The sequence below is a fragment of the Gilliamella sp. Occ3-1 genome, assembly GCF_001690655.1.
Taxonomy (GTDB): Bacteria; Pseudomonadota; Gammaproteobacteria; order Enterobacterales; family Orbaceae; genus Gilliamella; species Gilliamella apicola_P.
On the sequence record NZ_LZHQ01000003.1, the window covers coordinates 1 to 49,997 of the forward strand.

Here is a 49,997-nt window from a genome sequence, read left to right on the forward strand (position 1 = left end):
CGTGAGGCGTTAGGGATTGATATTGCAATAAGCTTACCAGCAGGAAGGATTACCCGTTACTTAGATAAACTGGCCGAATATAATGGGTATCCATTAAAAATACGAGTCGATAATGGACCAGAATTCACCGGAAACACGTTTACTAATTGGGCAAAAACACATGGTATAACTATAGATTACATCAAACCCGGTAGCCCTTATCAAAATGGTTACATTGAACGATTTAATCGGACTTATCGAACTGAAGTGTTAGATTTATATCTTTTTAACAACCTAGCGCAAGCAAGGAGAATAACCGAAGAATGGTTAACGATTTATAACACCGAAAGGCCTCATGAAGCACTAAATAATATGACGCCGATCGAATATAAAACATTAAAACAGGCAGCTTAATTTTCTACGTGAGTTGTGTATTAAGTTTGGGGTATTTACAAAAATAAAATCAATGTTGTAATAAATTCTTTTAAAGAAAATATATTATTCTTTCATAATATACGAATATTACTAGTATTGATGTCTAAATGTGTTGGTAACAAAAAAAACAAAAATTAGCAATGTCAAAAATAAAATTATACGCACTTAATATAGTTTTCATCTTGCATCTTTACTTATTTATCTTTGTCGGTATAGTGACATTATGATTATTACTTGGTTATAAATTATAAATACAACGCCATGTCTATTTGTCAAAAAATTGTTATTATTGTTTTTATTGGATTAATGAAAATCAGTTTTTTGTATGCTGATGACAGTCAACAACTTCAATCTTTACGCCGCTCTATAGAAGAACAAGAAAAGCGTTTAACGCAGCAAAAAAAAGAGCGTATAAAGCTAGTTAATGACCTTAAACAGCAAGAAACTGAAATAGCTAAGATTTTGACATCAATTGAAAAAAATAATTTGTCGCTCAGAAAACTCGATCAAGAAATTAATAATTTAGTTAAACTAATTAATATATTAACTACAAAACTAAAACAGCAACGAGCTGTATTGGCAAAACAACTTGAAAGTGCATTTAAGCTAGGCAACATAACAGGGTGGGAGCTGATGTTTTTTGGCGAGAAAAGTAGACGTAATGATCGAATAATTACTTATTACAGTTATATTAATCAAGCTCGTCAACAGGAAATTCAGAATCTTGAAGATACACAAATTCAATTGAGCGAAAAGAGAGCTGAGTTACAAAAAAAGCTAACTTCGCAAAAAATATTAAAAAGTAAACTGAAAGAACAACAAGTTGGGCTTGAAAAAAAACGTCAAAATCGTCAAAAAACAATAATTTCTCTTGAATCATCAATGCAAGTTAATCAACAAAAATTGACCGATTTGCGTAACAATGAGGCCAAATTACAAGCTAAAATTGCCCAAGCAGAAAAGGAAAGCCGACGCCTTGCAGAAGAAGAAGTAAGGCAAGCAAAACATATTGAAGAAAAGCAAAAAAATACCAGTTATACCCTAAATTCGGATGAAAAGGCGCTTATGGCTCGTGTAAGTGGGATTGGTAAACCTCAACATCAGTTTAATTGGCCTGTTGAAGGTAGTGTTGCGCATCGATTTGGTGAATCACTTCAAGGTGAACTTCATTGGAAAGGAATGGTGATTAATGCTAAAGATGGTACTCAAGTTAGAGCTATTGCTGATGGTCGAGTTATATTGGCAAGTTGGTTACAAGGCTATGGTTTTGTTGTAGCTCTTGAGCATGGTAAGGGAGATATGAGTTTATATGGCTACAATCAGCGTATGTTGGTTGAGGTGGGCGATAAGATCCATATTGGTCAACCCATTGCGTTGGTTGGTTCAAGTGGTGGACAAAATACACCTGCTTTATATTTTGAGATTCGTCGTGATGGTAAGGCGCTTGATCCAAGAGGATGGATAAAATAATGCGTTATTTTATCAATTTATTTTTTATCATATTTTTGACGCTAAATATCCAACATGCCTGGGCAGCAAAACTTGCAATAGTTATTGATGATTTTGGCTATCGACAGCATAATGAAGAGCAAATAATCTCATTTTCGCCTAATATTACTATTGCAGTTCTACCCAATTCTCCTAATGCTAAACGTATTGCAACTATTGCTCATGATAGCGGTAATGATGTGATCATTCATTTACCTATGGCTCCATTAGGTAAACAACCTTTGGAAAAAGATACTTTATTTCCTTCTATGAATGAAGCTGAAGTAAATCGAATTGTCACAAGTGCGGTTGCAAAAGTGCCTTATGCTGTTGGTGTTAATAATCATATGGGAAGTTTAATGACATCAAATCTTACCGGAATGACAAATGTTATGAAAGCATTAAGTCATTATTCGATGTTTTTTTTGGATAGTAAAACAATCGGTAAAACGCAAGTAAAAATAGCTGCGGGCGATTATAATATTCCAGTGTTAACGCGTGATGTTTTTCTGGATGATCAGCAAAAAGAAAGTGCTATTAGCCAGCAATTTGATTTGGCTGTAAGATTAGCACGCAAAAATGGCGTTGCTATTGCTATTGGTCATCCTTATCCTCAAACAGTTAATGTATTAAGGTCGAAGATTGCTAATTTACCTGTAGATATTGAGTTAACTAAACTTAGTCAATTGGTTATGCCAGTATCAATACCAGCTCAAGCGCCAGTTAAACATAAAGCTACGTTGAAAGATATTTTGGGGAAATGTAAAAAACGCATTGAGGAAATATCAAATTTTAAAATTGAAGAAGAATAGTCATTACTTCTTTTCTAAAGTTCGATGGCAAATTTTTACTTGTTTGTTTTGTGCTTTAAAAAATGCGGCTAATTGTTCAGCAATAAAAACAGAGCGATGTTGACCACCAGTACATCCAATAGCAATGGTTAAGTAACTGCGGTTGTTTTTTTCTAATAAAGGTAGCCATTGATTTAAGTAATTGGCGGTTTGATAGATAAAATTGGATACTTCATTGTGTTGTAATAAATATTCTTTTACCGGCTCATCTAATCCTGTGAGTGGGCGTAGACTTACCTCCCAATGTGGGTTAGGTAAAAATCTGACATCAAATACAAAATCAGCATCAACCGGTAAGCCATGTTTAAAACCGAATGATTCAAAAATGATGGTTAATTCACGCTCTTTTTTACCTAAAATTCGTGATCTTAATATATCAGATAGTTCATGGACTGACAGGTTATCGGTATTTATAATAAGGCTTGCGTTTGATTTTAAATGTTCTAGATATTTTTCTTCAAGGTCTATTGCTTCTTCAAGAGAATAGTGTTGATTGGTTAATGGGTGTATGCGTCGTGTTTCACTATAGCGTCGAATTAATGTATTACGGCTACAATCGAGAAAAAGAATTTCAGGTGTCACCGATTCGGGTAAACGTTGGAATATATCGTTATTAAAATCAAATCGTTCAGGTAAATTTCGAATGTCAATGCTAACTGCAACTGGGGTGTTATGGTTTTTTAATGAGTCGGCTAATTGAGGTAATAAAACAACAGGTATGTTATCAACACAATAAAATCCCATATCTTCTAGAGCGCGTAGTGCGATTGATTTTCCTGAACCGGAGCGACCACTTACTATCATTAATATCACAATATTAACTCCAATATCATTAATGCATTAAGTATATACTGTTTACTTCTTGCTATGCAATTTCGCGTGTAAATAATATTGCTAGCATTGCTAAGCAGTTTTAATTTTTGCAATCAATTGTTTTAGTGCTTGGCCTCGATGTGATATTTGGCTTTTCTGTTCTTTTGTTAGCTGTGCTGCGGTACAATCTAATTCAGGTACATAAAAAAGTGGATCATAACCAAATCCCCCATCACCTTGTTCTTCATTTAAAATTAAACCGTCCCATTTTCCTAAGCAGATGATAGGTGTTGGGTCGTTTTCATGTCGCATAAAAACTAGCGCACAATAAAAGTAAGCGGTGCGTTTTTCTTTTGGAATATTTTGTAATGCTTTAAGTAATTTTTGATTGTTACTTTTGTCGTTACAGTGTTCACCTGCATAACGAGCAGAATAGATCCCTGGTTTCCCACCAAGTGCATCGACCGCTAAACCAGAGTCATCAGCAATGGCGGGCAGTCCAGTTAATTTGGCAGTGTGCCTTGCTTTTAAAAGTGCATTTTCAATAAATGTTAGGCCTGTTTCGTCGGCATCTGGTACATTAAATTGGCTTTGTGCAATAATATCAAAACCTGCATTAGCGAGTAATGTTTGCAATTCATTGACTTTGCCTTGATTATTCGTTGCTAAAACAATTTTTTGCATTTTAATTTCCTTTATATCAGTTGTTTATCTGACTGGCTTAAGCAGATTTTATATTCCTGTTTTTAAAAATCGGGTTCACAACTAAACGTCATACTTTCGCCTGTTTTAGGGTGGTTAATTGTTAGTAATTGAGCATGCAATAGCAACCTTTTAGACATAGCAAAGGCTTCAGGGTGGGCATAGAATTTATCGCCTAAAATAGGGTGACCAATGGCTTGCATATGTACCCGTAATTGATGTGATCGCCCAGTAAACGGAAATAATTGCACTCGTGTTGTGTTGTCTGGATTGCGTGAAATGACTTGATACTCTGTCAGCGCATGTTTGCCATTTTCTAAATCGACCATTTGCCTTGGCCGATTGGGCCAATCACAAATTAGTGGTAATTCAACACGGCCAGAATCTTGCTCAAGATGTCCATGCACTATAGCAATATAGTTTTTTTTAGGAATACGTTCACGAAACTGTTTTTTTATCTCTCGATCGGCGAGTTTAGAAAGTGCGGCAACCATTATACCACTGGTTGCCATATCTAACCGATGCACGGATTCGACATAGCTATATTTTTGTTGCAATCGGTGAATAATACTATCAATAAATTGAGGTTTATTGCCTGAAACCGACAAAATACCCGGTTGTTTATTAACAACCACAATGTGGTCGTCTTGATGCAAAATTGATAGCCAAGGTTCAATAGGTGGGTGGTATTCCAAAAGCATTTATGTGTGACGTTTTGTAAAATAAAATTGCCACACATTCTAACAAACTCAACAAAAAGTGCCAGTTTTATAAATAAAGTTATTTACTCCAGATTGAGCTTTTTGAAGATGGAAAGACCTGAGATATTAATACGGCCAAACCAACAATAAGATAGCAAGCAAAGATAATAATCATCCATTGTGACATTTCAATTGTTAAAAAAGTCCAAATTTTATCGGCGCATGAACCATAAGCATTAAACAAACTAGGAAACCACGAATCTAATGGTAGCCAAGCAGGAAAGTGTACGTTAATTGAGCAGGTATCATTTAGATTAGGTTCAAATTGTAGATGAGCATGAAATGTTGCTAATGAAAAGCCTTTATAGGCGCTAAAAAGCCAAATGAAAATACCTATTAATCGAACAATAATGTTGCGAGGAGCAATCAGTCCAACAATGCTAGCCAACATGATACCAAAAATAGCGCAACGCTGATAAATGCAGAGAGTACAAGGCGCTAGCCCTAAACCATGTTGAAAATAAAGTGCGGTTATTTCAAAAGCAAGAGTAGAAAAGAACAATAAGGTCCAAGCTAATCTAGCTTGTGAGTATTGATTAAGCAATGATAACATACTATTTTATTCCCTCATATTTCGATATAATCTTCTTTTTAATTATATTAAATATAATCTATCTTATTTTTATTACGATAGTGTAGTTTATTTTTGAGTAATGTAAAACGATTTTATTTATTGACGGCGGATTAATCATTCCTTATGCACTCAACGGTTCCACATACAAAACTACAAGTCTCATTTGTTACTATTTCTGAGGAAAATGCGACACAACGTATTGATAACTTTTTAATCACCTATTTAAAAGGTGTGCCAAAAAGTATGATTTATCGCATTTTAAGAAAGGGTGAGGTTCGTGTTAATAAAAAACGGATTAAACCTGAATATAAATTAAATATTGGCGATGAAATTCGTATTCCTCCTGTTCGTATGACTGAAAAATCCACGCCAGAGATTTCGACCAAGCTTAATAAAGTCGCTGATTTAGAAAAGGCAATCATCTATGAAGATGAGGTAATGTTGGCAATTAATAAGCCATCAGGTATTGCTGTTCATGGTGGTAGTGGCTTAAGTTTTGGCGTAATTGAAGGATTACGCGCCTTAAGACCTGAAGCGAAATTTTTGGAGCTGGTGCATCGCATAGATCGCGAAACATCGGGCGTGTTATTGATTGCCAAAAAACGTTCAGCACTAAAAGCGCTACATGAGCAGTTGCGCCTTAAGCAAATGCAAAAAAATTATTTGGCGCTTGTTAAGGGGAATTGGCCTTCTGAATGTAAAGTAATACAAGCCCCACTGCTTAAAAATGTATTAAAAAGCGGTGAGCGTGTGGTAAAGGTTGATAAAGAGGGTAAGCCTTCTGAAACGCGTTTTAAAGTTGAGGAGCGCTTCAATTTTGCCACTTTGATTAAAGCAAGCCCTGTTACAGGGCGTACACACCAAATTCGCATACACACTCAATACGCAAGTCATCCAATTGCTTTTGATGATCGTTATGGCGATAGGCAATTTGATGCGTTATTAGCTGATACTAAGCTTAATCGTTTATTTTTACATGCAGCAAGTGTAATGTTTATTCATCCTAAAAGTTTGCAAGAGATGCAATTAAATGCACCAATGGATGATGTTTTGCAGGCTTGCTTGTCATATCTAAGAAAAGATAAATATGAAAAAACAGAATCTTAAAATAAAAAAGGTAGTTAGTACGAATGAAAGATATTAATTTATATTTAATTAGACATGGTCAAACGCAGTGGAATATTAAAGATCAGATGCAAGGTTCTCAAAATTCACCTTTAACAGAGCAAGGTATTTTTGGTGCTAAAGTGACAGGACAGCATTTAAAAAATGTTCCTTTTATGCAAGCATACTCAAGTACACAACAACGAGCTATGGAAACTCGAGATTATATTGTTAAAGAAAATAATATAGTTATTCCTACTTTTGAGCTTGCTGATTTGCGTGAGATGGATTTTGGTATTTGGGAAGGCAAGAAAGTCCCTCAATTGAAAAAGGAGTTTCCAGAATTTACTACTTATTTGACAGATCCTGCTAATTTTGATGCTTCGGTCAATCAAGGTGAAAATTATTTTGATACCCTTTTGCGTATGAAGCAGGGGTTAAATACTATTGTAAAAAATGCACCTCAAGATACGGGTAATATTTTGGTTGTGTCACATGGAACGGTATTACGTATATTACTTTGTGTTTTAAATGGTGGTGATTGGCGTTTACATCGTGATGAGGATTATTTCCCTCGAATGTTAAATACTAGCATTAGTGTGGTTAATTATAAGCAAGGTAATGAACAATCTGAAGGGACATTTACTGTAAAATTCTTCAATAATGTGGATCATTTAGCTGATAAATAAGTATTTTGTTATCTTCTCGACTAATGGGTGCGTAAATAATTAGTCGAGAAGGTTTTGTTAATAAAATTATCGTTTATAAGCTGCATAACGTTTTTGTAGCTGTTTTAATTGATTAATTCTTGCATCAATTTTGGAAATCATTGTCTGATCGCCTTTTGTTTGATTCTTAGCATTTTGTAGTAGTTGAATGGATTGTTGAAATTGACCTTCTAATGCAATTAATTCCGCTCTAGCACTCATTTCTTTTGCTCTTGCATGTAATCCCCCGTAAGCAGTAACGAGTAATTCCCATCCATTTGAGTCATCATTATGGTCAAAAGTATAGCGATGTAACAAGCTTACGGCTTGTTGATAGTTTTTGTTTTTTATATACGAATTAGTCAAGTTTAGTTGCAATGCAGAACTGTTTGGTGATTTTTTTAATGCTGCTTGTAGGCGAGTTATTGCAGTGCTGCTATTGTTGAGCGCTAAATCAATATCAGTCATTAAATCAATATACCAAATATTATTGGGATCACTATCTAATAATGGCTGTAGTTGTTGTTTCGCTTTTTGATTATTTCCACTTAGATTATCAGCTAAAGCATTAGCATAAATAATAGCTGTTTTACTTTGTTCATTGTTTAGTTTTTTATAATCTTCAACTAATAGCTTTGCGGTATTTTTATTTTTAGCCATTAATATGGCCAATCGAGCTTTCGCTAAATAGTAGTTTAATGACGGAGATACATTTTTTTTGCTATATTGCAATGAACGATTTCGAATATCGGTTAATCGGCTGTTAGGTAATGGGTGAGTAAGTAAAATTTCGGGAGCTTTACTACTAAATCGGCTTTGATCGGCAAGTTTTTGTAGAAATTCTGATGAAGCATAAGGATCAAACCCTGCTTTAGCAAGCGTTCTTAAACCAACACGATCGGCTTCTTGTTCATTACTTTGCGTAAAACTAATCATATTTTGAGCTGATCCTGCCATGGTGCTTGTCATTGCCGCCATGCCAGCTTCGGGATTGGCTAATGTTAGTAGTAGAGAGCCTAATGTTGCACCCCAAACATAAGGGCTATTACGGTTTTGGTTTTCCATTGCTCTGGCTAAATGGCGTTGGGTGACATGGCCAATTTCATGAGACATAACAGAGGCTAATTGGCTTTCATTGTCGGTGTCTAATATTAGTTTAGAATGAATGACGACATTTCCACCAAAAAAAGCAAATGCGTTAAGTACGTCACTTTTCATAATATAAAAATGGAATGGCGTTTTTACTGATTCTGATTTTGATACTAATTTTTTGCCTAGATCATTAATATATTGGTTTAAAACAGGGTCGTTTATTATGGGAGCACTTGCTCGTAACATTCGCATATAATAATCGCCCATTTCCATTTCTTGGCCAATGCTAAGCGTTGTGGCTGCCGCAGTACCAATATCAGGGAGGTTAATATTATCAGCATAAACGATAGATGTACTTTGTAATAATAATGAGGTGGATAATACCAATTCGATTGTTTTTTTTAACATTATTCTAACCAATTAAAATAAGAGTTGCGTTGATTTATTCTAGCTGAAAAAAACAACAATATCACTTTGAATTTATAATTAAGGGTTTAACTTATTTGATGTAATATGTGTTATGAATAATAATGTTTATTCTTGAATTGGTAAAATAACAACAACTATATTAATACGTTGTTGTTATTTTGATTTTTATGCTTGGATTTATTATGCTTTTTGACGGCGGCTTTGGATAAATTCAATGATTTTGTTAACTTTCACCATTTCTTTATCACCACCGGAACGGTGTTTGTATTCCACTTCTCCATTATCGAGATTGCGTTCACCAATTACGATAGTGTGAGGGATCCCGATTAGTTCCGCATCAGCAAACATCACGCCAGGGCGCTCTTTTCTATCGTCAAATAAAACTTCAATGCCAGCAGCTTGTAAATCAGCATAAAGTTTTTCGGCTGTTGCTTGAACTTTTTCGGATTTGTGCATGTTCATTGGAATAATGACAACGCTAAATGGAGCAATCGCTTCTGGCCATACAATACCACGATCGTCATGACATTGTTCAATTGCAGCAGCTACAATGCGGCTTACTCCAATGCCGTAACAACCCATAATCATAACGTGGTTTTGTCCATCTTCACCTTGGACTGTTGCTTTCATTGCTTGTGAGTATTTAGTACCAAGTTGGAAGATATGTCCCACTTCAATACCTCGTTTAATTTGTAATGTGCCTTTGCCATCAGGGCTAATATCTCCTTCAACCACATTACGGATGTCTTCAATGCGAGGTAAAGCAGTGTCACGTTCCCAATTGATATTAAAATAGTGTTTATGGTCAATGTTTGCACCAGCACTAAAGTCGCTCATAACAGCCACATCACGATCGATAATAATTGGCATGTTTAGATTTATTGGACCTAGCGAGCCTGGCCCTGCATTCACAATCGTACGGATTTCTTCTTCGGTTGCAAATTCAAGTGGTGAGGCAACGATATCGATTTTTTCAGCTTTGATTTCATTTAATGTATGATCACCTCGAACCAGTAAAGCTACTAATTGATGACCACTCTCTTTCGTGGCTTTAACCATCAAGGTTTTTACGGTTTTTTCAATCGGTAAATTGAATTGTTCGACTAATTCGTCAATAGTTTTGGCATTAGGAGTATCGACTAACTCCATTGCTTTTGTAGGTTCAGCGCGTTTTTGTGTTGGTGCTAATGCTTGAGCCATTTCTATGTTAGCCGCATAATCAGATTCGGTTGAAAAAACAATATCATCTTCGCCACTGTCGGCTAATACTTGGAACTCATGTGACCAGTTACCACCAATTGATCCTGTATCAGCACGCACCGCTCTAAAGTTTAAACCAGCACGTGTAAAAACTGCGCTATAGGCTTTATACATTTCATCATAAGTTTCTTGTAATGATTCTTGTGTAGTATGGAAAGAGTATGCATCTTTCATAATAAATTCACGTGAACGCATCACACCAAAGCGAGGGCGTACTTCATCTCGAAATTTGGTTTGAATCTGATACACGTTAAGTGGTAATTGTTTATATGAGCTAACTTCATTACGTAGTAAGTCTGTAATGACTTCCTCATGAGTTGGGCCTAGAACAAAATCACGGTCGCCACGATCTTTAATACGTAATAATTCAGGGCCATATTGTTCCCAACGTCCGCTTTCTTGCCAAATATCAGCAGGCTGTACAACTGGCATTAATACTTCTATTGCACCGGCTTTATTCATCTCTTCACGGACAATATTTTCTACTTTTTTAAGTACGCGGTAACCAGTGGGAAGCCAGGTATATAATCCAGCAGCCACTTTGCGGATCATGCCTGCACGTAACATTAATTGATGGCTAATGACTTCAGCATCAGCAGGGGTTTCTTTTAACGTAGAAAGAAGATATTTACTGGTTCGCATAAATTTATCCTAAAAAAATTTATTTATAAATATATATGATAAAAATGTGAGCTAGTTTAGCAGTACCAAGCGTAACACTAAAGTAATTTTATTGTTATTTTTAATATGGAATTCTTGTAATACCTCCAACTCAGCATTAATAAAGTATGTTTTTAAATTATAGTCGCTAAATACAGATTATTTGGCTATAGAATGGCAGTATGTTTTACTTTTTTGTATCAATATTAATACTTTATTAATTTTTATTTTGCTAGGTATCAAATTGGATATTTTTCATCATATTGATTATATTTAATTTTTTGTTTTTTGTGTGATAAAGATCACTTTGTAAAAGTTATTAAATTGATATCATATGCGCAGAATTTTAGATTGAGGAGTAGTTCAAAATGAGTACGTTAATGACTAACGAAAATGTAATAGATTCATGTAAAGAATCAAAATTACCTAAATGGCGAAAAAGTGATACGTTATGGATACTTAGCCTTTATGGTACAGCGATTGGTGCTGGAGTACTTTTTCTACCAATTAATGCAGGTGTCGGTGGGTTAATTCCGTTGCTGGTTATGTTGGTTCTTGCCTTTCCTATGACATTTTTTGCTCATCAAGCTTTGTGTCGATTTGTATTATCAGGTAAAAGTCGCGATGGCGATATTACCGTTGTTGTTGAAGAGGCTTTTGGGCGCACAGCAGGAAACTGGATAACTGTACTTTATTTTTTTGCAATTTACCCAATATTATTAGTATATAGCGTTGGTATTACAAATACAGTAGATAGCTTTATGGTTCATCAATTAGGAATGGAGTCATTACCACGAGCTTTACTTTCATTTGTTTTAGTTGCATTTTTAATGTCAATTGTTCACTTTGGCGAAGAACTTATTGTTAAAGTTATGTCAATATTAGTTTTTCCATTTATTGCCGTTTTAATGATTTTAGCGTTATTTTTAATTCCTGAGTGGAATGGTGAAATTTTTACCAATTTGTCTTTTGGTAGTAGTGACGGAGAACAAAGTATTTTAATGACACTTTGGTTAGTTATTCCTGTTATGGTTTTTGCATTTAATCATTCACCAATTATTTCATCTTTAGCGGTAGCTAAACGTAAAGAATATGGTGACGTTTATGCTGAACCTAAATGTACTAGAATTATTGCAGCAAGCAATATCATGATGGTTGTAACAGTGATGTTTTTTGTTTTTAGTTGTGCGCTTTGCTTGTCGCCTGCTGAACTTTTAGATGCAAAAGCTCAAAATATCTCAACGTTGTCATATTTGGCTAATCGATTTAATTCACCTGTTATTGAGTATATTGGTCCTCCAATTGCATTTATTGCAATGGCTAAATCGTTTTTAGGTCACTATCTAGGTGGTAAAGAAGGATTTAATGGTGTTGTTAATAAATTTTTGCGTAGCCGTAATAAAACAATTTCAGAAAACAAACTTGATAAATTAGCTATTGCCTTTATGTTTGTAACTGCTTGGGGGGTTGCAACATTAAATCCAAGTATTTTAGGTCTTATTGAATCACTTGGTGGTCCAATTTTAGCTGTGTTGTTGTTTTTAATGCCAATGTATGCAATTCATAAATTACCTGTACTAGCAAAATATAAAGGAAGGCTAAGTAATGTGTTTATTGTTGTTATGGGATTAGTTGCAATTTCAGCCGCTATCTATAATTTATTATAAAATTTAATTCATGGGTAATTACCACTTACTTGTTTATTTAATATATAAAACCTACTGGCATTCGTTGGTAGGTAAATACAGCTACTAGTAAAATAATCTACCGATATAGCAAGAATTAACTATTAATGGGTATTAAAACTTATTTTCATAATCTCAAAAGTGATACCTAGGTATCTGTATGGGGTAAGTGGCAAGATGATTATTGGCTATTTTATTAGCAAAAGTTAATTCGTAAAGATATCACTAGGATAGCAGTATTAATTTAAGTTTTGCATCAAAAGGGAAAAATATGAGTTCGGTATTTGAAATATTTAAAATTGGCATTGGACCTTCAAGCTCACATACAGTAGGACCAATGAGGGCAGGGAAGGCATTCATAGATCAACTAATCAGTAATAACATGATGGCATCAGTAACAAAAATTGTGGCTGATGTTTATGGCTCTTTGTCGTTAACAGGCAAAGGTCATCAAACAGATATTGCTATTATTATGGGATTAGCTGGCGAAAAACCTGATTCTGTTGATATTGATAGTATTCCAAGTGTTATCGAAAAACTTAGCCAAACTCAGCGGTTATCTATTTACAATGATCGTTATGAAATCGATTTTCCGTTGGAAAGTTGTATGGTGTTTCATTCTAAATTTTTACCATTACATGAAAATGGTATGACTTTGAGTGCATATAGCGGCGATAAATTAGTTTTTCAGAAAACTTATTATTCTGTTGGCGGTGGTCAGATTGTTGAAGAAGAGCAGTTTGGTCAACAAGAGCAGGATTCAGTAAAATTTCCTTATCCATTTGCTTCAGCTGAGCAATTATTAAAACATTGTGAAGATAACTCATTATCAATTTCTAGTATTATGATGAAAAATGAGTTGCAAATACACTCTTATGAAGAAATTGAATCCTATTTTTCTCGTGTTGGGCAAACTATTTTGGAATGTATCAAACGAGGTATGAATACAGAAGGGCTATTACCAGGACCACTTAAAGTTCCTCGTCGTGCGTTTTCGTTATACCGTCAATTGTCTACCACTAAGGATAAATTTATTAGTGATCCAATGGTGATTATTGATTGGGTAAATATGTTTGCGCTTGCAGTTAGTGAGGAAAATGCAGCAGGAGGACGAGTGGTTACTGCGCCAACAAATGGTGCATGTGGTATTATACCTGCTGTGCTCGCTTATTATGATAAATTTATTAATCCAGTTACACCTGATATTTATATTCGTTTCTTTCTAACTTGTGGCGCAATAGGACAACTTTATCAAATAAATGCTTCTATTTCTGGTGCAGAAGTGGGATGTCAAGGGGAAGTTGGCGTTGCTTGTTCTATGGCTGCGGCAGGACTTGCTGAGCTTTTAGGCGGTAATCCTCAACAAGTATGCATGGCGGCAGAAATAGCAATGGAGCATAACTTAGGCTTGACTTGTGATCCAGTTGCAGGCCAAGTTCAGGTTCCTTGTATTGAGCGAAATGCCATTGCCGCAGTAAAATCGATAAATGCGACAAGAATGGCTTTAAGACGAATTACTGCAGCAAAAGTATCTTTAGATAAAGTTATTAAAACAATGTATGAAACAGGAAAGGATATGAATGCAAAATATCGAGAAACATCGCGTGGTGGGCTAGCAATTACGGTTCATTGTAATTAGGTTGTTGCTATTTTTCTGTCGAATTCGCCGATTGTAAAATCGGCGAGACATTAGATTGTATTTAATGTTTCCAGTGCATAGTATTAACTTTAGAGCGCAAGAAATCATTTTCAGTTAGTACATCTACCCGTTCAGTTTTTACTTTTCGTTGTTTTCTTTTTCGTTTTGGTTGTTCTGCTGAGGCAATATGGATAACTTCGTTATAGGCAAGTAAATTATTAAGTTGATCAAGTTCGCCTAATCCACGGAGGACGGAAATTAATGTTTGTAATGTAATTGATTCGCCTTGTTCAATACGTTTTATTGTGGCAATGCCAATTTTGGATTTTTGCGCAAGTTCTAGTTGAGATAAATTTTTCTCAATTCTGGCTAATTTTATTCTACGACATAGCATAGCAATCATGTCGGTAGTTTCATTCATGAAGTACCCTTTTTGTTTGATATGCCACATGATGGGCATATCTCATATTGCTATTTATATTGTTTTTAAACTAGTGGTTCTTGATTTTTTATTTGTTTGTCTTTTAATCTTTCTAAAATCTTTTTATGGATACCATTAAAGCTACCATTACTCATAATTAAAATTGCATCGGTTGGTTTAGCTGATTTTGTGATCATTTCAACTAATAAATCGATATCGCCAGTCCAGTAAGCAGGTTGAATACAAGCATCAACCACATCGGCTACTAACCATGGCAATTGTTCAGGTTGAAACATAAAAATTTCATCAGCACGGCCAAGTGATGGGGCTAGTTCATCTTTAGATACCCCTAATTTCATTGTATTTGAGCGAGGCTCAAGTACAGCTAAAATGCGACGATTAGCTCCTATTTTACTACGTAAAGCTTCTAAAGTGGCTACTATTGCAGTTGGGTGGTGAGCAAAGTCATCATAGATTTCAATATTATTAACATCACCATAAAATTCTAACCTTCTTTTAGCATTGACAAAGGAACCTAATGCTAAACAAGCATCAACAGGATCAATGCCTACATTATGAGCTGCTGCAATTGCCATTAGTGCGTTATGCATATTATGTTCGCCAACTAATGAATATTTTACTTCGCCAACTTTTTTATTATTAAAGTAAACCGCAAAATGGCTCGCATCATTATTCATACGTTGTGCTAGCCAGCCATTTTCAGATTCAGTAAAAGTTTTTTGGCTCCAACAACCTTTAGCTAATACTTGTTTTAAATTTACATCTTCTTGTGGTGAGATAATTAATCCATTACTTGGCACTAAACGAACCAAATGGTGAAATTGTTTTTGAATAGAAATGAGATCATCAAAAATATCAGCATGATCAAATTCTAGATTATTCATGATAAGTGTTTTTGGGCAGTAATGCATGAATTTTGAACGTTTATCAAAGAACGAGCAATCATATTCATCTGCTTCAATAACAAAATAATTGCCTTCACCTAATCTTGCGGATACATCAAAATTACCCGGTATACCACCAATAACGAATCCTTGTTTGTAATCTTGTTTTTCTAAAATCCAATTGACCATCCCAGCAGTTGTAGTTTTACCATGAGTTCCTGCAATAGCAATGACCCAACGATCTCGTAATACATTGTCATGTAACCATTGAGGTGCTGAAATATAAGGAATGTTATTATCTAAAATATATTCAACACAAGGATTACCTCTTGATAGCGCATTGCCGATAATGACTAAATCAGGTCTTGATGTTAGTTGTGATGGATCATACCCTTCAATGATATCAATGTGTTCTTTTTGTAAAAGTGTACTCATTGGTGGGTAAACATTTTTATCTGAACCCGTTACTTTATGACCTAGAGAACGGGCTATCAAGGCAATCCCTGCCATAAATGTGCCACAAATTCCAAGAATATGAATATGCATTTTGAATCCTTAACGTTGTATAAATTTTATATCACTAGTATTAGGCCAACCATTACTTATTTGATTGGTAAACAGATGTAAATTCAGCTCAACTCTGTAATTATAATCGATTCTGATTGTTTATGCGAGAGGCCATAGATGTTTAACTATTAATAGAGGGGCTTTGTTGCCGCGGTATTCATCTACATCTAAATGGTAAACTATTTTCACATTTTTTATCGATTTATCAGGCCATTGCTGTCGATTTACATTAAAAACTATCCCTTCAATAAGTGGACCTCCGTTTTGGGATTCTAGCACTAGTTTTAGGTGCTTGTCTGAAAGTAGTCGCTGTTGATGAATAATAAATTCACCATCAAAAATGGGAGTGTAGAATCCTTCTCCCCATGGTCCTGATTCTTTTAATCGCTTGGCGATTTCGTAAGTAAGATCTTGGCTATCTATTTCACCATCAGTTTCAATAATTGATTCTAGCAAATCAAGCTTTAAGTGTGTATCTAAAAGTGTTTCAAAGTTATTTTTAAAATGTTCTAAATTTTCTTCCCGAATAGTTAATCCAACAGCCATTGCATGACCTCCAAAACTGATTATTAAATCAGGATTTTGCTGATTTAATTCATCAAGAAGATCGCGTAAATGAACGCCTTTAATTGAACGTCCTGAGCCTTTTAGAAAACCATCTTCTGTTGAGGCGAAAGATATGACTGGTCGATGATATTTATCTTTTAAACGTGAAGATAAGATCCCAATAATGCCTTGATGCCATTCTGGATGATGGAACACGAGTAAATTAGGAATTGTGATATTTTGTTTTTCAATTTCTTGAATAAATGATAAGGCCTCTTTATGCATCATTTGCTCAATTAACTTTCGATCACTATTGAGATTATCCAAATCTATAGCTTTGTTGATTGCTGAATCAGAATTATCACAAAGTAGTAATTCAACTCCCAATGACATATTGTCCATTCTGCCTGCTGCATTTAATCGTGGCGCTATATAAAAAGCTAAATCGGTAGATGTAAGATTAATAAGATCTTTTTTAGATACCTGTAATAAGGCTTTGATACCATCACAACAATAACCAGCTCGTATTCTGTTTATACCCTGATGAACTAAAATACGGTTGTTATGATCAAGCCTAACCACGTCAGCAATAGTGCCTAAAGCAACTAGATCTAATAAATTTGCTGCATTATATTCAGCTAAATTATTGTCGGAGAACCACTTTTCTTGCCGTAATTTTGCTCGTAAAGCCAGCATAAAGTAAAAAGCTACACCCACCCCAGCTAAATGCTTAGATGGAAATGTACAATTAGGTAAATTAGGATTGATTATGGCATCAGCATTAGGTAGTAGCTCAGGGCATAAATGGTGATCAGTAATAATGACTGACAATCCTGATTGCTTGGCAAAATCTACAGCTTCAATAGCTGATATTCCGTTGTCAACGGTAATAATAAGTTGTGCATTTTGTAATATAGCTTTTTTAACAACTGAAACACTTAATCCATATCCATCATCAAAGCGATCAGGAATGATATAATCAACAAATTGGTACCCCATATTTTTTAGGGCTCTGACGGTTAAAGCAGTACTGGTGGCACCATCAGTATCAAAATCACCAACAATCATGATTTGTTGATTATTTTTCATTACTGAATAAAGAATTTCGACTGCCTTTTCAATACCATCTAGTTTATCGTAATTACATAGATTGCGTGTGGTGTAATCAAGATCTTGCATGCTAGTAATACCACGCAATGCATAAATCCGTTGTAATAATAACGGAATATCATCAGAAAATTTTGGAAGTACTTCAGGTAATTTGCGATGTTTTAATTTACTTTTTTTCATAATTTATATGCTAGCGCATTCGCGCTAACATGTGTTTTCATTTTATATTTAAATTTTAGCAACAATAACTGCTAATTTTTATTTAGTTTTTGTGATCAAGAAATTCAATTAGTTTATCTGCAGGCACGTAACCTGAAACAAGTTGACCGTTAGGTAAAACAATTGCAGGTGTGCCTCCAATCCCTAACTTTTTACCGACGTTAAATTGTTGTGTTACATAAGGTATCATGCTGCTTGCTGGAGAAATTGTATTACCTTTGTATGCATTGTCAAATGCAGCTTTGCGATCAGCCATGCTCCAAATAGATTGCATGTTTTTGCCAACATCACTGTCAGCACCTGCACGAGGGAATGCAAAATAGTGAACTGAAACACCCGCTTCTAAATACTTATCAATATTTTCATGTAACAGTTTACAGTAATGGCAAGTATAATCAGTAAATACTGAAATGATGTATTTTTCATTTTTAGCTTTATAAATAATGGCATCTTTTTCAATTGATTTTATTAGACTAAGATTGATGCTGTTAGCAATGTTTTCTGGTTCATCACCTTGTAAATCAAAAATAGAACCTTGAATTAAGTATTTACCATCTTTACTAATGTATACAATACCTTCTGGCGTGCTAACGCTTTTAAAATCTTTAATTGGACTATCAAAAATTTTTGATTCTTTGCTATCGTAACCGAATTTATCTAAAGATTTTGCAATTTCATTATTACTTGCTAATACTGAACTTGAAATTAACGCTAAGCCTAAACATATAACTAATTTTTTCATTCAATTATCCTTATTTTTGTCAACTCTATGCTCGAGGATGATGTTTACTATGTAACTGTTTTAACCTTTCTGTTGCAACGTGTGTATAAATTTGTGTGGTTGATAAACTGCTATGCCCAAGCAACATTTGAACGACGCGCAAATCCGCTCCGTGATTAAGTAGATGTGTTGCAAATGCATGTCGAAGCACATGGGGAGAAAGTGCTTCAATGTTGATACCGATTAGTATGGCATAATATTTAATTCGATGCCAGAAAGTCTGTCGTGTCATTTTTTTTCCTAATCGGCTTGGAAAAAGCACATCAATAGGTCCATTTTTTAAAAGCTCATTTCTGGCATATTTAAAATAATATTCAAGCCAATAAATTGCTTCTTCTCCAAGTGGGACTAAGCGCTCTTTATTACCTTTACCAATTACTCTTACTACGCCTTGACGTAGACTAATATTGCTAATTTCTAAATTTACTAATTCAGATACGCGTAAGCCGGTGGCATAAAGTACTTCCAACATCGCTTTATCCCTAAGTTCAATGGGGTCTTCTATGCTTGGCGACCTTAGTAGCGCATCGACTTGCGATTCAGTTAAGTCTTTAGGTAATTTTTTAGGAAGTTTGGGGGATGATAATACTGCAGAAGGGTCATCAGTGCGATAATTTTCTTGATATAAATACTGAAAAAAACGTTTAGTTGCACTAAGCAAACGTGCTGAACTACTTGCTTTATACCCATCTTCTACTCGTTGCATTAAAAAGTTTTGTAAATTAAACGTTTGAGTTGTTAGGAATGTGACATTTTGTTGTTGTAAAGATTGACTTAGTGCCAACAAATCAAGTCTATAAGAAGCAATGGTATTTTCAGCTAAGTTCCTTTCTAGCCACAATGAATCTAGAAAACAGTCTATTAACATTTTATTTTGGGTAGGTGTATCTTGGCTAGACATCAAAATTATCTCTACATTACGTTTATTCTTTATATTATATACTAGCTGTCAATAAGTTGCAGTTTTAGTCAATAAGTTACTTTTTATAATAACCGTAAAAGTTTATATCGTGGTATTTTATATTTATATAACTCTTTATTAAAAATAATTTTTATACTTAAACACTATCTTTCCTGAAACTTTTTGACAATTTTTTCGAAGAATTGATTTTGTGCATTATATTTTCTATTAATTGCTCTACTATATACAGGGGTTTTTAGATGTTTTTTGTCCTGTCTATGTTTTAGCAAAGTATTAATCTTTTTATTGTGCTGTTTGCTATTTCTATTATTGCTATGGAAACTTATATTTATTGGCATACAAAGTTTCGTCCTTGGCAACCAAATTCTTCCATAGGTCGATTAATTTATTATTATAGCTTTTTTACGGTGTTATCAAATTTGATGCTGGCATTAAGTTGTTTGTGGCTATCTGTTAACCCTAATTGTAATCGATATAGTTTTAAAGTTATTCGTTTAAATGGTTTGGCTGGTGTGATTATAACGGCTATTGTGTATAATTTAGTGTTAAGAGGTATCCATACCCCGCCTAATGTATTAATGAAAATCACTAACGAAAGTTTACATGCTGTTATACCTGCTTTGGGTTTATTAAGTTGGCTGATTTGGGGGCCATTTAGACGCATCAACGTTCATGTCATTATAGGATCAATATTATCAATGCTATCTTACGGCATTTATATTTTTGTCCGAGGTTATTATACTAATCAATATCCATACCCTTTTATTAATGTTGTACGAATCGGTTATCCCAAAGCTTTGTATGCTTCAAGTATTGTTTTTTTATTATTTTTGGGGTTAGTTTTTTTATTATGGGCGGTTGAACGCTTAAGGAAGCGAAAATGAAACTGTATATTTATGAGCATTGCCCTTTTTGTGTTAGGGCTAGAATGATTTTTGGTCTAAAAAATATACTGGTTGAAAAACAGGTATTATTGAGTGATGATTTTCAATCGCCAGAGCGTATGATTGGTGAAAAAATGGTGCCTATTTTACAAAAAGATGATGGTAGCTATATGCCTGAGAGTTTAGACATTGTTGATTATGTTGATAACAATTATGGCGATAAACCCATTTTAACAGGTCCTAGATCGCCAGATATCACAGATTTAATAAAACAGTTGCAACAATATGATTATAAGTTAGTGTGTCCACGTTATATAAAACTAGGTTTAGCTGAGTTTGCGACACAAAGTGCTATCGATTCTTTTGTTAATAGTAAATCAAAAAAAATGGGATCGTTTGATGAATGTTTGATGCAAACGGATTCATTAGTGTCTGCCGTATCTGCTATATTAAATAAACTTGAGTTATTGATTGTGTCACCAGATGCATGTAATGGACAATTATCTTTAGATGATATCTGTTTGTTTCCAGTTTTACGGAATTTGACGTGTGTTAAAAGCTTAACTTTTTCATCTAAAATTAAGGATTACCTACAATCAATGGCTAAATTTAGTAAAGTTGATCTATTTTTTGATAAAGCTATTTAATGATTAAAAATGCGGATCTTGCTATTTTTGTTTGATATTAAATCATGGTTCTAAAACGAGGTATTAAAAAGAACAGGAAAAATAGGAATAAACCTGTTCTTTTTTGTTTTAGCAATTAATTACCTAATTTAACATCAATCACTTCAATATTATCTTTACCACCATAGATATCGTACCAAGGTGTTGCATATTGTTTTAATATCTTATTGAGATGCTCAACATTTTCACGACCAGTTTGATCTAACCAAAGTTTTAAACCTTCTTTGCCTCCATTAGCATAGGCCGCAACACCTTCAAACCATGTTGCTCTACCTCCAAGGATGCCGCTATATTTAGCGCCATTTTTACCAGCAAAAATAAGTTCTTGGTGGAAGGTCTTTGTTGGTACGCCAGCACTTAAATAGATAAAAGGGCGGGTTGCTACTTCACTTGCTTGTTTAAAATAGTCAGCAGCTTGTTTTTGTGTGTAAACAACTACATTGTTGTCGTTAAAGCCTTCTACATTCTTAAACAATACGGGAACTTCGACTTTTAAAATATCAATATAATACTGCTCTTTAGTGAACTCTTTTATTGTATTGATGACTTTTTGAGGTTTAATTTTTGCAAATTCAGGACTTTTATCATCGGTTATCACGTTATCATATACAATCGGTTCAACAAATACAGGAATATCAGCAGCTCTAGCTTCATTGCCTAAACGTTCTAAAAAAGCATGTTTTTTGTCTAAAATATCTTGAGGATCATCTGGATTATAATAAACCAATACTTTTGCAGCATCGGCACCTTTTTTTATTAGGCGTTGTAATGAATCCTCAGGCAAAATATCGGGTAATCGTCCTGGAGTACTAGCATCATATCCTGTTTTTTCGTATGACATGATTAATCCAGCATTGCTATTTTTAGCTGCCATGCCTTTAAAACCATATTCTTCATCTAACAATATTGCACTAACATATTTAGTTAATTCTTGAGAGATAAGTTCTTTAAATTCATACACCATATCGATATGATAACGATCTTTCCCCACAGCAGATTCCATCATTTTAACCATTGAACCGCGTTGATCGATCGCTAATGCTGCAATAATACCATCTTGGTTTGATAACTGCTGCATACGTGTAAATTTACCACGAGAAATACATTTTTTCGCCATTTTATAGCTCTCCGTTTAGTAAGATGTGTTATTGTAGTTTTTTTATTTGGTTGTTTATTAATCATTTGTGCTAGTTTTAACGATATGCATAATTTTAATAAATTCAATTGTTGTGTAATGGTATTATTGATCAAATAATTCATGTATGAGCTATCGATTGTATCTTATTTTTTTAATTCGATAATTTCAAAATAGTCGATTACTATTTTAATGGTTAAATTATTCTTATTTTGTAAGAAAGTTTTATTAAATTGTACATTTCAGTGTGGATGATTAAATAATCAATGTTATTTAATGAAATTGTGAAATTACTCATATTTTTCAAAAATAATTAGTTTAGAATGATAAGTAATCATGTTTTAACTTTAAAATTATTTAGGAGAAAAAATGAAAGCGGCAGTTATTAAGCAAGAGTGCGATGGTAAAGTCGAAATCAAAGATATTTCTATTCGTTCTTTAGAAGCAGGAGAGGCCTTAGTTGATGTTGAGTATTGTGGCCTTTGTCATACTGATCTTCATGTTGCAGCTGGCGATTTTGGTAAAAAACCAGGTCGTGTTATTGGGCACGAAGGTGTAGGAATTGTGATTAAAGTTGCCCCAGATGTAAAAAGCTTAAAAGTTGGTGATCGGGTTAGTATTGCTTGGTTCCATGCTGGTTGTGGTACTTGTGAATATTGTATTTCTGGGCAAGAAACGTTTTGTCGTAATGCATTAAACTCAGGATATACTGTTGATGGAGGCATGGCAGAGCAGTGCATTGTTAAAGCTGATTATGCGGTTAAAGTGCCAGAAGGGCTCGATCCTGCACAAGCAACAAGTGTAACTTGTGCTGGTGTGACTACCTATAAAGGTATTAAAGTGGCTGCTACTAAACCAGGACAATGGCTTGCAGTATTTGGGATTGGCGGTTTGGGAACACTTGCTGTCGAATATGGTAAAAAAGTGTTTAATAATAAAGTGGTTGCTATTAGTAACAGCGATAGCCAATTAGAATTATGTAAAACACTAGGTGCTGATTTGGTCGTTAATCCTAAAAAAGTTGAGGATGTGGGCGTTTATATTAAAGAACACACTGGAGGAGGAGTGCACGGTGCTGTTGTAACTTCTGTGACTAAAACAGCATTCAATCAGGCCATCAATTCAGTAAGACCTTTAGGGCGTGTGGTCGCCTTAGGTTTACCTTCAGAAAATATGGATTTAAGTATTCCTAAAACCGTGTTAGATGGTATTCAAGTTTTAGGTTCATTGGTTGGAACTCGTGAAGATTTAGCAGAAGCATTTCAGTTTAGTGCAGAAGGAAAGGTCGTGCCGATAGTTGAAAAAAGACCGTTGGAAGATATCAATGATATGATCGACGAAATGAAAGCAGGTAAAATTCGAGGTCGTATGGTTGTTGATATGAAAATGCAGAAGTCTAAATAAATTAACCTTATTTGTAATTCAAAAAGCTGGCTATATGCTGGCTTTTTTATAAATAAAAAAATTATTTATTTGATTTATCGGTGTTTTTATGTAAATGATGTTAATCTTTTCTTGTTATTTTATAAATAAATCCATATCATAATCAGATTTTGCTAATTAATTTTATATGTTTCAAGAGGAACTTCATGGCAGATCATAATTTAGAGAATAATTTGCGCAAGGATCTTGGTTTAGTTTCTGCATTATCACTAGTCGTTGGAATGGTTTTAGGTGCAGGAGCTTTTATGAAACCTCCTGCTGTGTTAGAAGTTGCTGGTGATTATAATTTTGCGTTGCTAGCTTGGGTAATAGGTGGTGTATTTTCTATTTGTGGTGGTTTAACTCTTTGTGAACTAGGAGTCATGTTTCCTCGAACTGGTGGAATGTTAGTATATTTAGAAAAAATTTATGGAGCAAAAGTTTCTCATCTTTATGGTTGGATGATAACTGTCTTATTTGCGCCTTCACTTATTGGAGCACTAGTCGGGTATTTTAGCTCAGTATTTTGCTTATTATTTCATATCAATGATGCTTATCGAATGGCAGTGAGTGCTGGCGTTTTAGTGTTTATTGCAACAATCAATGCAGTTGGCATTAAACAAGCAGGTTATTTGCAAACCATTGCCACTATATGCAAACTCATTCCAATACTATTATTAGCTATATTTGGATTATGGAAAGGTAGTGGACAAGTGGTATTGTTCAGTGCTAGTGGGCAAGGGATTGAAAGCTATGCGCCTTTTGCTGTTGCTATTTTAGCTACTTTATTTGCGTATGACGGTTGGGCGCAAGTCGCATCGGTAGCTGGTGAAATCCGTAATCCGTCGAAAGTTTTACCCCAAGCCATAATTTTAGGCATAATCTTCCTTGTTGTAGTTTATGCTTGTATTAATATTGCATTATTCAAAATTTTTCCTGTTAAAGAAATGGTATCACTAGGACATGATGCTTCAGCGGTTGCTTCACAGCGGATGTTTGGGCATTTTGGTGGTAATTTAGTTGCAGTTGGTATTATGGTTTCCATCTTAGGTGGTATTAATGGCTATATTATGACGCTATCTCGTACAATTTTTAGCATGGGAGAACGAGGGACTATTATTGGTGCTAGTTATTTAAGTACTATTGATGAAGAAAGTCGCTCACCAGTTAATGCGATTATCGTTTTAGTTATTTTTTCTTTTTTATATTCAACGCTTCTTGATGCAGATCGCTTATCAGAAATATCAATGTTTTCAATTTGGGTGTTTTATTTACTAACGTTTATTGGTGTAATAATTGCTCGAAGAAAATACCCAAATGTGACTAGAACTTATAAAATAATTGGTTATCCGATTATTCCTATCATCGCTATGTTAGGTGCAATATATGTTATTTACGGAATGTTAATTTATCAAACCGTAAATGGTATAGCTTCAATAGTGGTCACCTTAATTGGTTTGCCTGTGTATTACTATTATCATATAAGAAATAAAAATAAAGAGCTATCACTTGGCGAAATGAAAAAATATGATACTAGCACTAAATATATGATCGTTACGGTTTCAATAAGTATCATTTTGGGATTAATTGTTTATGGTTATATCGTTAGTGGCAAATGATAAGAATAGTTAATTATTAATTTAAATTCTAAAATCAATACAATAAATAGGCCGGCTAATGTCGGTTTATTTTTTTAAATAAAAAGTTAAATATAATTTGAAACCAAGCTATAAATATTTTGATCATGAAAAATACCATTAAGATATTCAGCTTGTTTTAATCGCCCTTCATAACTAAATCCACATCGTTTAGTGACTTGCTTACTTTTTAGATTAGCTACTGAACACTTTATAATAAAGCGTTTAATTATTCGTTCTTGGGCATAAAATTGGGTAAGTACTTGGATTGCTTGAGTCATAATCCTTTTTCCTTGTGCTCTGCTATCTAACCAATAACCGATATAAGCAGTTTTATTCGCTTTATCGATTTGATTGAAGGAAAGTAATCCAACAGGAATACCTTCGAGTAAAATCACATAAATTTTTGATTGATCTTGTCGATGTTTAACAAAGCAATCATTTAAAAAATTTGCTGTATCAACTTCTTATCACGAAGTTAGGCCATGCCATAAACTGACTAAAATAATTTCGATTAAAATTAATAATATTGAATAATTCTGTTGCATAATTTTTTGTCGCAGTTTTTAAACAAATATGTTCATTAACACTGATAAAGTCTTGGTTATTACTAATCATTTTTAACCGTTTAAAGTACATCTACGAGAAAACTGCAATTGTAAATGATGCCAGATCTATCTATCTGGCATAATGATATTATAATATTAATGACTAAGCATTATTGTTTTTTAGGTTTGACCCAATAATTATAAGCAACTAATAAAGCAAAAATACCGATTATAATAATCATTATTGCATCTTTATTTAACCAGTTAGCCATATTACCAAGAATAATTCCTATTCCACAAAAATCTACATCCGAAAACGTGGTATTTGCAAAACCAAGTGCTCCTAATACTGGTAATAAAATAACCGGTAAAAATGTGACAAGTAAACCATTAGCAAATGCACCAAGCATTGCACCTCGGCGACCACCCATAGCGTTACCAAACACTCCTGCTGTTGCACCACAGAAGAAATGGGGAACTACACTAGGAAGTATAAGTACAGTATTTAATTTACCTAAAATAAATAGACCTACTAATCCGCCAAGAAAGCTAAATAAGAAACCGATCAAAACAGCATTTGGTGCATATGGGAAAACAACAGGACAATCTATGGCAGGTTTGGCATTTGGAACTAATTTTTCCGAAAAACCAGTAAATGCAGGTACAATTTCAGCAAGAATAAGTCTAACACCCTGCAGAATAATAAAAACGCCTGCTGCAAAGGTAATAGCTTCTATAATAGCATAAACGAGATAATTATCGCCTTTACTTAAATTTGTTTGAACATAATCAGAACCCGCAAATATGGAAAGAATTAAATAAATGATCATCATCGTTAATGATATAGAAATTGAACTATCACGTAAAAAGCTTAAATTTTTAGGTAAATTCATATCTTCAGTTGAACGAGAATTTTTACCGAATAATTTACCAATATAACCAGCTAGTATATATCCTAAAGTACCAAAGTGACCAAACGCTACATTATCATTTCCTGTAATTTTACGCATTTGTGGTTGAGCTAAAGCAGGGAAGAAAGCCATAATTAGACCTAATACCAATGAACCAGTAAATACTAATTGCCAACCATCAAAATCAGCAACTTTTAAAATAATACTGATCATACAAGCCATGTAGAAAGTATGATGGCCAGTTAAGAAAATAAATTTTAAACGTGTAAATCGAGCCACTACGATATTGGCAATCATACCAAAAGCCATAATTAATGCAGTTGCTGTACCATACTCATTTAAGGCCATAGAAACAATGGCTTCGTTATTAGGTATAATTCCTTGTAATTGAAAAGATTGTTCAAACATTATACCTAATGGAGTTATAGCACTGATAAGTACATTAGCACCACCGCTTAATACTAAAAACCCCAAAATTGTTTTGACAGTCCCTTTTACCGTATCAGCAAATGATTTGCGTTGGACAATAAGCCCTGCCATAGCAATAAAGCCAACTAGTATTGCTGGCGTTTTTAGAATATCAACAATAAACTTTATTATTTCTTGGATCATAGTAACACCCCATCATTTGATTAGTGTTTTGCAAAAAATTCAACAAGTTTATTTTCTAAATCATTGATATCAATAATGTTATTAAGGATAACTAATTTGTCAGCAGGAATTCCCGAGCTGGTTGCTAAATCTTTTGCTATGACAAATACATCAGCTTGATCTGGAGTTGCAGAAGCAAGATCGGCATGAGTTACTTCTGCATCAATATTTAATTTTTTTAATACTTTTTTTATATTCATTTCAACCATAAAACTACTACCAAGACCTGAACCACAAACTGCCATAATTTTCATTTTGTTTATCCTTCTATTGAGTTTAATTAAATTTAATAGTGATTGATAACAGACAATATTTGAGCAGGGGTTTGTGCATTGAAAATTTTCTGGATATCATTTGTTTCACCAAATAGTGCTGCCAATTTAGTTAATATTTCAATGTGGCTAGTACTATCACTTGCTGCTAATAAAGTAATTAAATACACAGGATCATTTTCTTCTGAATTAAATTTGACTCCTTTTTTTACTAATAGCATTGATAGGCCTAATTGGTTTACGCCTTGTTCTGGTCTAGCATGAGGCATGGCAATACCTGGAGCCAATACATAGTAAGGTCCAATTGATTCATGAAGATGAAAAATTGCTTGAATATAATCAGGTGAAATATTTTTATTTTTTAACAAAGGTTTTGCACAAAGTTGTATTGCTGCCTTCCAATCATCGACTGAATTAACAATGTTGACCGTTTGACTTGTTAACCATTTTGCTAACATTTTTTCTCCGCTAAATTATATCTTACTAAGAAACTAACACACAGCGTAATAATAGAAATAAAAAAAAATAAGAAATGTGATAGCGCTATCAAAATTGATAATTTTTTTAATTATTATGTGATGTAGGTAACATTTTTAATGAATTAATCAAATAATATTATTTAACATAGTTGTATTATTTAATTAATTGTGATTTAAAAGGATAGATACCTAATTTCATGTATAGTTATTATACCTCTTGTTAATTTGCCATTGTTGAAAGTTAATTAGGATGAAAGATGCAGGATATAAAAAACGTAAAAGTAATGGGCAGATTATTTTATTTGATGTTGCTAAATATGCTGGTGTTGGAACTATGACAGTATCTCGTGCTTTAAAAACACCAGAGCGAGTCTCTAATAGACTTCGGGGAAAAATTCAATTAGCTGTCGATGCTTTAAGTTATAAACCAAATATCGTAACTAGTTTGTTACATTAGCATCTGTTAATCAAGTTATTGCAGTTATAACAATAAGATCCATGATCACACAATTCAAATATTAATTAATACGTTACAAATAAGCCTAGCAAAAGAAGGACATACCGTATTGATCATTGAGTCTTATCACTACTTTAAATGTGAATCATAATTATTAAATACACTATATAGCCATAACATCGAGGCAATTTTGCTTTTTTATATTGAAAGGGATGATTTTATTCGACAGGTGGTTCTGAAAAAAAACTGTTCCTATTATAAATATTGGTAAGCAATATGATAAATTAATCAATATGAATGTTGAACTGGATGATAGTTTAGCAATGTATATGTTGTCGGAACATGTAATTAAAAAAGGTTATCGATATATTGGATTGCTTTGAGCTAACGAGCAATACTATCTTTTTCAACAACTTTTACATGGCTGGCACAAAGCAATGCTAAATAAAAAATACTCAAATTGACAGTTTTTTCACAAAATTGGTCGGCGAGAGAGGATTCGAACCTCCGACCCACTGGTCCCAAACCAGTTGCGCTACCAAGCTGCGCTACTCGCCGTTGGAAGCGCATAATACTGCGCTTCCTAAAAAGTGTCAATACCTACGATAAAAATTTATTCTGCTATGTCCTTATTTCGGTAAAGGTGCTGGTGTTTTACCAATTCGTTGATAAAATTCAATGACGAAATCTTCGTAACGTTTATTCGCAACAGCTTCACGAATTTCAGCCATTAAGCGTTGATAATAACGTAAATTGTGGATGGTATTTAAACGTGCACCTAAAATTTCACCGCACTTATCTAAATGATGAAGATATGATTTAGTATAATTTTTGCAAGTATAACAATCACAATGAGGATCAAGCGGAGTAGTGTCGTCTTTATATTTTGCATTACGAATTTTAATCACCCCATTTGTGACAAATAAGTGACCATTACGTGCATTACGGGTTGGCATCACACAGTCAAACATATCAATACCTCGACGAACACCTTCAACTAAATCTTCAGGTTTACCCACGCCCATTAGGTAACGAGGTTTATCGGCTGGTAATTGTGGGCAAGTACCCTCCAAAATTCGATGCATATCAGCTTTAGGCTCTCCAACAGCTAATCCACCAACAGCGTAGCCATCAAAGCCTATTTCGGTCAATCCTTTAATTGAGATATCACGTAATTCTTGATGTATTCCGCCTTGCACAATACCAAAGAGTACATTTTTGTTGCCTAATTCATCAAAACGCTTTCGGCTACGTTTAGCCCAACGTAAAGACATTTCCATTGATTTTTTGACATAATCCCAATCAGCAGGAAACGGGGCACATTCATCAAAAATCATCACAATATCAGAACCAAGATCATATTGAATTTCCATTGAAACCTCAGGTGATAAGAAAATCGAATCACCATTAATTGGATTACGGAAATAGACACCTTCCTCTTTGATTTTGCGAATATCACCTAAACTAAAGACTTGAAACCCTCCCGAATCGGTTAAAATTGGGCCATGCCACTGCATAAAATCATGTAAATCACCATGCTTTCGCATGATTTCTTGTCCAGGTCTTAACCATAAATGGAATGTATTGCCTAGTAATATTTGCGCTCCAGTTGCAGTAACCTCTTCTGGGGTCATGCCTTTTACTGTGCCATAAGTGCCAACAGGCATAAATGCAGGTGTTTCAACAGTATATTCGACTCCACGACGATCGAATTTCATACGTCCTCGACGAGCAAGTCCATCGGTATTGTCTAATTCAAATTTCATTTTTTAGTTAACCTCTTGCGACCAAATAAACAGTTTGGCGAGAATTATTGTTATAATACGTTATAGTATCATTAATTTGCGGTATTAGTTTATCGTGCTAGTTCTCAATAAACAATATTTGATAAGGATTTAAGGCTTTTGAGGTATATTGATTTATTTTTAATATCATGTTTTTCAATTATTTTATTAGTTGGTTGTCAAAATCAAAATAACGAGGTTGTACTAACTATTACATCAGAGCAAATTAAACATTTATCTGAACAAGATATAGAGGCTATTGGCGCACAAGTGTGTGCTGATTCAGATAAACGATCTGTTATTGCTAATGATAATAGTTGGCTCAACCAAAAACTTGAAAGGTTAACCGGAACGCTACCTAAAAAGATTAATAATATTGAAGTAAATTATAAAGTTTATTTAAATACAGATCCTAATGCATGGTCAACTGCTAGTGGCTGTATTCGCATAAACAGTGGGTTAATAAAATTATTAAACGATAATGAATTACAGGCAGTTTTAGCTCATGAACAAGCACATATTGCTCTTAAACATGCTATAAAATCATTTAGACTAGCCCCTTACGTTGAGATAACCAATAATGATGTAGTTATTCTTGTAAAAAAAGAGGTTGCTCAACAATATGAGTTTGAGGCCGATCATTATGCTTTGGAGTTATTAATGAGCAGAAATATAAATCCAACAGGGCTTGTAACTATGTTAAAAAAAATGCCCATTCATTCAACAAATAATACAACAACATCACATCCATCAAATATAAAACGTATTGATCGTATTTTAGAAAAATTAGGTACTATATAAGTATTTATATAGATAGGTTTAATATAGCCAATAAAGTTTGAGCTTAGTTTGATTTTATTGACTACTTTCTTGATATTTAAAATATTTTTAATTTTGTGCTGTAATAAACATAGCATCACCATAACTAAAAAATCGATAGTTTTCTTTAACGGCATGTTGGTAAGCCTTCATGGTATTTTCGTAACCAGCGAAGGCAGAAACAAGCATAATCAAAGTTGATTCAGGTAAATGAAAATTGGTTATAAGTGAATCAATGACCTTAAATTGATAGCCAGGATAAATAAAAATTTGGGTATCGGCAAAAAAAGGTGCTATTTTCCCTGTTTTTTGTGCTGCACTTTCTAAAGCTCGAACAGAAGTTGTTCCCACAGCAATAACTTTTTTGTTTCGTGCTTTACATGCTAACACCGCTTCCACAACAGTTTCCGGCACTTCAGCATATTCAGAGTGCATAATATGGGTTTCAATGTTTTCAACCCTAACTGGTTGGAATGTTCCTGCTCCAACGTGTAAAGTGACAAATGCCATTTCGACGCCTTTCTGTTTTAGTTTTTCTAATAAAGGTTTATCGAAATGAAGACCTGCCGTGGGTGCAGCAACGGCTCCTGGCACTTTACTATACACTGTTTGATAAACTTCCCAATCTTGTTCATTATCAGGACGATCAATATATGGCGGTAATGGAATATGACCTATTTTATTTAAAATACTAAGAACATCATTTGGAAATTGCAATTCAAATAAAGCATCGTGACGTGTTAGCATGGTAACCTTAATAGGGTCATTTTCACCTAATATTAGTTCAGCACCGGCTTTGGGTGATTTGGATGCCTTAATATGCGCAAGGGCTCGGTTATTATCTAATATTCTTTCAATTAATACTTCAATTTTTCCACCCGAAGCCTTTTTTCCATATAGGCGAGCAGGAATAACTTTAGTATTATTAAAAATAAGTAAATCCCCAGGATTGATTTTATCAATAATATCAGTAAAAACATTATCTTCAATTTTACCTGTGTGACTATTAAGTGATAAAAGTTTACATGCACTTCTGGTTTCTGAAGGATGTTTGGCAATTAGCTCTTTTGGAAGATAAAAATCAAAGTCGGATAGCTGCATAATCATGTTCCTCAAAAATGAGGCACTAGTCTAAATCCCTGATAATGTCTAATCAAGTAATTATTTGTTGATTATTAAGAAAGTTGCGTTAGAATTTAGCCGCCTAACGGAAGTTAGGCTATTTAAATTTGTATTAATGTAAGGAAAGAACTATGAATAAACATCAAAAAACATTGTTAGCTGCATTTCCTTTAGTTGCTGCAATGTCACTAGTTGGTTGTAAAAATATGAGTGTAGATGACTTAACTAGTCTTGGCATGAAAGGTTTGAAAGCTGCTACTCTAAGTGATAATGATGTGAAAGCATTAAGTCAACAATCATGTGCTGAAATGGATGCACAATCAAAAATTGCTCCAGCAAAAAGCGCTTATACTAAACGATTAAATAAAATTGCTAAAGCGATTGGGAATAATTTAGATGGAACAGCAATTAACTATAAAGTATACATCACTAAAGATGTTAATGCATGGGCAATGGCTAATGGTTGTGTTCGTGTTTATAGTGGTCTAATGGATATGATGACTGATAACGAAATTCAAGGCGTTTTAGGTCACGAATTAGGTCATGTTGCTTTAGGTCATAGTAAGAAAGCAATGCAAGTTGCTTATGCAACCGAAATTGCACATGATGTAGCAGCGTCATCAGGTAATGCTGCAGTAGTCTCACTATCAAAGTCTAAATTAGGGGCTTTAGCATCAGCAGTAATTCACTCTCAATTTTCACAAAAACAAGAACAAGATGCGGATAATTATTCATTCGATTTCTTAGTTAAGAAAAAAATTAATCCAGCAGGACTTGCATCTGCATTTGATAAATTAGGTGGTGGTGACGCTTCAATCTTAAGTAGCCATCCATCTTCAGCTGATCGAGCAAACAATATTCGTAAAAGAATTGCTGAACTTAAAAAATAAGTACAGTAATTTTTAATCTAAAGCGCTATTAATAGCGCTTTTTTATTTGGTACCAAATAACTTAAATTGACAAGTTAAGGTCAAATCTTAAGGCGTGGAACAAATGGATGAAATTAAAAGGCAGTTTTGGAACAGTCAATTTTTCTATTCTTACCGCGACAATTATAGAGGGCGTATTTAGTAACTAATCAAGGACATTAACAATGCTGTTTAGTTTGAAAATATGAAATTTTTAACCATAACGTTAGGTATTTCGCCAGAGTTATTGCGTAATGCACAGCGTTTCTATCGATAAGTTGCTCATATCCATGATGAAATGGCTAAAGGTAGTATGGCTATTTATATAGGTGTAAATAAATTGCAAGAACAAATAGACATTATAGAAAAAGAACTTCTACCTGCATTAGAATCAAAAACTAAAAAGATTGAGAAAAGTTTTGAAGATACATGTATAGTTTTATAAATCTATTCTGACTGAGTTATTGGAATTATCCCAGTTGAAACTGGGGATTCATTAATAAGCGATTTATTGCTTATAGGAAGATAAAAAATGAGCAAATCTCCCAATAGCGTCTTCTAGTTGACCGGAATGAGGTAAAGCAACAATTCTAACGTGATCCGGTTTATGCCAATTAAAGCCGGTTCCTTGTACAAGTAATACTTTTTCTTGTAACAAAAAATCTAATACAAGTTTTTGGTCGTTATGGATGTTGAATTTTTTCTGATCTAATTTTGGAAATAGATACAAAGCACCTTGTGGTTTAGTACATGAAACCCCAGGGATTTCATTAAGTAAACGCCATGCCAACATACATTGATCATATAAGCGACCTCCAGGAACAATAAATTCATTGATGCTTTGGTAGCCTCCTAGCGCTCCTTGAATAGCATGTTGTAATGGCACATTGGCACATAAACGCATTGAAGCTAGCATATTTAAGCCTTCAATATAGCCTTTTACATGGTTTTTTGGACCACAAAGCGCCATCCAGCCTTGCCTAAAACCAGCAACTCGATAAGTTTTTGATAGGCCACACATGGTAATGACAAATAAATCGGGTGCCAATGCGGCAATTGAATAATGCACTGCATCATCATATAAAATTTTATCGTAAATCTCATCAGCGAAGATGATTAGATTATTTTGACGAGCGATTTCAGCGATCTCAAGTAATACTTCTTTACTATAAACAGCGCCTGTCGGGTTGTTAGGATTAATAATTACTATTCCTTTAGTGTTTGGAGTTATTTTCCGTTTAATATCTTCAATATCAGGTGACCAATTTGCTTCTTCATCGCAAAGATAGTGCACAGCGCTCCCTCCAGACAAACTAATAGCCGCTGTCCATAATGGGTAATCGGGCATAGGTACAAGTACTTCATCACCACTATTTAGTAAAGCCTGCATGGATTGAACGATTAATTCTGATACACCATTACCGATGTAAATATCTTCAACATCTAAACTATTAATTCCGCGAGCTTGATAATACTGCATGATTGCTTTACGGGCAGAATAAAGGCCTTTAGAATCGGAATATCCTTGTGAGGAAGGTAAGTTTCTAATCACATCAATTAATAATTCATCAGGCGCAGCAAAACCGAAAGGCGCTGGGTTACCAATATTGAGTTTCAGGATAGTTTGACCTTCTTCTTCCAGTCGTTTTGCATGCTCTAGAATTGGACCACGGATATCGTAACAAACATGATCCAATTTTGTGGATTTCGAGAAATTTACCATAAGTTGCTCTTTTTAGTTCTTGTGTTTACATTTTTACTGAAAAAAACAATCTACTCCTATTTCGATAATTTTTGAAGATGCTATTATAGTTAGCTCAATAAATATTATTTAATTGTCTATTTTTTGTGCGGAGTAGTGTTATGAAAACCATTTTAACGGTAATTGGTAAAGATCAAACAGGTATTATTGCTGGTATTAGCCAAAAGTTATATGAATTAGATATTAATATTTTAGATGTCAGCCAAACTATCATGGATGAGTATTTTACGATGATTATGTTACTTGACCTATCTAAAATTAATGTGTCATTTGATGAAGTAAAAACTGTGTTGATGCAAACAGGTGAAAATCTAAAAGTTAAAGTTAATCTTCAAAGAGAAGAAATTTTTGATGCTATGCATCGTTTATAATATTAATTCTATATTTTAATAAAAGGATAATACTAATGGAAACAAAACAGATCCTCGAAACCATTAAAATGATTGAGGAAGAAAAACTTGATATCCGCACAATAACCATGGGTATTTCTCTTCTTGATTGTATAGATAGTGATGGTGAAAAAGCACGCCAAAAGATTTATAACAAAATTACACGTCTGGCAAAAGATCTTGTTAAAGTAGGTGATCAGATTACTTCAGAATTCGGTATTCCAATAATCAATAAGCGTATTTCTGTTACGCCAATATCTTTAATTGCCGGTGCTAGTGATGATAAAGATTATGTAGCGTTTGCTAAAACTTTGGACGAAGCGGCCAAAGCAGTTGGTGTTAACTTTATTGGTGGATTTTCAGCACTGGTACAAAAAGGTTACCATAAAGGGGATGAAATTTTAATTAAATCAATTCCCCAAGCACTTGCACAGACTGAACGAGTTTGCTCTTCGGTAAATGTTGGCTCTACACAAACGGGGATCAACATGGATGCAGTAAAGCAAATGGGAAATGTCATCAAAGAAGCCGCGCAATTAACAGCTGATAATAGTAGCATGGCCTGTGCTAAGTTAGTTGTGTTTGCTAATGCTGTTGAAGATAATCCATTTATGGCAGGTGCCTTTCATGGCGTAGGGGAAGCTGATTGCGTCATTAACGTTGGTGTCAGTGGTCCTGGTGTAGTTAAGCGAGCACTTGAAAAAGTCAAAGGTCAGCCATTTGATGTTGTAGCTGAGACTATCAAAAAAACTGCATTTAAAATTACTCGTATGGGGCAACTGGTTGGTAAAGAGGCTTCTGAACGTTTAGGCGTTAAATTTGGTATTGTCGATTTATCGTTAGCTCCAACCCCAGCAATTGGTGATTCGGTTGCACACATTTTAGAAGAAATGGGATTAGAAGCAGTTGGTACACACGGTACAACTGCAGCACTAGCTATGCTAAACGATGCGGTTAAAAAAGGTGGAGTAATGGCTTGTGGCCATGTTGGCGGATTAAGCGGTGCATTTATTCCTGTTTCGGAAGATGCTGGTATGATTGATGCTGTAAATAACGGTGCACTTAATCTTGAAAAACTAGAAGCAATGACCTGTGTTTGTTCCGTTGGACTGGATATGATTGCAATTCCAGGCGATACGCCAGCTGAAACTATTTCGGCTATTATTGCAGATGAGGCTGCAATAGGGGTGATTAACCACAAAACAACAGCTGTGCGAATTATTCCAGCCGAGGGATTAAAAGTAGGAGATAACATTGAATTTGGTGGTTTACTTGGCCATGCTCCCGTTATGTCAGTAAACAAATTTAGTTCATGTGATTTTATTAATCGAGGTGGAAGAATTCCCGCTCCAATTCATTCATTTAAAAACTAATATATTTATTTCTCTTATTTCGCCTACACTAAAATAGGCGGAATATCAAAAATTAATCTGTTTGTCATTTTCGTAAAATACATTTTTAATTCCTACTCAATAATTGTTTCAACATAATAATCCCTATGATGAGCAATATCTTGGATATTATTTGGTATCAAATCCATTCGTTTCTTTTATCTTAATTTCCTAAAATTAGTGATATCAAATTAGTAATGATTTATTTCACGAAATAGCAAATTATTAACATTTTTATAAAGTTGCAGATCACATTATGATGGAGGACGAAATGGGAAATGAATCTAACGGGCAAATGTTTTTTGAAGATTTGATTCTTTTAGATAAAAACTTTCAGAATACTAATCAATTTTTCGATTTTACGTTTCCTATTTTAAAAAGTGGTGGCTATGTGAATCATTCCTTTTTAGGCGCAATAAAAAAAAGAGAATCATTATTCCCAACTGCACTACCAACAGAACCTTATGTTGTTGCAATGCCCCATACTGATGTTGAGCATGTTATTAGACCTTTTATCTATTTTGCTCGAGCTAAAGGTACGATTCCATGGTGTGAAATGGCTAATAATGACAATGTATTAAGAGCTAATTTTGTCTTTTTACTCGGATTTAATCAAAAAAATGAGCATATTGATTTATTGCAAAAGTTGATAACCTGTTTTGTGAATTCACATTTTTTAGAAGCACTTTATTACGCAGAAACTAAACATGAAATTTTTACACTGTTGACGTCGAATATAAATTTATAAGGAGGCATTATGAAAAAAGTTATTGTTGCATGTGGCAGCGGAGTAGCTACATCACAAACCGTCGCTAGTAAGGTTACTCGTTTACTAAAAGAACGTAACCTTGATGAGATAAAGGTGGAAGTAGTTGATCTTAAATCTGTTGATACTCACATTAAAAATAGTGCTGCTTATATAGTGATAACTAAAATTGAAAAACAGTACCCTATTCCCGTCATCAATGGTATTGCATTTTTAACAGGGATAAATATGGAATCAGAACTACAAAAAATTATCGATGCCTGTAAGTAGGAGTGCAGTTATGGGGTTTCTAGAAACAATTATAAATTATATTTTGAACTTGGGCGCACCAGTTTTTGTACCATTCATTATGCTAATTGCTGGTTTAATTGTGCGTATGAAATTTAGAGATAGCGCTTCCGCTGCTATTACTTTAGGTGTTGCATTTGTCGGTATGAGTATGTTGATTGGATTTATGGTTGGTGCTATTGGTTCAGCAGCGCAGACCATGATGGAACGAACTGGTATTGAACTTAGCATTGTTGATGGTGGCTGGACTACTATGGCAAATGTATCTTGGGCTTGGCCGTATGCTTTTCTTATGTTTCCTTTGCAAGTAGGAGTCAATATTTTAATGCTAGTCTTAAAAAAGACGGATACTTTTAACGCTGACTTATGGAATGTGTGGGGGAAAATTTTTACAGCTTTTATTGTTGTTGCTGTAACTACTCCAATTTTAGGTTCTGTTATGGCTTTAGCTGTTGCTTTTATTATTACTACTTTGCAGATCATACTAGAACTTAATTCTGGTGATATTAATCAGCATCGAATCGAAAAACTAACCAGTATTCCTAGTGTAACTTGTACTCATAGAATGTTGTTTTTCAGTGCAATTTATTATCCTTTTGATCTGTTACTACGGAAAATACCTATTTTAAATAAACCGATGGATGCAGCAACATTACGCTCAAAGATTGGCGTATTTGCTGAAAATCATGTTATTGGATTTTTATTAGGTGTTACTTTTGGGATTATTGCTGGTTATGATGTTGCAGCTATTTTAATGCTTGGGGTACAAGCTGCTACTGCTCTTATGTTATTTCCAATGATCTCTAAGTTATTTATGCAAGCACTATCGCCGATTTCTGAGGCGATTAGTGATTATATGAATAAACGTTTTGCTGGTCGCAAATTATTTGTTGGTTTAGATTGGCCATTTATGGGGGGGGCGAGCGAGATTTGGTTTACAGTAATAGTTGCTATTCCTTTTACCTTAATTTGGGCTGTTATTTTACCTGGTAACAAAATTCTGCCTTTTGCTGGTATTATTAATGTTGCTCTTATTGTTCCTGCTTATATTCTAACTAAAGGAAACACATTGAGGATGGTAATTTTGGCCATTATTGGAGTGCCATTCTTTTTATTTATCGGAACTCAATTTGCACCGATTATTACCAATTTGGGATTAATCACTAAAGCTATTGATATTCCATCTAATCAGTTAATTTCAAATAGTTCTATTGATGCACCTGTTTTTACCTATGCTTTTTCATTTATTTGGCAATGTTTGCAAGGTTATTTTGTGCCATTGATTTTTACTGTTTATTGGTGTGTGGGTTATTTCTTTTATGCACGTGAGCTACGAAAAGAAGTCATACAAGATGTAGCGAAAAAAAATAATGAATAAATGAAAGTTAAAGTATTCGTTGAACATAATTTGCAGTAAATCTGATAGTAATGTTAATTACCATCAGGCAACGAACGATAAGGTAATTATTATATGGTTGTCGATAAGCGAATTCATGCTGTATTAAAAGCATTAATTCATAATCCAAACATTAGTGGAGTTGAACTTCAATCTGAATTTGGGCTAACCCGCAAACAGCTTAGTTACACCGTTAAGAAAATTAATGATTTTCTTGAATCATCTAATTTTGGGTTAATTAGACGATTTAAGACTGGTAAATTTAGTGTTCCAAAATTAGTGATCGAAACATTTAGGGATGAACCAGTATCTCTTGCTATTGGACGTTATATTTATTCAGAAGATGAACGTATTCATTTGCTTCTGTTTTTTTTGTTAATTAGAACAGGAAGGTTGTCATTAATACATCTTTCTTCGTCTCTTACTGTCAGCCAAAATACAGTTATAAATGATATTAAAAAAGTACAAGCAATGATTGTTCAATATCATTTACAAATCAGCTATGACCGTGAGAATGGATATCGTATCATCGGTGATGAAATCGACAAACGTTATTTGTTACTAAAATTGATTCGTAGAATTATCAGTATGCCAATAGCTGATAAAATTTTTAGAGAAAATGAGATTATTACTCAAGGGCATTTAGAACAAGTAGGACAGGTTTTTAGTGAAATAGAAAGAAAATTGAAAATTGTTTTTACTGATGAGCAGTTGCAAGAGTTGACTTATTTTATTTGTTTTATACTACAGCGAATAGAAACAGATAAAAAAATTAAACGTTTACCTGAAAATTATGCTGAAGCTGCCAATAGTCGAGATTTTCAATTATTGAAAAAGTTGATCAAAAAATTCGGTATTACAGATATTAATGAACAAATTTTTTTAATGGTATTAGTTCAAAGTTCCAATATACAAACAATATCTGATAAATATTTTCATTTAGATGCGGTATTGTTAGAAAGTGTCGTTGATGTTATTAATAATTTTGAACGGATCAGTTGTATAGCTTTTCAAGATAAAAGCGAACTGATTGAACGTATATATCAGCATTGGAAACCAGCTTATTATCGTATTCGTTATCATATTAACAATATTGATAGTGTATATGGCATCGTATTACAAGAGTTTGGTCATTTACATGAAATGGTTCGAAAAGCGATTTGTCCTTTTGAAAAAATTTTACATTGTAATATGCCAGATGAAGAGGCCGCTTTTATTACTGTATTATTTGGTGGTTGGTTAACTCGAGAAGGTTTGATCAATCAAATTAAAACTAAAAAGATAGCTATTTTTGTTTGTGAAAATAGTGCAACTGTTTCAACTTATCTTTATTTAACTTTACAAGTGTTACTCCCGGAATTACATTTTTCTGATGTTATGTCTAAACGTGAGTTTGAAAAATATAATCACTATTACGATATTGTTTTTTCTACCTCATATTTATCTACCGATAAATTGTTATTTATTGTCAATCCTTTACTTAATAATTCCCATAAAAATGCTTTTCGAAATCAAGTGATTGGTGCTTTACAAGGTATTGATCAGAGCATAATTCAAGTAGAAGAACTTATGTTAATTATTGAAAAATACACCAATATCAAAGATCAAAAAGCCTTACAAAAGGAATTAACTGCATATCTTTATAACGATGAAGTGAATGATAACCCAGTACGAATAGCACAACAGGAAGTTCCCTCATTAGCCGATTTAATGCAAAAAGAACATATCAATATTACAGAAAAGGTTGATATAACATGGCAAGAGGCATTGGCATTGGCTGCTCAGCCACTATTAAATAACCAATCCATAGAAAGTTATTATCTTGAAAGAATGGTTAATAAAATCCAATTTGAACAACCTTATATTATGTTGGTTAATGGCTTAATTATTGCTCATGCTGGTATTGATGATGGTGTGAATAAAGTTTCTATGTCTCTACTTAAATTATCTGAAAAAATCAATATTTGTGGTTATATGAAGGCTGATTTAATTGTTGTTTTAGCAACAAATAATCCACAAAAACATCTTAAAGCACTTGCCCAATTAAACGAATTATTAGAATTAAATGAAGGCGCAACTCGCATACGAAATGCCAAAAATAGCAATGAAATCTGGGAATTATTTACCAATTATCAATGAAATATTTTGTCAAAATAGGAGTTATAAAATGTTAGAAACACAAAAACAATACGTGGTCGATATGGCTAAAAAATCTAGTGAGTGGGGATTGTGTAAACATAAAGCCGGTAATTCTAGTGTTCGTGATAAAGAAACAGGGTATGTACTTGTTACGCCAACAACAATTGATAAAAAATTGTTAACAATTCGGGATATAGTTGTAATGGATCTTGATGCAAATGTTATTGAAGCTGATTCTGGATTGAGACCAACGAGTGAATGTTTAATGCATCTTGAGATTTATAAAGCTCGCCCAGATATTTTTGCTATTTCGCATACTCATTCTATTTTTGCAACTTCATTTGCTGTATTAGCTAGACCTATTCCCGCTGTTGTTTATGAATGTGCAATTCTTAATTTAAAAGATAGTGTTATTCCTGTTGCACCCTATGGAAGACCAGGAACTCCAGATCTTTCAAATAGCGTTATAGGATCCATAAAAAGAGCTGATGCGATTCTGATGGAAAAACATGGTGCTATTGCTGTAGATAAAGACCCTTATGAAGCTGTATTAAAAGCCGCTTATATTGAAGAAATGGCTGAAATTTACTATCACTCTCTGCTTATTAATGGAGGCAAAGATCCCGGAGGATTCTCTTCAGAGGAGTTACAAAGCTGGGCGTATCCTTCGCAAATTAAGTTTAAAAATAATTTTTAGTCTATTAATTTTAATGCGTTAATTGAAAAACAGTGAGTAACGAAAGGTTTTTATTTTAAATGTGCTAGAAGTTGTTTGAGTTATTAGGCATTTTTAATATTATTTGTAAATTTATTTTATCTATATCTTTATAATAAATCCGCCAATATCATCGGCGGATCTTTTTTTATTGGGTTTGAATATATTCATTCATGAATTTCAAAATATACGCCATTGAAACCGAACCAGGATCCATATGACCAATTGCTCGTTCACCTAAATTTTTAGCTCGACCAAATACAGCGATCATTTGTTTCGTTTTTTCTGCGCCTTCCATAGCTGATTGTGCTATTTTAGGTAGTGCATCATTTAACTTCAAAGTAGTTAATAGACTTGCTGTTGTTGCACTAGCGGCTAAGGCATCAACCATGGTCTTATCTCCAGGTTTAGCGTTGCCACGTTGATAAACAGCCTGCCAACCTTCATTAAGTAGTTTTGATAGTGCATTGGAATCAAATACTGTGATTCCAGTAATACTTTTTCCTCCCGCTCTAAATAAAGTACCAAAAATTGCCCCTGAGGCTCCGCCCATACTTGTCATTAATTTTGTGCCAATTTGGATAAAAAAATCACCTATATTAGTTGGTTGAAATTTTTCATCTTGTAGTAACGCAATGATCGCAGCGAATCCACGTTTCACACCGATGCCATGGTCACCATCTCCCACAATTTGATCTAAAGATGTTAATGTTGGCTCACTTTCAACCATTTTTTCGGCAGTGAATAACATCATTTTGCGAATTTGTGATAAATTCATTTTATTTTCTCCATCCTAGTGTTTTGCAAGGTAAATCATAAAGATGTTGAAGTTCTTCATCTAACTTCATTAAGGTAATTGAAAAGCCCGACATTTCAAGCGACGTACAAAAATGACCAACAACAACATCGTGGCTGATTATGCCTCGATTATCAAGTTCAATACCTACTTTACGTGTTATGACGAACAGCTCGGTATTACTAAGTGCGCCCAAATTGTTAATTAGTACACACACTCGGTCGCCTTTTTTAAAAGGTAAATCATCACAGAGGTGGTTTATCATATCTTTAACAACCTCATCAGATGATGTTATCTCTTGCCGGCGTAATCCCGCTTCACCATGGATACCGATACCAATTTCAATTTCGTTATCTTTTAACTCAAAATTGAATTTACTGGACTGAGGTAATGCGCATCCATCTAGGGCTACCCCTATAGTACGAACATTATTGTTAGCTTTTGATACTACTTGATGAAGACTTTCTAGATCGTATTTTTCAAATTGTGCCGCAGCACCAGCAATTTTGAATAAAAACATAATACCCGCTACACCTCGACGATCGGAAATCTTTGATAATGGCGCTGAAGCAATATCATCAGTAGCACGAATTGTTTTAGTAATAATATTGTTTTCAGCCAGTATTTCAGCTGAAATATCAAAATTCATTCCATCTCCAGAATAGTTGCCATATAAAAATAGTACACCTTTTCCTTTTTCTATAGTTTTGGTTACTTCAATGATTTGATCTGGTGATGGGGATGTGAAAACTTCACCAACAGCACAGCCATCAATACCGCCTTTACCGATGAATCCAGCGAAGGTTGGTTCATGCCCACTGCCACCGCCCGAGACAATAACAACTTGATCGCTTGCAATATGGTTGCCGTAAACGGCACAATGATCTGAAATTGCAGTTAATTTTCCTTGATAGGCATAAATTAACCCTTGCATAACTTCTTGTCTTACATTATTTGGATCATTAAGTAGTTTTTTTGGTTTGCGCATTCATTTTTTCCTTTTAAGTAATCATAGTTAACAATGTTTATTGTAGGAAAAATTAATAATTTGAACGAATACAATTAATGACAAATAATATCCTACCGATTGCTCATCATCGGGATGATGTAGTTGACCTTTATAAAAGTTATGAATTTGGTTTTTTATTCGTGAAAGGTATAATATCTCTAATACTTATTGATAAGTTCTTTATATAAAAAATATTACAGTTATAATTTGTAAAAAAGTTTCAGGAGAGTAGTTGTTTTAGTATAAAACACTATTATTAATTATTGATGAATAAAGAATCTTACTTTCAACGTTTTAGCGGTATAGCTAGGCTTTATGGTCAGTCGGCTTTGCAATGTTTTTCGCAAGCGCATATTTGTGTAATTGGTATTGGTGGTGTAGGCTCTTGGATTGCTGAATCGCTAGCGCGTAGCGGTATTGGTCAAATTACTTTAATTGATATGGATGATGTTTGTGTAACAAATACAAATCGCCAAATTCATGCGTTAAAATCCAATATTGGCAAAGCTAAAACATCAGTTATGGCTGAACGTATTTTACAAATTAATCCTGAATGTATCGTAAATGAAATTGATGATTTTATTAATGCGAGTAATGTTGGCAAATATTTAGGAACAAAGCAATCCCACCGTTATCACTATATTATTGAAGCAATTGATAGTGTATACGATAAAGCGGCTGTGCTTGCATATTGTAAGCGACAAAAATTGAAAGTGATTACCATTGGTGGAGCTGGTGGGCAAAAAGATCCAACCCAAATTAAAATTTCAGATTTAGCAAAGACAATTCAAGATCCATTGGTAGCGAAGTTACGAGAGAAACTAAAGCATAATTATAAATTAAATAAAGATAGTAAAGGTAAATACGGCATTCCTTGTGTATTTTCGACTGAGCAATTAACGTATCCTTCTAAAAATGGACAAGTATGCTTAACAAAAAGTGAAGCAGATGGTCCTAAAAAAATGGATTGTGAGTCAGGGTTTGGCGCAATTACAACAGTTACAGCCACCTTTGGTTTTGTGGCGGTTAGTTATGTGCTAAATAAATTGTGTAACACATAATTTTTAAAACTAGTCCTTTTTCTTCCATAATAAATTCCATTAATAATAACCACTTTTGAGTGAAAGTGGTTGTCTTTTATATCTATTTCTTTTTTAGTGATTAAATACATAAAAAATTATTTACTTTTCGTAACATGCTTTTTTTTATTCAATATATTATTGTATAAAGTAAAAATCTGATTTACGATAACGTCAATTTCGTTTTGTCATTATGCTTAAGCATTAAATAGTTTCAAGGAAGACGCCAAACGGATCCCGATTTATTTTTTAATTTCAAGGAGAAATCTATGGCAGTAACTAACATGAATGAGTTAAATGAGTTAATGGATCGAGTCAAAAAGGCGCAGGAGACTTATTCAACTTATACTCAAGAACAAGTCGACAAAATCTTTGTAGCAGCTGCAACAGCCGCCGCTGCGGCACGTATTCCACTTGCGCAACAAGCTGTTGCAGAGTCAGGAATGGGAATTGTCGAAGATAAGGTCATAAAAAACCTTTTTGCCGCTGAGTATATTTTAAATAAATATCGTCACGATAAGACTTGTGGAGTCGTTGCTGAAAATGAACCATTCGGTACTATTACTATAGCAGAGCCACTTGGTATTATTTGTGGAATTGTTCCAACAACTAACCCAACTTCAACTGCGATTTTTAAATCATTAATTAGCTTAAAAACTCGCAATGCAATTGTCTTCTCTCCACATCCTCGAGCTAAAAAATCAACTATTGAAGCTGCTCGAATTGTATTAGATGCCGCAATTAAAGCTGGTGCACCAAAAGATATTATTGGTTGGATTGACGAGCCATCTATCGAATTATCAAATGCATTAATGCACCACGATGATGTGTCTGCTATTTTAGCAACCGGTGGACCAGGCATGGTAAAAGCGGCTTATAGTTCAGGTAAACCTGCGTTAGGTGTTGGTGCAGGTAATACACCAGTTGTTATAGATGAAACAGCTGATTTGAAACGTGCTGTTGCCTCAGTACTTATGTCTAAGACATTTGATAACGGGATGATCTGTGCATCAGAACAAGCAATTGTTGTTGTTGATTCTGTCTATGATGAAGTACGTCGCTTATTAACTCAATATGGTGCATATGTCTTAAATGCTAAAGAAACTGAAGCAGTACAAGGTATTATTTTAAACGACAAAGGCGCCTTAAATGCCAATATTGTTGGTCAGCCAGCAACTAAAATTGCTGAAATGGCTGGTCTTAAAGTTCCAGCTGGTTCGAAAGTACTTGTTGGCGAAGTAAGTAAAGTTGATTTATCTGAACCGTTTGCCCACGAAAAACTTTCTCCAACGCTTGCTATGTTCAGGGCTAAAGATTTCTCTGAAGCTGTTGATAAAGCAGAAAAATTGGTTGAAATGGGTGGAATGGGGCACACTTCAGTCCTTTATACTGATCAAGATAGCAATCGTGAACGTATTGCTTATTTTGGTAGTAAAATGAAAACTTGCCGTATTTTAATAAATCAACCGGCGGCTCATGGTGGTATTGGTGATTTATATAATTTTGATTTAGCGCCATCTTTAACATTAGGATGTGGTTCTTGGGGTGGTAACTCGGTATCTGAAAATGTTGGACCGAAGCACTTAATCAATAAGAAAACAATCGCTAAGAGAGCAGAAAATATGTTATGGCACAAACTACCAAGTTCTATCTATTTTAAACGTGGCTCACTACCAGTTGCTTTAAGTGAAGTGGTTGAGCAAGGTGCAAAACGTGTATTTTTGGTAACAGATAAATTTCTATTTAATAACGGTTACTCAAAACAAATCACTGATCAATTAGAAGCACAAGGTGTTATTTGTGAAACTTTCTTTGATGTTGAAGCAGATCCAACATTAAGTGTCGTGCGTAAGGGGACTGATTCAATGCAAGCATTCCAACCGGATACAATTATTGCGTTGGGTGGTGGTTCACCAATGGATGCTGCTAAAATCATGTGGGTTTTATATGAGCATCCAGAAACTAAATTCGAAGAACTAGCATTACGTTTTATGGATATTCGTAAACGTGCTTGCCACTTCCCAAATATGGGGCAAAAAGCAAAATTAATTTGTGTAACAACCACATCAGGTACAGGCTCTGAAGTAACTCCATTTGCCGTTGTTACTGATGATGCAACAGGTCAAAAATATCCATTAGCGGATTATGCTATTACGCCTAATATGGCAATAGTTGATGCGAACTTAGTGATGAATATGCCTCGTTCACTTTGTGCAGCTGGAGGCTATGATGCCGTAACGCATGCTTTAGAAGCTTACGTATCAGTTATGGCAAGTGAGTTTTCTGATGGGCAAGCGCTACAAGCGCTAAGCATACTTAAAGCTTATTTACCAGCAAGTTATAGAGAAGGGGCTAAAAATCCTATTGCTCGAGAAAAAGTGCATAGTGCTGCAACGTTAGCTGGTGTTGCTTTTGCTCAAGCATTCCTTGGTGTTTGTCACTCAATAGCTCATAAAATTGGTGCAGCGTTCCATATTCCTCATGGTGTTGCTAATGCGATGTTAATTAGTAATGTTGTTCGCTTTAATGCAACCGATAAACCGACTAAACAAGGTACATTTAGCCAATATGGTTATCCTAAAGCAGTTAGCCGTTATGCAGAAATTGCTGATCATTTAGGTCTAACCGCTGCTACGGATAATGATGAAAAGAAAGTCGAGAAATTAATTGGTTGGTTAGATCAACTTAGAAAAGATCTTGATATTCCATTTTCTATTAAAGAATTTGGTGTGGATGAAAAGGTCTTTTTGGCTCAAGTTGATCAGCTTGCTGTTGATGCTTTTGATGACCAATGTACTGGTGCAAATCCACGTTATCCTCTAATTGCGGAGCTAAAACAGATCCTTCTTGATACTTATTATGGTCGTGCATATCAAGACAAAGGCGATCTTAGCGAAGATGTAGCTGTACAAACAGCGGCTAAAGGTGTAGGAACAACCAAAAAGAAAGTAGCTAAAAAGAAATAACATAAGTTTATTTTGAACTGAATAAAACCCTGAAATAAGCATATATTTTGGGGTTTTTTTATGATTTTGATTTATTTTTAAGCAAACAAAATAAAATTTGTTTTTTTTGCTTGCAAGGTTAAATGTTCTAGTTCATAATGCGCAGCACTTAGGCCGGCTTAGCTCAGTAGGTAGAGCAACTGACTTGTAATCAGTAGGTCGCCAGTTCGATTCCGGCAGCCGGCACCATTTTCCTAAGTAGACAAATTTATAAAGATTCGGGGTGGGGTTCCCGAGCGGCCAAAGGGAGCAGACTGTAAATCTGCCGTGTCACACTTCGAAGGTTCGAATCCTTCCCCCACCACCATCATCTAATATTAGCAATAGCTAATTGAAGCATTTAGGTAGCCGAGTTTGAACATGCGGGCATCGTATAATGGCTATTACCTCAGCCTTCCAAGCTGATGATGCGGGTTCGATTCCCGCTGCCCGCTCCAATTGCTGATATAGCTCAGTTGGTAGAGCGCACCCTTGGTAAGGGTGAGGTCGGCAGTTCAAATCTGCCTATCAGCACCATTCTTGTTAATCTCATAATTTCCTAAGCTTCTAAAAATATCAAATTTGCCTGTTTTAGAGCTTGTCACTTGGTAACTTTATCTGTTATCATTCAGAGCTAATTTTAAGTTAGTATTATGTTGATATTAAATATGATACTTGGTTAATGTGGTGATTCACCACCGATTTGTATTACATTTGAGGGACAATAAATGTCTAAAGAAAAATTTGAACGTACAAAACCCCACGTTAACGTTGGTACAATCGGCCACGTTGACCACGGGAAAACAACTTTAACAGCTGCAATTACAGCTGTACTTGCAAAAAAATACGGCGGTCAAGCTCGTGCATTCGATCAAATCGATAACGCACCGGAAGAAAAAGCACGTGGTATCACCATCAACACTTCACACGTTGAATACGATACACCAACTCGTCACTATGCACACGTAGACTGCCCAGGCCATGCTGACTATGTTAAAAACATGATCACTGGTGCTGCACAAATGGATGGTGCTATCTTAGTAGTGGCAGCAACAGATGGTCCTATGCCACAAACTCGTGAACACATCCTTTTAGGTCGTCAAGTAGGTGTTCCTTACATCATCGTATTCTTAAATAAATGTGATATGGTTGATGACGAAGAATTATTAGAATTAGTTGAAATGGAAGTACGTGAACTTCTATCTCAATATGATTTCCCAGGTGATGATACACCAGTAATTCGTGGTTCTGCGCTTAAAGCGTTAGAAGGCGATGCAGCATGGGAAGACAAAATTGTTGAATTAGCAGAAGCATTAGATAGCTATATTCCAGAGCCAGAGCGTGATATCGACAAACCATTCCTATTACCAATTGAAGACGTATTCTCAATTTCAGGACGTGGTACAGTAGTAACTGGTCGTGTTGAACGCGGTGTAATTAAAGTTGGTGAAGAAGTTGAAATTGTTGGTATCAAGCCAACTACTAAAACAACTTGTACTGGTGTTGAAATGTTCCGTAAATTGCTAGACGAAGGTCGTGCAGGTGAAAACGTTGGTGTATTACTACGTGGTACAAAACGTGAAGAAATCGAACGAGGTCAAGTACTTGCAAAACCAGGTTCAATCACTCCACATACTGATTTTGAATCAGAAGTGTATATTTTAAGCAAAGATGAAGGTGGTCGTCACACTCCATTCTTCAAAGGTTACCGTCCACAGTTCTACTTCCGTACAACTGACGTAACTGGTACTATCGAATTACCAGAAGGTGTAGAGATGGTAATGCCTGGAGATAACATTAAAATGACAGTATCCTTAATTCACCCAATTGCAATGGCAGAAGGTTTACGTTTTGCGATTCGTGAAGGTGGTCGTACTGTTGGTGCAGGTGTTGTTGCTAAAGTTATTAAGTAATCAAA

Annotated in this window: 45 protein-coding genes, 5 tRNA genes and 1 pseudogene; 29 read left to right on the top strand and 22 right to left on the bottom strand. The window is 34.5% G+C overall.

Features of this window, described 5'->3' with window-relative positions; genetic code table 11:
• From A9G43_RS00470 to A9G43_RS00480, 3 genes are all read left to right on the top strand, one after another.
• Positions 1 to 393 (top strand): integrase core domain-containing protein (locus A9G43_RS00470; protein ID WP_141673987.1); only part of this gene is annotated, 393 nt, incomplete at its 5' end.
• A 327-nt stretch (positions 394 to 720) separates the two neighbouring features.
• Positions 721 to 1,884 carry a murein hydrolase activator EnvC gene (gene envC / locus A9G43_RS00475; RefSeq protein ID WP_255308712.1) on the top strand — a complete coding sequence of 388 codons (1,164 nt, stop codon included), beginning with the start codon at positions 721 to 723 and terminating at the stop codon, positions 1,882 to 1,884.
• A complete protein-coding gene (locus A9G43_RS00480) occupies positions 1,884 to 2,714 on the top strand; it encodes a divergent polysaccharide deacetylase family protein (RefSeq protein WP_065605753.1) in 831 nt (276 codons plus the stop codon). The genes envC and A9G43_RS00480 overlap by 1 nt, the downstream gene beginning before the upstream one ends.
• Before the next feature lie 3 nt (positions 2,715 to 2,717).
• Here A9G43_RS00480 and rapZ read toward each other — a convergent pair whose 3' ends face one another.
• From rapZ to dsbB, 4 genes are all read right to left on the bottom strand, one after another.
• The gene (gene rapZ, locus A9G43_RS00485; RefSeq protein ID WP_065605755.1) at positions 2,718 to 3,566 is read right to left on the bottom strand and encodes an RNase adapter RapZ; all 849 of its coding nucleotides are present in this window, start codon (positions 3,564 to 3,566) and stop codon (positions 2,718 to 2,720) included.
• 90 nt (positions 3,567 to 3,656) lie between these two features.
• Positions 3,657 to 4,250: an XTP/dITP diphosphatase gene (locus tag A9G43_RS00490; RefSeq protein ID WP_065605757.1), complete on the bottom strand. Its 594-nt coding sequence runs from the start codon at positions 4,248 to 4,250 to the stop codon at positions 3,657 to 3,659.
• 62 nt (positions 4,251 to 4,312) lie between these two features.
• A complete protein-coding gene (gene rluA / locus A9G43_RS00495; RefSeq protein ID WP_065605759.1) occupies positions 4,313 to 4,969 on the bottom strand; it encodes a bifunctional tRNA pseudouridine(32) synthase/23S rRNA pseudouridine(746) synthase RluA in 657 nt (218 codons plus the stop codon).
• A gap of 79 nt (positions 4,970 to 5,048) precedes the next feature.
• On the bottom strand, positions 5,049 to 5,582 hold the full coding sequence (gene dsbB / locus A9G43_RS00500; RefSeq protein WP_065605761.1) for a disulfide bond formation protein DsbB: 534 nt from the start codon (positions 5,580 to 5,582) through the stop codon (positions 5,049 to 5,051).
• A gap of 144 nt (positions 5,583 to 5,726) precedes the next feature.
• Here dsbB and rluC point away from each other — a divergent pair, with 144 nt between their 5' ends.
• The gene (gene rluC / locus A9G43_RS00505) at positions 5,727 to 6,710 is read left to right on the top strand and encodes a 23S rRNA pseudouridine(955/2504/2580) synthase RluC (protein WP_065561543.1); all 984 of its coding nucleotides are present in this window, start codon (positions 5,727 to 5,729) and stop codon (positions 6,708 to 6,710) included.
• 23 nt (positions 6,711 to 6,733) lie between these two features.
• Positions 6,734 to 7,396, top strand: a complete 663-nt coding sequence (locus A9G43_RS00510; protein ID WP_065561544.1) for a histidine phosphatase family protein — start codon at positions 6,734 to 6,736, stop codon at positions 7,394 to 7,396.
• A 66-nt stretch (positions 7,397 to 7,462) separates the two neighbouring features.
• Here A9G43_RS00510 and A9G43_RS00515 read toward each other — a convergent pair whose 3' ends face one another.
• A complete protein-coding gene (locus A9G43_RS00515) occupies positions 7,463 to 8,914 on the bottom strand; it encodes a beta-barrel assembly-enhancing protease (RefSeq protein ID WP_141673988.1) in 1,452 nt (483 codons plus the stop codon).
• 201 nt (positions 8,915 to 9,115) lie between these two features.
• Complete coding sequence (proS, locus tag A9G43_RS00520) at positions 9,116 to 10,837, bottom strand: proline--tRNA ligase (RefSeq protein ID WP_065605765.1); 1,722 nt, start codon at positions 10,835 to 10,837, stop codon at positions 9,116 to 9,118.
• A gap of 386 nt (positions 10,838 to 11,223) precedes the next feature.
• Between proS and A9G43_RS00525 the strand changes: the two genes are divergently transcribed.
• Positions 11,224 to 12,522, top strand: coding sequence for a serine/threonine transporter (locus A9G43_RS00525; RefSeq protein WP_081297968.1), 1,299 nt, complete (start codon positions 11,224 to 11,226; stop codon positions 12,520 to 12,522).
• 289 nt (positions 12,523 to 12,811) lie between these two features.
• Positions 12,812 to 14,179, top strand: coding sequence for an L-serine ammonia-lyase (locus tag A9G43_RS00530; RefSeq protein ID WP_065561547.1), 1,368 nt, complete (start codon positions 12,812 to 12,814; stop codon positions 14,177 to 14,179).
• Between the two features lie 61 nt (positions 14,180 to 14,240).
• Here A9G43_RS00530 and A9G43_RS00535 read toward each other — a convergent pair whose 3' ends face one another.
• The 5 genes from A9G43_RS00535 to xerD form a co-directional block, all read right to left on the bottom strand.
• Positions 14,241 to 14,639, bottom strand: a complete 399-nt coding sequence (locus A9G43_RS00535) for a helix-turn-helix domain-containing protein (protein ID WP_081297969.1) — start codon at positions 14,637 to 14,639, stop codon at positions 14,241 to 14,243.
• A gap of 26 nt (positions 14,640 to 14,665) precedes the next feature.
• Positions 14,666 to 16,051, bottom strand: coding sequence for a UDP-N-acetylmuramate:L-alanyl-gamma-D-glutamyl-meso-diaminopimelate ligase (gene mpl / locus A9G43_RS00540; protein ID WP_065605769.1), 1,386 nt, complete (start codon positions 16,049 to 16,051; stop codon positions 14,666 to 14,668).
• Between the two features lie 120 nt (positions 16,052 to 16,171).
• A complete protein-coding gene (gene recJ, locus A9G43_RS00545; RefSeq protein WP_065605771.1) occupies positions 16,172 to 17,908 on the bottom strand; it encodes a single-stranded-DNA-specific exonuclease RecJ in 1,737 nt (578 codons plus the stop codon).
• Positions 17,909 to 17,990: 82 nt separating this feature from the next.
• Positions 17,991 to 18,689, bottom strand: coding sequence for a bifunctional protein-disulfide isomerase/oxidoreductase DsbC (gene dsbC, locus A9G43_RS00550; RefSeq protein ID WP_065605773.1), 699 nt, complete (start codon positions 18,687 to 18,689; stop codon positions 17,991 to 17,993).
• A gap of 25 nt (positions 18,690 to 18,714) precedes the next feature.
• Positions 18,715 to 19,629, bottom strand: a complete 915-nt coding sequence (xerD, locus tag A9G43_RS00555; protein WP_065605774.1) for a site-specific tyrosine recombinase XerD — start codon at positions 19,627 to 19,629, stop codon at positions 18,715 to 18,717.
• A gap of 335 nt (positions 19,630 to 19,964) precedes the next feature.
• On the opposite strand from xerD, the gene A9G43_RS00560 reads away from it, so the two are divergent.
• Together A9G43_RS00560 and grxB are read left to right on the top strand one after the other, a co-directional pair.
• Positions 19,965 to 20,534: a Pr6Pr family membrane protein gene (locus A9G43_RS00560; RefSeq protein WP_255308714.1), complete on the top strand. Its 570-nt coding sequence runs from the start codon at positions 19,965 to 19,967 to the stop codon at positions 20,532 to 20,534.
• On the top strand, positions 20,531 to 21,181 hold the full coding sequence (grxB, locus tag A9G43_RS00565; RefSeq protein WP_065605778.1) for a glutaredoxin 2: 651 nt from the start codon (positions 20,531 to 20,533) through the stop codon (positions 21,179 to 21,181). Before A9G43_RS00560 ends, grxB begins: the two co-directional genes overlap by 4 nt.
• Positions 21,182 to 21,296: 115 nt before the next feature.
• Here grxB and A9G43_RS00570 read toward each other — a convergent pair whose 3' ends face one another.
• The gene (locus A9G43_RS00570; protein WP_065605780.1) at positions 21,297 to 22,337 is read right to left on the bottom strand and encodes a tagatose 1,6-diphosphate aldolase; all 1,041 of its coding nucleotides are present in this window, start codon (positions 22,335 to 22,337) and stop codon (positions 21,297 to 21,299) included.
• A 387-nt stretch (positions 22,338 to 22,724) separates the two neighbouring features.
• On the opposite strand from A9G43_RS00570, the gene adhP reads away from it, so the two are divergent.
• Together adhP and A9G43_RS00580 are read left to right on the top strand one after the other, a co-directional pair.
• Positions 22,725 to 23,759, top strand: a complete 1,035-nt coding sequence (gene adhP / locus A9G43_RS00575; RefSeq protein ID WP_065605782.1) for an alcohol dehydrogenase AdhP — start codon at positions 22,725 to 22,727, stop codon at positions 23,757 to 23,759.
• A 185-nt stretch (positions 23,760 to 23,944) separates the two neighbouring features.
• The gene (locus A9G43_RS00580; protein WP_065605784.1) at positions 23,945 to 25,396 is read left to right on the top strand and encodes an APC family permease; all 1,452 of its coding nucleotides are present in this window, start codon (positions 23,945 to 23,947) and stop codon (positions 25,394 to 25,396) included.
• Positions 25,397 to 25,482: 86 nt separating this feature from the next.
• Here the strand turns inward: A9G43_RS00580 and A9G43_RS10615 are convergent.
• The 4 genes and pseudogenes from A9G43_RS10615 to A9G43_RS00600 all read right to left on the bottom strand — a co-directional run.
• Positions 25,483 to 25,860 (bottom strand): annotated as a pseudogene (locus A9G43_RS10615) (GNAT family N-acetyltransferase); the annotation flags it as partial.
• Between the two features lie 272 nt (positions 25,861 to 26,132).
• A complete protein-coding gene (locus A9G43_RS00590) occupies positions 26,133 to 27,485 on the bottom strand; it encodes a PTS ascorbate transporter subunit IIC (protein WP_065605786.1) in 1,353 nt (450 codons plus the stop codon).
• A 20-nt stretch (positions 27,486 to 27,505) separates the two neighbouring features.
• Positions 27,506 to 27,778: a PTS sugar transporter subunit IIB gene (locus tag A9G43_RS00595; protein ID WP_065605788.1), complete on the bottom strand. Its 273-nt coding sequence runs from the start codon at positions 27,776 to 27,778 to the stop codon at positions 27,506 to 27,508.
• A 32-nt stretch (positions 27,779 to 27,810) separates the two neighbouring features.
• Complete coding sequence (locus A9G43_RS00600) at positions 27,811 to 28,254, bottom strand: PTS sugar transporter subunit IIA (protein ID WP_065605790.1); 444 nt, start codon at positions 28,252 to 28,254, stop codon at positions 27,811 to 27,813.
• Positions 28,255 to 28,525: 271 nt separating this feature from the next.
• On the opposite strand from A9G43_RS00600, the gene A9G43_RS00605 reads away from it, so the two are divergent.
• Entirely contained in the window at positions 28,526 to 28,732 is a 207-nt protein-coding gene (locus tag A9G43_RS00605) for a LacI family DNA-binding transcriptional regulator (RefSeq protein WP_065605792.1), read from the top strand.
• A gap of 481 nt (positions 28,733 to 29,213) precedes the next feature.
• Here the strand turns inward: A9G43_RS00605 and A9G43_RS00610 are convergent.
• Together A9G43_RS00610 and tgt are read right to left on the bottom strand one after the other, a co-directional pair.
• Positions 29,214 to 29,290: transfer RNA gene (locus A9G43_RS00610), tRNA-Pro, on the bottom strand.
• A gap of 71 nt (positions 29,291 to 29,361) precedes the next feature.
• Positions 29,362 to 30,498: a tRNA guanosine(34) transglycosylase Tgt gene (gene tgt / locus A9G43_RS00615; protein WP_065605794.1), complete on the bottom strand. Its 1,137-nt coding sequence runs from the start codon at positions 30,496 to 30,498 to the stop codon at positions 29,362 to 29,364.
• Positions 30,499 to 30,636: 138 nt separating this feature from the next.
• Here tgt and A9G43_RS00620 point away from each other — a divergent pair, with 138 nt between their 5' ends.
• Positions 30,637 to 31,317 carry a M48 family metalloprotease gene (locus tag A9G43_RS00620; RefSeq protein ID WP_065605796.1) on the top strand — a complete coding sequence of 227 codons (681 nt, stop codon included), beginning with the start codon at positions 30,637 to 30,639 and terminating at the stop codon, positions 31,315 to 31,317.
• Positions 31,318 to 31,404: 87 nt separating this feature from the next.
• Here A9G43_RS00620 and queA read toward each other — a convergent pair whose 3' ends face one another.
• Complete coding sequence (gene queA, locus A9G43_RS00625) at positions 31,405 to 32,436, bottom strand: tRNA preQ1(34) S-adenosylmethionine ribosyltransferase-isomerase QueA (protein WP_065605798.1); 1,032 nt, start codon at positions 32,434 to 32,436, stop codon at positions 31,405 to 31,407.
• A gap of 152 nt (positions 32,437 to 32,588) precedes the next feature.
• On the opposite strand from queA, the gene A9G43_RS00630 reads away from it, so the two are divergent.
• Together A9G43_RS00630 and A9G43_RS10950 are read left to right on the top strand one after the other, a co-directional pair.
• On the top strand, positions 32,589 to 33,347 hold the full coding sequence (locus tag A9G43_RS00630; protein WP_065605800.1) for a M48 family metallopeptidase: 759 nt from the start codon (positions 32,589 to 32,591) through the stop codon (positions 33,345 to 33,347).
• Positions 33,348 to 33,663: 316 nt separating this feature from the next.
• Positions 33,664 to 33,810 (top strand): hypothetical protein, encoded by a 147-nt coding sequence (locus tag A9G43_RS10950; protein ID WP_176701673.1) that lies wholly within the window; start codon positions 33,664 to 33,666, stop codon positions 33,808 to 33,810.
• Positions 33,811 to 33,873: 63 nt separating this feature from the next.
• Here A9G43_RS10950 and A9G43_RS00635 read toward each other — a convergent pair whose 3' ends face one another.
• Complete coding sequence (locus tag A9G43_RS00635; RefSeq protein ID WP_065605802.1) at positions 33,874 to 35,088, bottom strand: pyridoxal phosphate-dependent aminotransferase; 1,215 nt, start codon at positions 35,086 to 35,088, stop codon at positions 33,874 to 33,876.
• Positions 35,089 to 35,228: 140 nt separating this feature from the next.
• Here A9G43_RS00635 and A9G43_RS00640 point away from each other — a divergent pair, with 140 nt between their 5' ends.
• The 7 genes from A9G43_RS00640 (at position 35,229) to A9G43_RS00670 (ending at position 42,193) form a co-directional block, all read left to right on the top strand.
• A complete protein-coding gene (locus A9G43_RS00640) occupies positions 35,229 to 35,498 on the top strand; it encodes an ACT domain-containing protein (RefSeq protein WP_065560430.1) in 270 nt (89 codons plus the stop codon).
• A 35-nt stretch (positions 35,499 to 35,533) separates the two neighbouring features.
• Entirely contained in the window at positions 35,534 to 36,889 is a 1,356-nt protein-coding gene (locus A9G43_RS00645; RefSeq protein ID WP_065590648.1) for a PFL family protein, read from the top strand.
• A 289-nt stretch (positions 36,890 to 37,178) separates the two neighbouring features.
• Positions 37,179 to 37,655: a PTS sugar transporter subunit IIA gene (locus tag A9G43_RS00650; RefSeq protein ID WP_176701674.1), complete on the top strand. Its 477-nt coding sequence runs from the start codon at positions 37,179 to 37,181 to the stop codon at positions 37,653 to 37,655.
• Between the two features lie 9 nt (positions 37,656 to 37,664).
• Positions 37,665 to 37,943 (top strand): PTS sugar transporter subunit IIB, encoded by a 279-nt coding sequence (locus A9G43_RS00655; protein WP_065605804.1) that lies wholly within the window; start codon positions 37,665 to 37,667, stop codon positions 37,941 to 37,943.
• 10 nt (positions 37,944 to 37,953) lie between these two features.
• Entirely contained in the window at positions 37,954 to 39,339 is a 1,386-nt protein-coding gene (locus tag A9G43_RS00660) for a PTS galactitol transporter subunit IIC (RefSeq protein ID WP_065605806.1), read from the top strand.
• 93 nt (positions 39,340 to 39,432) lie between these two features.
• Positions 39,433 to 41,496, top strand: a complete 2,064-nt coding sequence (locus tag A9G43_RS00665) for a BglG family transcription antiterminator (RefSeq protein ID WP_065605808.1) — start codon at positions 39,433 to 39,435, stop codon at positions 41,494 to 41,496.
• A 28-nt stretch (positions 41,497 to 41,524) separates the two neighbouring features.
• Entirely contained in the window at positions 41,525 to 42,193 is a 669-nt protein-coding gene (locus A9G43_RS00670; RefSeq protein WP_065605810.1) for a class II aldolase/adducin family protein, read from the top strand.
• Between the two features lie 166 nt (positions 42,194 to 42,359).
• On the opposite strand, the gene dhaL is transcribed toward A9G43_RS00670, so the two are convergent.
• Both dhaL and A9G43_RS00680 read right to left on the bottom strand, forming a co-directional pair.
• On the bottom strand, positions 42,360 to 42,989 hold the full coding sequence (gene dhaL / locus A9G43_RS00675) for a dihydroxyacetone kinase subunit DhaL (RefSeq protein ID WP_065605812.1): 630 nt from the start codon (positions 42,987 to 42,989) through the stop codon (positions 42,360 to 42,362).
• 1 nt (position 42,990) lies between these two features.
• A complete protein-coding gene (locus A9G43_RS00680; protein WP_065605814.1) occupies positions 42,991 to 43,995 on the bottom strand; it encodes a dihydroxyacetone kinase subunit DhaK in 1,005 nt (334 codons plus the stop codon).
• A gap of 287 nt (positions 43,996 to 44,282) precedes the next feature.
• Here A9G43_RS00680 and tcdA point away from each other — a divergent pair, with 287 nt between their 5' ends.
• From tcdA to tuf, 7 genes are all read left to right on the top strand, one after another.
• Positions 44,283 to 45,077, top strand: a complete 795-nt coding sequence (gene tcdA, locus A9G43_RS00685) for a tRNA cyclic N6-threonylcarbamoyladenosine(37) synthase TcdA (RefSeq protein WP_065605816.1) — start codon at positions 44,283 to 44,285, stop codon at positions 45,075 to 45,077.
• 287 nt (positions 45,078 to 45,364) lie between these two features.
• A complete protein-coding gene (gene adhE / locus A9G43_RS00690; protein WP_065605818.1) occupies positions 45,365 to 48,061 on the top strand; it encodes a bifunctional acetaldehyde-CoA/alcohol dehydrogenase in 2,697 nt (898 codons plus the stop codon).
• Between the two features lie 152 nt (positions 48,062 to 48,213).
• Positions 48,214 to 48,289 (top strand) — tRNA-Thr (locus A9G43_RS00695).
• 33 nt (positions 48,290 to 48,322) lie between these two features.
• Positions 48,323 to 48,407, top strand: a tRNA-Tyr gene (locus A9G43_RS00700).
• A 55-nt stretch (positions 48,408 to 48,462) separates the two neighbouring features.
• Positions 48,463 to 48,537 (top strand) — tRNA-Gly (locus tag A9G43_RS00705).
• Between the two features lie 3 nt (positions 48,538 to 48,540).
• Positions 48,541 to 48,616, top strand: a tRNA-Thr gene (locus tag A9G43_RS00710).
• A gap of 191 nt (positions 48,617 to 48,807) precedes the next feature.
• Positions 48,808 to 49,992 (top strand): elongation factor Tu, encoded by a 1,185-nt coding sequence (tuf, locus tag A9G43_RS00715; RefSeq protein WP_065605820.1) that lies wholly within the window; start codon positions 48,808 to 48,810, stop codon positions 49,990 to 49,992.
• Positions 49,993 to 49,997: the final 5 nt, after the last annotated feature.

Coding starts and splice junctions, on each gene's coding strand:
- A9G43_RS00665 (WP_065605808.1), top strand. CDS start 39,433: ATGGTTGTCGATAAGCGAATTCATGCTGTATTAAAAGCATTAATTCAT.
- A9G43_RS10950 (WP_176701673.1), top strand. CDS start 33,664: ATGGCTAAAGGTAGTATGGCTATTTATATAGGTGTAAATAAATTGCAA.
- A9G43_RS00655 (WP_065605804.1), top strand. CDS start 37,665: ATGAAAAAAGTTATTGTTGCATGTGGCAGCGGAGTAGCTACATCACAA.
- A9G43_RS00640 (WP_065560430.1), top strand. CDS start 35,229: ATGAAAACCATTTTAACGGTAATTGGTAAAGATCAAACAGGTATTATT.
- queA (WP_065605798.1), bottom strand. CDS start 32,436: ATGCAGCTATCCGACTTTGATTTTTATCTTCCAAAAGAGCTAATTGCC.
- A9G43_RS00525 (WP_081297968.1), top strand. CDS start 11,224: ATGAGTACGTTAATGACTAACGAAAATGTAATAGATTCATGTAAAGAA.
- A9G43_RS00600 (WP_065605790.1), bottom strand. CDS start 28,254: ATGTTAGCAAAATGGTTAACAAGTCAAACGGTCAACATTGTTAATTCA.
- proS (WP_065605765.1), bottom strand. CDS start 10,837: ATGCGAACCAGTAAATATCTTCTTTCTACGTTAAAAGAAACCCCTGCT.
- A9G43_RS00680 (WP_065605814.1), bottom strand. CDS start 43,995: ATGCGCAAACCAAAAAAACTACTTAATGATCCAAATAATGTAAGACAA.
- adhP (WP_065605782.1), top strand. CDS start 22,725: ATGAAAGCGGCAGTTATTAAGCAAGAGTGCGATGGTAAAGTCGAAATC.
- A9G43_RS00650 (WP_176701674.1), top strand. CDS start 37,179: ATGGGAAATGAATCTAACGGGCAAATGTTTTTTGAAGATTTGATTCTT.
- A9G43_RS00670 (WP_065605810.1), top strand. CDS start 41,525: ATGTTAGAAACACAAAAACAATACGTGGTCGATATGGCTAAAAAATCT.
- A9G43_RS00535 (WP_081297969.1), bottom strand. CDS start 14,639: ATGCCCATCATGTGGCATATCAAACAAAAAGGGTACTTCATGAATGAA.
- dsbB (WP_065605761.1), bottom strand. CDS start 5,582: ATGTTATCATTGCTTAATCAATACTCACAAGCTAGATTAGCTTGGACC.
- A9G43_RS00515 (WP_141673988.1), bottom strand. CDS start 8,914: ATGTTAAAAAAAACAATCGAATTGGTATTATCCACCTCATTATTATTA.
- tuf (WP_065605820.1), top strand. CDS start 48,808: ATGTCTAAAGAAAAATTTGAACGTACAAAACCCCACGTTAACGTTGGT.
- A9G43_RS00595 (WP_065605788.1), bottom strand. CDS start 27,778: ATGAAAATTATGGCAGTTTGTGGTTCAGGTCTTGGTAGTAGTTTTATG.
- tgt (WP_065605794.1), bottom strand. CDS start 30,498: ATGAAATTTGAATTAGACAATACCGATGGACTTGCTCGTCGAGGACGT.
- A9G43_RS00490 (WP_065605757.1), bottom strand. CDS start 4,250: ATGCAAAAAATTGTTTTAGCAACGAATAATCAAGGCAAAGTCAATGAA.
- rluC (WP_065561543.1), top strand. CDS start 5,727: ATGCACTCAACGGTTCCACATACAAAACTACAAGTCTCATTTGTTACT.
- rluA (WP_065605759.1), bottom strand. CDS start 4,969: ATGCTTTTGGAATACCACCCACCTATTGAACCTTGGCTATCAATTTTG.
- xerD (WP_065605774.1), bottom strand. CDS start 19,629: ATGTCTAGCCAAGATACACCTACCCAAAATAAAATGTTAATAGACTGT.
- A9G43_RS00480 (WP_065605753.1), top strand. CDS start 1,884: ATGCGTTATTTTATCAATTTATTTTTTATCATATTTTTGACGCTAAAT.
- envC (WP_255308712.1), top strand. CDS start 721: ATGAAAATCAGTTTTTTGTATGCTGATGACAGTCAACAACTTCAATCT.
- A9G43_RS00605 (WP_065605792.1), top strand. CDS start 28,526: ATGAAAGATGCAGGATATAAAAAACGTAAAAGTAATGGGCAGATTATT.
- mpl (WP_065605769.1), bottom strand. CDS start 16,051: ATGCATATTCATATTCTTGGAATTTGTGGCACATTTATGGCAGGGATT.
- grxB (WP_065605778.1), top strand. CDS start 20,531: ATGAAACTGTATATTTATGAGCATTGCCCTTTTTGTGTTAGGGCTAGA.
- A9G43_RS00645 (WP_065590648.1), top strand. CDS start 35,534: ATGGAAACAAAACAGATCCTCGAAACCATTAAAATGATTGAGGAAGAA.
- dsbC (WP_065605773.1), bottom strand. CDS start 18,689: ATGAAAAAATTAGTTATATGTTTAGGCTTAGCGTTAATTTCAAGTTCA.
- recJ (WP_065605771.1), bottom strand. CDS start 17,908: ATGAAAAAAAGTAAATTAAAACATCGCAAATTACCTGAAGTACTTCCA.
- A9G43_RS00590 (WP_065605786.1), bottom strand. CDS start 27,485: ATGATCCAAGAAATAATAAAGTTTATTGTTGATATTCTAAAAACGCCA.
- A9G43_RS00630 (WP_065605800.1), top strand. CDS start 32,589: ATGAATAAACATCAAAAAACATTGTTAGCTGCATTTCCTTTAGTTGCT.
- A9G43_RS00660 (WP_065605806.1), top strand. CDS start 37,954: ATGGGGTTTCTAGAAACAATTATAAATTATATTTTGAACTTGGGCGCA.
- A9G43_RS00580 (WP_065605784.1), top strand. CDS start 23,945: ATGGCAGATCATAATTTAGAGAATAATTTGCGCAAGGATCTTGGTTTA.
- A9G43_RS00510 (WP_065561544.1), top strand. CDS start 6,734: ATGAAAGATATTAATTTATATTTAATTAGACATGGTCAAACGCAGTGG.
- A9G43_RS00570 (WP_065605780.1), bottom strand. CDS start 22,337: ATGGCGAAAAAATGTATTTCTCGTGGTAAATTTACACGTATGCAGCAG.
- adhE (WP_065605818.1), top strand. CDS start 45,365: ATGGCAGTAACTAACATGAATGAGTTAAATGAGTTAATGGATCGAGTC.
- dhaL (WP_065605812.1), bottom strand. CDS start 42,989: ATGAATTTATCACAAATTCGCAAAATGATGTTATTCACTGCCGAAAAA.
- A9G43_RS00530 (WP_065561547.1), top strand. CDS start 12,812: ATGAGTTCGGTATTTGAAATATTTAAAATTGGCATTGGACCTTCAAGC.
- A9G43_RS00560 (WP_255308714.1), top strand. CDS start 19,965: ATGGAAACTTATATTTATTGGCATACAAAGTTTCGTCCTTGGCAACCA.
- A9G43_RS00635 (WP_065605802.1), bottom strand. CDS start 35,088: ATGGTAAATTTCTCGAAATCCACAAAATTGGATCATGTTTGTTACGAT.
- tcdA (WP_065605816.1), top strand. CDS start 44,283: ATGAATAAAGAATCTTACTTTCAACGTTTTAGCGGTATAGCTAGGCTT.